The following is a 57,671-nucleotide window of genomic DNA, read 5'->3' as shown; positions in this document are numbered from 1 at the left end:
CTATCCCTTCGAGGAGACCGGCGCGATCGTCGACGACATGCCGGAGGCGGGGTTCTCGCTGGAGGTGCAGTCGAAGCCCGCGTACTCCGCCGTGCGCTCGGAGACGACCATCGTGCACGAGCTGGCCCACCAGTGGTTCGGCGACTCCGTGTCGGTGGAGCGCTGGAAGGACATCTGGCTGAACGAGGGCTTCGCGACCTACGCCCAGTGGCTGTGGTCCGAGCACAAGGGGATCCGTTCGGCGCACGACTCCTTCCTCGCCGGCTACAACTCGCGCCCCGGGGACTCGGCCTTCTGGGGGGCCGTCGTCGCCGACCCGCAGCGCGACACCATGTTCGCCTCGGCGGTCTACCAGCGCGGCGCGATGACCTTGCAGATGCTGCGCGAGCGCATCGGCGACACCGCGTTCTTCAAGCTGCTGCCCGCCTGGACGAAGCTCCACAAGTACGGCAACGCCAACACCGCCGACTTCATCCACCTCGCCGAGAGGACCTCGGGGCAACAGCTCGACGACCTTTTCCAGACCTGGCTGTTCACCACAGGGAAACCAGCCCTGTAGGCCTTTCTTTGTAAGGTGCGAGCCCCGCGACGGGTGAGAATGTCCGGGTGCTTCAGGAACTGTTCACCCCCTCCGTCCAGCATGTGCTCGACCTCGTGGGGATCTTCGTCTTCGCGATCTCCGGCGCTCTGCTGGCCGTCCGCAAGAACTTCGACGTGTTCGGCATCGCCGTCCTCGCCGAGGTCACCGCACTGGGCGGAGGGCTGTTCCGCGACATGGTCATCGGGGCCGTACCACCGGCGGCGTTCACCGACCTCGGCTACTTCAGCACCCCGCTGCTCGCCGCCCTGCTCGTGTTCTTCCTCCACCCCGAGGTGGAGCGCATCCAGGTCGCGGTCAACGTCTTCGACGCGGCAGGACTCGGCCTGTTCTGCGTCGCGGGCACCACGAAGGCGTACGAGTACGGCCTCGGCCTGACCCCGTCCGCCGCCCTGGGCCTGGCCACCGCGGTCGGCGGCGGTGTGCTGCGCGACGTCCTCGCCAACGAGGTGCCCTCACTGCTGCGTTGGGACCGCGATCTGTACGCCGTGCCGGCGATCGTCGGCGCCACGATGGTGGTCCTGTGCATCCGCTACGACGTGCTGTCCCCGTTCACCAGCGGGCTCGCCGCGGTCACCGCTTTCGTCCTGCGGTTGCTCGCGATGCGGTTCCACTGGCGAGCGCCGCGTGCTTGGCATCGCCGGTCGACGGCGACGGAGCCGGAGACTCCTTAGCGTGGGCCCCCGGCCCGATCTGCAGGGTCAGCCAACGGAAGACCTCCGTGATCTGCGGCCGCCACAGGGCCATGTTGTGGCCGCCCGCGCTGCGCGGCAGCAGCACCACCTGCACGCTCGTCGGCGCCTTCGCGATCGACTGGAGCGCCGCGCCCGCCTCGTAGCCGTCGTGAGCCTCGCCGGAGACGTAGAGGGAGACGGGGGGCGGCGTGCGGTAGGACTTGAGTAGCAGGTAGGGATTGTTCTTCCGGCGCAGCGTCAGGCTCCGCGCCGTGAGCGAGTTGCGTTCGCCGATCGGGTCGTTGTACCCGGACATGCTCACCGCGGCACGGTAGCGGTCGGGGTGGGCGATCGCGAGCTTGGCCGCGCAGTGCGCCCCCGCCGAGTAGCCGGCCACGCCCCAGCCGTCCGGCGCGGACTTCGCCCGGAAGTTATCCACCACCATCTTCGGCACGTCGATGCTGAGCCAGGTGTCGGCGTTCACCTTGCCGGGGACGTTAGCGCAGCCGGTGTCGGTCTTGGCCAGCAGATTCGTACGCGGCGCCACCAGGATGAACGGCGCGACCTGTCCGTCGCGCATCAGCGGCAGCAGCTGCTCATGCGCCTTCAGCGAACCGAACCACGCCTTCGCGGAGCCGGGATAGCCGGGCAGCAGCTCCACGACGGGGAACTTCCGGTTGCGGTAGGCCGATTCGTTGTACTGCGGCGGCAGCCAGACGTAGACCTCCGCGTCCACGCCCGACACCTGGCCGTGCAGCTGGGTGACCTTCACCCCGCCCGCCTTGGACATACCGGGGCCGTCGGCCTGCGAGAACGTCTGGTGGACCTTGGGGAGTTGGTGCAGCGAGATACCTCCCGTGCCGTCGCGGCCGAGGTTGGCGGCCGCCCGCACGTGGTTGCCCGTGCCGAGCAGGTCGGCCCAGTTGTCGTACAGGCTGTTGCTGTTGTTCACGAGCACGAAGACGAGGGTGATCGCGGTGCCCTGGGCGAACAGCAGCATCACCATCCGGGCCGCGCTGCGCACCAGTGCGGGGCCGGGAATGCGCGACCACAGCACGAGGGGAACGATCAGGGCGACCGCGACCAGGACGATGGCGGTGAGGAGGAACGGCGTTCCGGTGAGGCTCACGGTGTGTGCGGCTCTTCCTGTGACGGGCTGGATCGAGGGTCTGCAGCTGCATCGGGTTTCTCTGTCCTTGGAGAGGGGGATCCGATGCCGTTGGTTCACGGAACAGTCCGGACACTTACTGAGAAATTGCCGAAACCTCACCCACGAGTGAGCGGATTCACATGCCCGAAACAGAAAAAGCTACTGCTTAGTAATCACCTGTTGTACCGTTCAGGCATGTCAGAAGCAGCTACCGCACAGGCCGCGCGCGCCACGATCGGTGACAGCGAGTTCGACCGCGACACCGCGGTCACCCTGCGCGAACCCGGCGTCTACGACATCGACCTGTCCGCCGGGTGGACCATCATCAGCGCCGTCAACGGCGGCTATCTGCTCGCCGTCCTCGGCCGCGCCCTCGCCGACGCCCTGCCGCACAGCGACCCGTTCACCGTCTCGGCCCACTATCTGACCGCGTCGCAACCCGGCCCCGCGGTGGTCCGCACGGACGTCGTGCGGACGGGGCGGACCCTGTCGACCGGGCAGGCCTCGCTCTTCCAGTACGACGACGAGGGCCGCGAGGTCGAACGGATCCGTGTGCTCGCCTCGTACGGCGATCTCGACGCCCTGCCCGACGACGTCCGCACCACGGCGACAGCGCCCGCGATCCCGGCCATGGAGCACTGCTTCGGGCCGGAGGACGGACCGGCGCCCGTCGAGGGCAGCTCCGCCATCACCGAGCGGCTGATGCTCAAGCTCGACCCCGCGACCCTCGGCTGGGCCCTGGGGGCGCCGTCCGGCAAGGGCGAGATGCGCTCCTGGTTCGGGCTCGCCGACGGCCGCGACCCCGACCCCCTCTCGCTGCTCCTCGCGGTCGACGCGCTGCCGCCCACCGCCTTCGAGCTCGGCATCTCCGGCTGGGTGCCGACGGTCGAACTGACGGTCCATGTGCGCTGCCGTCCGGCGCCGGGCCCGCTGCGGGTGTCGATCACCACCCGCAACCTCGCCGGCGGCTTCCTGGAGGAGGACGCCGAGGTGTGGGACAGCGCGGACCGGCTGGTCGCGCAGTCCCGACAGCTCGCTCGGGTCCGGCTCGGCTGAACGACCGCCGGCCCGGGCGGGCCGCGAGCCGTCCGCGGACGTCGGCCCCTTCGGGGGCCGGCGCCACCGGGCCGAACGGCAGCTCCTGGTCGGGGTCCTTACGTAGAACCCGGCACACGGGGTGGGGCGCCGGTACGCGCCATCCACCGTGACATCGAGGCGCTTTCGGCCTCCGGAGTCCCGGCTCCTGAGTGATCCCGTGAAGCGGTGTCCGGGCGCTCTGGATGTCACAGTTCGGGTACGGCGCTCCCGCCTCGACATGTTCCTCGGGCTCAACGCGGGCGCCCTCACGGCGCTTTTGGAGGCCGACGGCGAGAGCGGGTGGGTTCTGGGCACACCCGTCGTACGGCGTCGCCCGCGAGGCCCGCACGCTGCTGGCCTTCGTGGACACGGCCGAGGTGGTCCCACCGCCGGAAGTACGGGCGGAACCGGCCGGGGCGGCGGCCGCGATCGGCGCGGCGCACGGCGGGGATCACGCTCCGCACGCGGGAAGTTGACCCACAGGTAACCACAGGTTCGGCACAGCGCGGCCTTACGTGGATCTGGTCCTCTGTCCACCACTCATCCCGCGCTCATCCGGCCTTCGTAAACCGGACCACGTGACCTGACTGGGAGTTACCTCATGAACCGTCGTGCCCGACTCGTCCCCGCCGTGGCCCTGCTGGCGCTCTCGCCGTTGCTGGCGGCCTGCGGCTCGGGCGACTCGTCGTCCTCGAACAGCGGCAACTCGAACCAGAACTGTCAGCGGCCGTCGGGCATGCCGAGCGGGGGCCCGTCGGGCATGCCGAACGGCGGGGGCTCCGGGAAGCCCACCGGCTCGCCCTCCGGGACGCCGTCGAACATGCCCACCGGCAAGATGCCCTCCGGCGGTCCCTCGGGCATGCCGACCGGCGGTCCAGGCGGTGGCCAGGGCGGAGGTCAGGGGGGCGGCCAGGGTGGCTGTGGCGGCGGCCCGGGCGGTGGCGGCCGGCCCAGTCAGCAGGCGGCACAGGGCTGAGCCGGTCCCGGTCCTCTCGGGGGTTGTCAGCTGTTTGCCGGGGAGCGTGTGTGAGGGCGGTTTAGCTCGATCGTGTGATGGTCGGCTTCCGGGCTTGCGGCGTACTGGGCCGTCCGGGTTAGCGTGATCGTGCGATCTGGGACGCCGGGTGCGGTGTCGGCGTGCGGGGCCCCTGCTCCACCGGAGTGATGGTTCAGGGCCTCCCCGTCGCCTCTGGCCGTACCCATGTGGCCAGGTCGCGCAGGGAACCGACCTCCCGGGCCCGGACCACGCACAGGATGCGTGTCGCCGCCCCGGGGTTGAGTACGCCGGGGACCAGTACGCCCAAGACCGTTCGGGGCGTGCGGCTGAGCAGACTCACTCCTGCTCAGTCCAGAGGAACGGTGACGTACTCGATGTTCGGGTGCGTCACCCCCGTTCGTCGGTGAACGGGTGCGTCACCCCAGCCAGTTGCGGCGGCCGATGGCGATCAGCCGCATCTGGCGGGTCGCGACGCGGGCCACCCGCTCCCGCTCCTCCTCGGACGCCTCCAGTGCCTCCAGATAGAGCGAGGCCGTCATCAGCATCTGGTCGACGTACAGCCCCGCGAGCATCAGCAGATCGTCGTCGCTCCACCCCTCCGACTCGGGGTGCTTGGCCAGTTCGGCCTTCACCTCCTCGGCGAACCGCTCCAGTTGCTCCCTGATCGCCTGCCGCACCGGCTGGACCCCGCCGTGCCGCTCGCGCGCGATGAAACGGACGTGCGCGGGGTGGGTCTCGACATGGTGGGCGATCAGGTCGACCGCGCGCCCGATGCGTTCCTCGCTGTCGCCGGTCGCGGAGACCGTGTCCCCGATCATCGGGTGCAGACTGCCGAGCGCCTCTTCGACCAGTGCCACGCCGAGGTCCTCCGTCGAGCGGAAGTGCCGGTAGAAGGCGGTCGGCGCGACTCCGACGGCACGGGTGACCTCACGCAGACCCAGGCTGCTCAGGCTCTGCTCCTCCAGCAGTTCCAACGCCGCGTCCAGGAGCGCCTGGCGGGTCTTCTGCTTCTGGGCCTGTCGGAGGCCGAGAGTGTGACTCATGCCATGCAGTTAACAACTGTTCTCCGTAATTGGAAAGCCGGGTGACGCGCTAGACTCTGGAGTCAGTGAACAAGTGTTACTACAAGCGTTCACTGAGTCGTCAAGTCCCCGTAACAATCGGGGTTCACCGTCGAGAGGCACCTCATGCTGTTCCTCGTCGCCGCCCTCCTGCTGCTGGGTGTCGTCATGGGCTCCGTGGCCCACGCCCCGCTGCCCGTCACCCTCGTCGCCGCGGTCGTCATCGGCGTCTGGCTGGCCGTCTTCGCGGTCCGCGAGCGCAACGCCCGCCGGCGCCACACCTCCACCAACTGATCGTTGGGAGCTGACTCACGTCATGGAACTCACCGAGCGAACCGACCTCACCACCGCGCCCACGGCCGGTACGGCCACGCGCAGCGCGGCCGCGCGCAGGACCGCCACCAAGGACGCCGACGGCATGGCCGTCGCCTCCTTCATCCTCGGCCTCCTCGGCCTGCTGGTCCTGAACGTCTTCCTGGGCCCGATCGCCATCGCCCTGGCCTCCGCCGCCCTCTGGCGCGGTACCGCCCGCCGCGGCCGTGCCTTCCTCGGCCTGGGTCTCGGCATCGCCGATCTCCTGGTGCTGGCGGCGTTCATGCAGTTCGACAGCACGGTGTCCTGGAACTTCTGAGCCGCCACCGAACGAGGCGTTGATCCACCGTGGAACGAGGGGCCGACAGGCGGCCACCCCGACGGGGGCCGAGGCCGTGCGCGGACGGCCCGTAGAATCGGGCCCATCATGGCTTACCTCGACCACGCCGCGACCACGCCGATGCTCCCCGAGGCGGTAGAGGCACTCACCGCCCAGCTGAGCATCACGGGCAACGCCTCCTCCCTCCACGCCGCCGGCCGCCGCGCCCGGCGGACCGTCGAGGAAGCCCGGGAAACCCTGGCGGAGTCCCTCGGCGCCCGCCCCAGCGAGGTCGTCTTCACCTCCGGCGGCACCGAGGCCGACAACCTCGCCGTGAAGGGCCTGTACTGGGCCCGCCGCGACGCCGACCCGGCCCGCACCCGGGTTCTCGCGAGCCCCGTCGAGCACCACGCGGTCCTCGACGCCGTCCACTGGCTCGGCGAACACGAGGGCGCCACGGTCGAGTACCTGCCCGTCGACTCCTACGGCCGCGTCCACCCGGACGCCCTGCGCGAGGCCATCGCCCGCAACCCCGACGACGTCGCCCTCGTCACCGTCATGTGGGCCAACAACGAGATCGGCACGGTCATGGCGGTCCGCGAACTGGCCGACGTCACCTCCGAGTTCGGGATCCCGCTGCACGCCGACGCCGTCCAGGCCTTCGGTCAGGTGCCCGTCGACTTCGCCGCCTCCGGCCTCGCCGCGATGACGGTCTCCGGCCACAAGATCGGCGGCCCGTACGGCATCGGGGCCCTGCTGCTGGGCCGTCAGTACACCCCCGTACCCGTGCTGCACGGCGGCGGCCAGGAGCGGCATGTGCGCTCCGGCACCCTCGACGTACCCGCCATCGCCTCGTTCGCGGTCGCCGGGCGGCTCGCCACCGAGCAGCGCGAGTGGTTCGCCCGGGAGATCGGCGCCCTGCGCGACGACCTCGTCGACGCCGTACGCGCGGCCGTGCCCGACGCCATCCTCGGCGGCGACCCGGCGACCGGGGGCCGGCTGCCCGCCAACGCGCACTTCACGTTCCCGGGCTGCGAGGGCGACTCCCTGCTGCTCCTGCTGGACGCCCAGGGCATCGAGTGCTCCACGGGCTCCGCGTGCACGGCCGGTGTGGCCCAGCCCAGCCATGTCCTGCTGGCCACCGGCACCGACCCCGACCTGGCCCGCGGCACCCTGCGCTTCTCCCTGGGCCACACCTCCACGGAAGCGGACGTAGCGGCGGTGGCCAAGGCGATCGGCCCGGCGGTGGAGCGGGCGCGGACGGCAGGTCTGACCTGACACTCCCACGCCCGCCCGCAGGGCCGGACAGACCCTAGCTGTCCGTCACCATCAGAGAGGCCATCATGCCCTCGTCCTCGTGTTGCAGCAGATGGCAGTGGAGCATGTACATGTAGGTGTCGTCCGAGAAGTCGGTGAACTTCATCGCGATCTCGATGGAGCCGCCGCCGACCACCTCGAACGTGTCGTACCAGCCCAGTTGGACGCCCGTCGGATCCTCCCCGTTGATGGAGATCAGCTGGAACGGCACATCATGCAGATGGAACGAGTGTTCAAGCTGCGTGCTGTTCTTGACCGTCCACACCTCCTCGGCACCCAGGGTGGTGCTGATCATCGCCATCGAGGACATGCTCGTCCCGGCGGAGCCGTTGATCGTCATCGTCGCGCCGCTCTGGCCGAGCGTGATCGTCCGGGCGGTGAAGTCGCTGGTGTCGTACCGGGTGATGGTGTTGAGGGTCGGCAGGGTCTCCGGAGTGTCCGAGGCGTCCGGCGTGACGGTCAGGAACTCGTACGTCCCACTGCCGCCGCGCACCCAGCCCGTCGTCACCACGGCCTCCAGGGTCACCGCGTCACTGAGCTCCATCACGAACTCGGCGCGTGCGCCCGCCACCAGCCGGATCGACGCCACCTCGGTGGCCTCGGTCAGATACCCCTGGTCGGTGGCGATCTGGGTGAGCGTGCCGCCGTCGCTGCGCTGGACGGTGATGATGTCGGACGGCGAGGCGTTGAGCAGCCGGAAGCGGGTGCGCTTCTTGGTGGCGGTGAAGGAGAGCGTGGTGTCGTCGACGTTCGTGCCGTTGCACAGCAGCGGGAAGCTCAGACCGTTGGTGAGGTAGCCGGCCAGGTTGTACTTGATGTCTCCGGCGCTGTCGGTGGCCAGGCACTGCAGGATGATCGGAATGTCGTCGGTGCCGTAGGTGCTGGGCAGGGCCGCGGAGGCGTCGGAGTCGTCCTCGACGATGATCATGCCCGCGAGGCCGTGGGTGGCCTGCTCGGCCGTGGTGCCCAGGGCGTGCGGGTGGTACCAGAGCGTCTTGGCCTCGTCCTTGACCGTGAAGGTGGGCGACCAGGTCTTCCCCGCGGCGAAGGAGTTCTGCGGGCCGCCGTCCATGCTGGGCGGGACGTGCGCGCCGTGGAAGTGGACGGTGGTGTCCTCGGTGAGGCTGTTGGTGATGTTCAGCAGGACGGTGTCGCCGGAGGTCCACTTCATGGTGGGGCCGAGGAACGACTGGTTGTAGCCCGCGGTCGTGCTGGTCACTCCGCTGAGCACCTCGCTGGTGCCGGCCTTCGCCTCCAGGGTGAACGTCGTGGTGCCGTCCGTGGTGGTCCCCTCCAGGAGGTCGGGGATGGTCAGCGTGGTGCCCGCGGCGTGCGCCTTGTTCTGCGTCGCGTTCGTCAGTAAGGCGATGGCCGTGCCGCCGGCGGTCACCGCCGCGATGCCCGCTCCGGCCATCCCGCCGAGGAACTTGCGGCGGTGCATGCCCTTGCCCTTGGTCTTTGACTGGTCCTTGTCCTTGCCCGCACCGGAGGCGGGCTGCGTGGTGTGCGTCATGGCGCTGGACTCTCGACCTAAGGGCTGTGTAAGGACTTGGGTCGAGTTAGGAGAACGCCGTCTTCGCTGTGAAATCCGATGACTAAAAGTCAGGATCGGCTCGCTGTCAACCCGCCTGGAAACAGCGAGAGTTGACGTGTCGCTGGTCACATCGGCCGCACGGGACGCAACGGACACACGCGTCCCGGAAGGGGCCTCACAGCATCACGATTCGGTGACCCGGGCCTGCCGCGCCCTTGTCTGTGACCAGGCGGGGGAAGCGCTCTCTGTCGGCTACGCCCCGGCTGTGCGCGTCGGCTGCGCCGCGGTGCGCGCCTGTCGTACGAGCCGTATGTACCGGTCCCAGTCCCAGTACCGCCCGGGGTCCGTGTGGTCCGTGCCGGGCACCTCGACGTGCCCGATGATGTGCGTACGGTCCACGGGAATGTCGTACCGCCCGCAGATCGCGGCCGTCAGCCGCGCCGAGGCCGCGTACATCGCGTCCGTGAAGGACGAGGCCTGCTCCACGAACCCCTCGTGCTCGATGCCGACGCTCCGCTCGTTGTACTCCCGGTTGCCCGCGTGGAAGGCCACGTCCAGCTCGCGGATCATCTGGGTGATGTGCCCGTCCTTGCGCACGATGTAGTGCGCGGCCGCGGCGTGCGCGGGGTCCTGGAAGACCTTCACGGCGCTCCGGTAGCTGCCCTGGGTGACATGGATGACGACCCGGTCTATCCCGTAGTCGTCGGGCCGGTCCGCCCGCCGCCAGTTCGCCGACGAGGCGGCCACCCACTGCGCACCCCGGAAGTCGACGGCGCCCGCCACCCGGGGCTTTTCGACGCCGGGCAGTCGCCACCACAGATGCGCGAGCTCACCGCGCGCGAGCACCGCCGTGCCCACGGCGGCCGCGGCCCCGCCGATCAGCAGCGTCCGCCGTCCGATCCGCCGGTCGTGGTCCCGGCGGGCACGCCCCTTGGTCCCGTTCGCGCCCACGCCGCCCCCGCTGCTCCCGGTGGATTCCCCGGCTCCAGTGATCCCCGTGGTGCCCACAGCCCCCGTGGCTTCCGTGGTTCCCGTGGTCCCCGTGGTGCCCACAGCCCCCGTGGCTTCCGTGGTTCCCGTGGTCCCTGTGCCGGCTACGGTCTCCCTGGTTCCCACGCTTCCTGTGGCTTCGGTGGTTCCCGAGTCGCCTGTGTTGCCTTTGGTGCCTGTGTTCTCGGTGTTCTCCGCGGCCCCACTCATGGCGTCCGCCCCCGTTCATCGTGCCCGCCCGTCCCGCAGCGGGCTCCGTTGCGATCGTCAACGGATACCCGCGGACTTCGGTTCCCGCGGCCCCGTACTCTGGAGGGGCTATGACTGAGATCTCGCAGAGCCCCCGCCCCCTCCGCGTCCTCGCCGCCATGTCCGGCGGCGTGGACTCCGCCGTCGCCGCCGCCCGCGCGGCGGAAGCCGGTCACGACGTGACGGGCGTGCACCTCGCGCTCTCCGCCAACCCGCAATCGTTCCGCACGGGCGCGCGAGGCTGCTGCACCATCGAGGACTCGCGCGACGCCCGCCGCGCCGCCGACGTCATCGGCATCCCGTTCTACGTGTGGGACCTCGCCGAGCGCTTCCGCGAGGACGTGGTCGAGGACTTCATCGCCGAGTACGAGGCCGGGCGCACTCCCAACCCGTGTCTGCGCTGCAACGAGAAGATCAAGTTCGCCGCCCTGCTCGACAAGGCGCTCGCCCTCGGCTTCGACGCGGTCTGCACGGGCCACTACGCCCAGGTGATCGTCAACGAGGACGGCACGCGCGAGCTGCACCGCGCCTCGGACATGGCCAAGGACCAGTCGTACGTCCTCGGGGTCCTCGACGACCGCCAGCTCGCCCACGCGCTGTTCCCGCTGGGTGACACGGTGACGACGAAGGACGAGATCCGCGCGGAGGCCGAGCGCCGGGGCCTGGCCGTCGCCAAGAAGCCCGACTCGCACGACATCTGCTTCATCGCCGACGGCGACACCCAGGGCTTCCTGGCGAACCGCCTGGGCAAGGCGGAGGGCGACATCGTCGACGAGTCCGGGGCGGTCGTCGGCTCCCACGAGGGCGCGTTCGGCTTCACGATCGGCCAGCGCAAGGGGCTGCGCATCGGCACCCCGGCCGCGGACGGCAAGCCGCGCTACGTCCTGGACATCTCGCCGGTGAACAACACGGTGACGGTGGGTCCCGCGGCGTCCCTGGACGTCAGTGGGCTGACCGCCGTCAAGCCCCGCTGGTGCGGCGCCGCCCCCACTGGGCCGGGCACCTACACCGCCCAGCTCCGCGCCCACGGAGGCGAGACGGAGGTCGCTGCCGAACTGGTCGACGGCGAGCTCGAGGTCACGTTCACCGAGCCGGTCCGCGGGGTCGCCCCCGGCCAGGCGATCGTCCTGTACGACGGCACACGCGTGGTGGGCTCGGCGACGATCGCGACGACCACGCGCGCGACGGCGACTGTCGCCTGATCTCAAGGACCCGCTGGCACCGGCCATCGGTGCGCCATAGGGTGCACCTGCGGAGGGTCCGCACCAGTACGTTCGAGGCGGGGCCTCCCCGTCCCGTCAGGAGGTCGAAGGTGCTCCTGCGCTTTCGAGTGGCCAATCACCGCTCGTTCCGCGACGAGTGCGCGCTGTCACTGATCGGGACGGCCGACGACGATCAAGGCGCGGCTCGCGATACCGGCCTGCGCTACAAGGACCGCACCGTGACGGCCCTGCCCGTGGTGGGCGTATTCGGGGCCAATGCCTCCGGCAAGACAAATCTGCTGCGCGCCCTGCGCGACATGCGCTCGGCCGTCCGTACCTCCTTCGCCGACTGGACCAAGTCGCCCGGCGTGCCTCGTGAGCCCTTCAAGCTCGATCCGTCCTGTGCTGAGGAGACCAGCCTCTTCGAGGTCGACCTGCTGATGGGCGGGGCACGCGGCAGAGCGCCGGTCCGGTTCACCTACGGTTACGAACTCTCCGACGAACGCGTAGAAGCCGAATGGCTGCACGCCTACCCGGGTGGCGAACGCGACGTCTGGTTCGACCGGGAGGCGGAGCGGCCTGACAGCGAGGGGGGCGAGTTCGTCTTCTCCCGGAGCGGCGGCTTCACCGGGAAACGTGACGTCCTCGTCGAGCTGACCCGCCCGGACGCGCTCTTCCTCTCCACCGCCGCCACCCTGAACGACCCCCAACTGTCGGCCGTGCACCGCTGGTTCCTCGACAACCTGTGGCTGGTGACTCCCGGCGCCGACATCGCGGCACGTACGGACTGGACGCATCGTCTGATCACCGAAGGCCGCCGTAGCAAGGAGTACCGCGAGCGGCTGCTGAGGCTGCTGGAGGCGGCCGATCTGGGTGTGGCCGGCCTGGACCTCAATCCGCAGACGCGCGAGGTCCGGCTCCGTCACCGCACGGCGGACGGCACGGACATCCCCCTGGACTTCCTCACCGAGGAGTCCTTCGGCACCCACGCCTGGTTCGCCTTCCTCGGCCCGATGCTCAGCGTGCTGGACAGTGGTTCGGCTCTGCTCGTGGACGAGCTGGACTCCAGCCTGCACCCGACGCTTGCCGCCGAGGTCGTACGGCTCTTCCAGGACCCGCACTCCAATCCGAACGGAGCGCAGCTGATCTTCACCACGCACGACGCCACCCTCTTGGGCAGTGCGGTCCTGGACCGGCCCCTCGGCCGCGATCAGGTGTGGATCACCACGAAGAGCAAGTCCGGCACGACAGAGCTGTACCCGCTGACCGCCGCGCACCCGGCCGAGGGCGAAGACCTGGAGCGGGGCTATCTGCGTGGCAAGTACGGAGGAGTGCCGCGCGTCACGACCGGTGAGATCGCACGAGAACTGTCCTGGCAGGAGGCGAAGGCGACAGCGTGAGCGAGTGGGGCGGACAGCAGCACCAGGGGAGCAGGAAGCGCAAGCGCAGGAGCAACAAGGACGAGGAGCAGCCGCTGGAGCCGCCACGGCTGCCGGAGCCCTCCGAATCGAAGGCACAACGGGTGCTGTATGTCGCCTGCGAGGGCGAGTCCACGGAGCCCGACTACCTGAACTATCTCAACAAGCGCTTCGGGGACGGAAGTTATGGCGTACCGCAGCGCTTCATGATCCACCCCGTGAAGAAGGGCAACGGGTACACCCCGTCGCGAGCTGTCGCGGCGGTGCGGGACAAGGCGGTGGAAGGGTGTGAGACCTGGGCCCTCTTCGACCGGGACGACCACCACGACATCCCGCAGGCGCTGAAAGAAGCCGCGGAGGACAGTACCGAGGTCTGCTACTCCCATCCGTCCTTCGATCTGTGGCTGCTGCTGCACTTCCAGCAGCTCAGCGGACGGCAAGGCAAGAGCAGCGACAACGTTCACGAGAAGCTGCGCAAGGCCCACCCGGCCTTCAGGCGGTTCGACAAGCCGGGCGGAGGCAAGGGCCTCGACGAGTCCCGCCGGAGGGCGCTGGAAGGCAAGGTTGGGGCTGCCATCGGACATGCCAAGGGTCTGGTGACACAGTGCGAACACGGTTCGTGCAAGGCCAACCAGCGCGTGACAAAGCCGGTGGATCGGGATGACCCAGGCAACCCGGACTATCTGCCCCAGTCCACCCGCAAGTGGGCGGCCCGCTCCGGCCACGCACTGGACTGCGAGGTGCTGAAGCGCGACCCGTCCACTGACGTGTGGCGCCTGCTGGAGAGCCTCGGCATCACAGCCGACGCCGACTGACGCCGCGCACCCGGCATTGGAGCTCCGTCTCCCACCAGCCCCGCGCGCCGACTGCGAGACCCCGTCCCCGGCGGTTACCGCCAGGGACGGTCGGGCGTCTAGGCTGCCTTGGCACCTTCCACCCATTCCGTCACGACAGAGGACTGCCGCGTTGGCCAGACTCACCTTGCCCCAACTGGAGCGGCATCTGTTCGCCGCCGCCGACATCCTGCGCGGCCGGATGGACGCCTCCGAGTACCGGGACTTCATCTTCGGGATGCTGTTCCTGAAGCGGGCCTCGGACGAGTTCCAGCCGGAGTGGGAGCGGGTCTACAACGCGGCGCTGGACCGCACGAAGGACGAGGGCAAGGCGCTGCAGAGGGCCAATGACCCCGAGACGTACACCTCTGTCTTCTACGTGCCGCCGCGAGCCCGCTGGTGGAAGGGCCCGCACCACGACCCGGAGACCCCCGAGGATCCAGCGCCCGGGATCGCGTACCTCACCGGAGTCCGCGTGGGCGAGCGTCTCGACCAGGCACTGGCCGCCCTCCAGCAGGGCAACGACCGCTTGGCGGGCGTCACCTCGCACATCGAGTTCAGCGAGGTCGTCGGGACCAAGCCGCGCTTCTCGCCCGCCGAACTGCAGACCCTCATCCGCCACTTCAGCCTCTACCGGCTGCGCAACGAGGACTTCGAGTTCCCCGACATGCTGGGGGCGGCGTACGAGTACCTCCTCGGCAGGTTCGCGGACTCGGCCGGGCAGAAGGGCGGCGAGTTCTACACCCCGCGCTCGGTGGTGCGGATGATGGTGCGGCTCGTCGACCCGAAGCCGATGGAGACCGTCTACGACCCGTGCGCCGGCTCCGGCGGCATGCTGATCGCCGCCCGCGAATACGTCGAGGAGCACGGCGGCAACCCGGACGAGCTCTCCCTCGCAGGCCAGGACAAGAACGGCCCGTCCTGGTCCATGGCCAGCATGAACATGGTGCTGCACGGCATCCGTCTCTTCGAGCTGGAGCACGGCGACACCCTCGCCGAGCCGCTGCACTTCGACCCGGGCACCAAGCGCCTGCGCACCTTCTCCAAGGTTCTGTCCAACCCGCCCTTCTCGCTCAACTACGACGCGGACCTCGTCGCCAAGGCCGACGCCACCCACGGCGAACGAATGTCCTGGGGCTGGGCACCGGAGAGCGGCAAGAAGGCCGACCTGATGTTCGTCCAGCACATGATCTCGGTGCTGGAACCGCACGGTGTGGCGGCGACCGTCATGCCGCACGGCGTTCTGTTCCGGGGCGGCAAGGAGCGGGAGATCCGCGAGGCGCTGCTCCGCGACGACTGTATCGAGGCGGTCATCGGCCTCGGCCCGAACCTGTTCTACGGGACGGGCATCCCGGCCTGCGTACTGGTGCTGCGGCGCCCCCAGCAGAAGCGCCAGGGCCGCGAGAAGTCGGTCTTGTTCATCAACGCCGACCGTGAGTACACGGCGGGCCGCAACCAGAACGAACTCCGCCCCGAACACGTCGAGAAGATCGTCGGCGTCTTCAAGGAGTGGCGCGAGATCCCCGGCTACTCCCGGGCGGTGAAGGTCGAGGACCTGCTGGCCGCCGACGCCAATCTCAACATCCGCCGCTGGGTGGACAATTCACCGGCGGCCGAGCCGCAGGACGTACGGGCGCACCTGTACGGCGGGGTGCCGAAGTCCGAGGTCGCGGGGAAGGCCGGACTCTTCGACGCATACGGGGTCGAGGCGCCGGCGCTGTTCGCCGAGCGGGCCGGGAACCCTGACTACCAGGACCTTCTGACCGGAGACCCGAACCGCTACGACTTCTTGGCCGGTGACCCTGGCTACTACGACTTCCTGCCCGAAGGCCCGGAGGCGACGGCGGCCCGTATCCCCGCACTTGCGGCGGCGAAGGAGCGGCAGCTGCGGACGGTGTACGAGAAGTGGTGGGCCGGGCACTCCCCGCTCTTCGCCGAGCTGGCGACCGACCAGCGGCTCATGAAGCTGCGCAGCGGACTGCTCGACGGCTTCACCGAGGCAATCGGCGCGGTGGGAGTCCTGGACGAGTTCACGACGTCGGGCATCGTCGCCGACTGGTGGAACGAGTCCCGCTACGACCTCAAGGCCCTTGCCGCGGGCGGCTTCGAGCGCGTCCTGGAAGGCTGGGTCGACTCGGTCGAGGCGATCGTCGATCCTGTGGTCCCTGAATCGCCGGGCGGCGACGGGGACGAGGACAAGCCATCGCGCAAGGGGACCTCCTCGACGGCGGACCGCCGCCGCGCCATGGACCACCCGGTGGTACGGGCGCTGATCCCCGAGTTCCTCGACGCGGTGGCCGACGCGGATAAGGCGGTCTCCGCTGCGGACGTGGCGCACCGGGCGGCGGTGGACGCGGTCGCGGAGGCGAAGGGCGCCGGAGGCGCTGACGGGGACGAGGAGGAGGACGCGTCCTCGGACGTGGACATCGAGTCGGAGGAGGCGGCACCCGTCACCCCTGAGGAGCTGGCCCGCCTGGAGAATGCGGTAACCACCCGCAAGAAGGAACTGGCCGCGGCCCGAAAGAAACGCAAGGCTCTGGACGACCGTTTCCTGCCCGACCTGCGTGCGGCGGCCGCCGTGGCTGTGACGGCGGACGGTGGCGCGGAGGACGTGGTGCTGCGGGTTCTGAACGGTGACCTGTCGGCTCGGCTTGACGCGGCGGTGGCTGCGGGGCGCCGGGAGATCGTGGCGGCGTTCCGGCGGTGGGTGGACAAGTATGCGGTGTCGTTGACCGACCTGGAAAGCGAGAGCACGGGGGCGGAGCGGGAGCTGGGGGAGTGGCTTAGGGGGCTGGGTTATGCGCGGTGAGGTTCGGCTGGGCACGCTCCTGGCAGGAATCGAAGTTGGTATTGCTGGTGGCACCCAGGCCGTGGCCCCGGCGGACGGCGAGTGGGGCGTACTCAGGCTCAGTGCGATGTCCTCAGGGCGCTTCACGACCGAGCAGGCGAAGAGGATGGCTTCGCAGACTGCTCCGCCTGCGCGCTTGGAGGTGAACGACGGTGACGTGCTTGCGGTGCGGGTCAATGGCGCACAGCATCTCGTCGGGGCTGCACTGGTAGTGCGCGGAGCCGCATCCCAACTACTGCTCTCGGACCTGATGTTCAGACTGGTTCCTGCGGAGGGTCGGGTACTCCCCGGATTCCTCGGGTTGTTGTTGAACTCCATCGATGCCCGGCGTCAGATCCGGATGTCGATGCGCGGTTCGAGCGGGCAGTTCCAGCTCCCGCAGTCGGCTGTGAAGGCACTCAGGGTCCCCGACGTGCCGTTGGAAGAGCAGCGCCAGGTCGTCGCCGCCCATGCCGCCTTCGAACGGCGGATCACCGCGCTGGAGCGAGTACTGAGCAAGCTGGCGGTGGCCGAGCAAGCCATCGTTGCCGGGGCAATGGCGGCTGCCCCCAGCACGGTCCCGCTCGGTTCCTGGCTCGAACGAATCGAGGCGGGCAAGAGCCCGTTGGCGGAGGACACCCCGGCAGGGGACGCGGAGTGGGGTGTCCTTAAAGTGAGTGCGGTACAGGCCGGTTGGTTCAAAGCGGCGGAGAACAAAGTCATCCGGGACTCCGGCCTCATCAATCCGCAGTACGAGGTCCGGAGCGGCGACCTCCTCATGACGCGGGCCAACACTGAAGCCCTCGTGGGTTTGGCTTGTATCGCACACACGCCACCGCCGCGGCTCATGCTCAGTGACAAGACGCTGAGGCTCGTTCCCAACGAAGAAGTCGCGGATCCCGGATTCATCGAGTTGGCACTGCTGAGCCCTCGTGTCCGCAGCCAGGTGAAGGCGCGGGCCACGGGCACGAGTGCCAGCATGAAGAACATCAGCCAGGCGGCCGTCCATCAGTTGCTGGTGCCGAATGTTCCCACTGAGCAGCAGCGCGACGTCGTCGAGGCGGTACGGGTGAGCCGGAAGCGTGCCGAGGCCACGCGGCGGCAGATCGCTAAGTTGCGTTCTGTTCAGCAGGGAGTGGTCGAGGACCTCCTCGCTGGGCGCGTGCGTGTACCTGAGGTGGCTTCGGCAGAGGCGGCGTAGTCGAGGCGCGTTCCCTGGTGCTCAGGCTTGGGGCGGTGTCAACTACCCTGCGCGCGCAGCTCACATATGAGCGCTCGCAGGGCGCCCTGGTCGGTGGCGATGACCTCCGCGGGGGAGTCGCTCTCGCGGAGTGCGATTCCGTGGGCGGTGGCGGCGACCTCGACGCAGTTGTTGCCGCCGTCCGGGGAGAACGACGAACGTTGCCACTTGCCCTCGGTCACGTGCCCAGTCCTCTCACAGTTCGCGTGCTATGGACCGGATGAACTTCTGCGACTCGTCAGGGGACAGTGCCGACTGCTCCATCAGGTCCAGCAGGGAACGATAGTTCGCCAACGGAGTCGGGGCATCCACAAAGTCCGCTCCCAGTGGGGCATCGAGCTGAACTGTGTCCAACTGCGGAACTTCCCCCTCCGCGTAGAGGATTGACTGCCCTGCCCCGTAGAAGGCTCCAACGCTGAACGGAAGCACGAGCAGTGTCACGTTGTCACGATCGGCGGCGTCCGCGAGGTGCTCCAGTTGGGCGCGTGCGACGTCCCGGCCGCCGTACTCAAGGCGTAGGGCGGCCTCGTGAATGATTCCCAAGTAGGGCGTCGGGCTGTTCCCGTCGAGGATGGCCTGTCGTCTGAGCCGGTGCTCGACTCGTAGCTCGACCTCCAGTCGCCGCAACTTCGGCACAGCGAACTCGAAGATCGCCCGCGCATGGTCCTCGGTCTGGAACAGGCCAGGCAGGTGGACGGTCTGTGCGGTGCGAATACGGGTGGCGTAGTGCTCAACTTCCGAGACTTCGAGGTGTCCTTCAGGGAGCTTGCCTCGGTACTCGTCCCACCAGTGACGGGCTCGCCGCGGCCCTGTCAGCGCTGCGAGTGCTTCTACCAGCGCTGGATCGGGGCACTTGTAGTGGCTGGCCAGTTGCCGCACGCGCTCGTCGCTGAGGCCCGTGCGGCCCGCCTCGATGTTGGAGACCATTGTGCGATCTGAGCCGAGCAACGCGGCAGCTTCCTGAATGGAGATGCCGGCCTGCTCGCGCATCCGGCGCATCTCCATGGCCAGACGTCGGTGGCGGCCTGTGGGGGCGTTTCGTTGAGCCATGGGTCCTCTCTCGTGCGCGCGAACAGTCTGGCAATGGCACCAACAAGCGTCCAGTGAGCCTGTGATTTTTTCACTCGTTAGAGATTTATGACTCATCTGTGAGTCCGCATTCCTCTACGGTGTGACTCGCACCACTCGTTCCGCCTCCCCGGCCGGAAGCGCACCGCATCCCCTGCCACCCAGGAGGCAGGGCCCCGGCAATGCCACCGGACCGGGCGCGAACGCTCGTGGCCAACCACCGCAACACCCAACGACCACACACCACTCCACGACACACGCACCCCAGGAGGTGCCCGTGAGTCCGACCCCGAACCACACCCCGAACCACCCCTCAAGCCACCCCCCGAAACACGCCCCAGACAGGCCCCCCACCCCGCCCGCACCCCCAACCACGTACAACACCCATAAACCACCCCCACCGTCACTTCACCTCCCCGACCACCCCGCCCCCCTCCCCTTCACCACCCCCTGGCAGTACGAACTCCGCTTCCCCCGTGACCCGCGCAGCCCCCGTATCGTCCGGATTACCCTCCGGGCCGTGCTGACAGCCCACGGTCTCGACGAACTCACCGACCGTGCCGAGCTGTTGGCCAGTGAACTGGCGACGAACTCCGTGCGGCACACCAAAAGCCCAGCCGCCGTGCAGCTGCAATGGCGGTATCCGGTATTACGCGTGATCGTCCACGACATGAGCCCCGACCTCCCGGAACCCGGACCGGTGCCGTCCGACGGCGCGGACGGCGGACGTGGGCTGCTGATCCTGGACGCGGTCGCCGACCGCTGGGGCGGATGCTCGGTGACCGCGAGCCCGTACGAGCGGCTGGGCCTCGGCAAGACGATCTGGTTCGAACTCTCGCTGGACCGGGGAGACGGCCCGCCGCCGCCCGCCCTCGCGGCGGCGTGACGGCGACCCGGGTCTTCGAAGCTGAGCTGCGCGCCCCAGCGACAGGGCGGTTGTGGCTGTCGTCCAGGACGATGATTGGCAGATTTGGGCCAGTTCTCGCAGCCCGTGACCAGGCCTCGTCGAGGTCATACGTGGCCCAGATCTGCCAATCCCGCGACGATCCACCGTTTGATTTCGGAGACCCGCGAACCACGGCACCGGGCGGGCTGAGCGCCGCGAGTCGTGGCACCCTCCCGGCCGTGTCCCGTGCCGCCGTTCCGGTCGTGAGTACAGTGAAGGCGGAGGCACTGGCGCACCGCAGAGCTGACGCACCGCAGACCAAGGAGGACCGATGTCGGGAGGTCTGGCCCGCCACCCCATCCCCGTCCGCCGCGGGCATCTGCGCGAGGCGGCCGAGCAGCTCGAACAGATCACGGGCGCGCGCGTCGAGATCATCGGGGGAGCTCTCGTGATGTCTCCGAGCCCGAGCGGCAAGCACGCCGGGATCATCATCGACCTGCGCGACGCGATCCGTCCGGGGCTCGCAGCCGCACACGAGGCCTTCGAGAACGTGTCCGTCCCGATGCCCGGCGACCCGGACGACTACTCGACCCCGGACCTCACCATCGGCCCACGCGCGTTCAAGGACGAGGACGGCTGGCTGCTGGACGGGGACGCGGTGGAGCTGGCCGTAGAGGTCATCTCACCGAACGAGCGGCTGAAAGGCATCAACGAGAAGACCGCCTGGTACGCCGACGCGGGTGTCTCCCGCCTTCTGCAGATCGATCCCCGTACGGGTACTTGGTCGCTGTTCACCCGGCCTGGGGACGGAGAGTACAAGGGCGTCGTACACGGCAAGTACGGGGAGTCCGTCCCGCTGCCCCCGGAGCTGGGAGGGGAACTGACCACGGCCGCTCTCCCCGTCTACGGCACTCCGGTGCACGACTGACGAAGGAGGTCCTGCACCCGGTGGCGCCCGCCCACCTCGTCCGTCCCGCCCGCACCGGTAGAGTTCCGGTTACCTCTTTCGGGGGTGCGCGGGACAGACGGTGACGGGCGGGGCGGGGAGGCCGGCGTTGAGTCAGCCGGAGTACGACAAGAGCGAGAAGCCGCTGATCGACCAGTTGGTGGCGATGGGGTGGAAGCACCTGCGGGGTGCACCGCCGGGGAGTAGTACGGCGACCGATGTGCGGGCCTCCGAGCGCGCCGCGTTCACCGACGTTGTATACCCGGACCGGTTTCGTGATGCCGTAGCCCGGATCAACCCACGCCCCGGTGGCGGGACTTGGCTGTCGGACGCCCAGCTCGACCACCTCGCCGCCCGCGTCCTCGGTACCGGCCGCGGACAGGGTCGTACCGGACGGGGTGTCGCCGGGAACCTCGACGTGACGCGGATGCTCCGGGACGGAATCCCCGCGCGCACCGTCCCCGGCTGGCGCAAGGGGGATCCCGAACACATCCGACTCGTCGACTGGGACGGCGAGTTCAAGCGCGGGAACGACCTGCTGGCGGTCTCCCAGTTCCGGGTCGAGCGGAAGAACGCGGGGCCCGTCACACCCGACATCGTCCTGTTCGTGAACGGCCTGCCCTGGGTGGTCGTGGAGTGCAAGGCGCCGCTCACGCCCCGAGCGGGGGAGGAGGCGGGCCCGGACAGCCGGGCCGCCCTGGACCAGGCGGTCGAGCAGCTCATCGGATACGCGGGTGTCGACGCCCCGGCGCCCGTATCGGAGTTCGTACGCTTTGCCCAGGTGCTGGTCGCCACCGACCGCGACCACGCCGAGATCGGCACCGTGACAGCCGAGCCGGCGAACTTCGCGCCCTGGCGATCCGTGTATCCCGCGTCCGAGGAACTGGTGCGGAAGGAGACCGGGAAGCGGGCGGCGGCTCCGCTCAGCGACCAGGACGTCCTTGTCGCCGGCGCGCTGCGGCCCGCCCATCTCCTCACCCTCGTACGGGACTTCACGACCCAGGCGGGCAAAGGGCCTCGTACGGTCAAGGTGATCGGCCGCTACCAGCAGTTCCGCGCCGTGCAGAAGCTCGCACAGCGACTGCGGGACCGGCAGGTTGCGACCGCGGCCGGGGAGGTACCGGCCCAGCGCGGTGGCGTCGTCTGGCACACCCAGGGCTCCGGCAAGAGCCTCACTATGGCGTTCCTGGTCCGGCACCTGCGCAGCACCCCGGACCTCGCCGGGCACAAGGTGGTGGTGGTCACCGACCGGCTCGACCTGGAGAAACAGATCCGCGAGAGCCTCGGGGCGGCGGAGGAGAAGATCCACCGGGCGGGCAGCGTCAAGCGGGCCCGTACGTACCTTGAGGTCGACGTACCGGACGTGGTCCTGGTGATGATCCAGAAGGCACGCAAGGACGACACCGTCGACGATGGCACACAGGAGTCGCTCGGCGAGGAGACCGACTCCGAACAACGGCTGCACAACCGCATCGCCAACCCGAGCGCGGACATTGTCGTCCTGGTCGACGAGGCCCACCGGGGGCACGCCACCTGGCAGCACGCCCGGCTGCGCGCGATGCTCCCGAACGCCGCTGTGGTCGGCTTCACCGGCACACCGATCATCAGCAAGAACCGGAAGACGACCGAGGAGATCTTCGGCAGCTACGCCGACATCTACACCCTGCGCGACGCCGAACGGGACGGGTCCGTGGTCCCGGTGCGGTACGAGGCGTACAGCGTGCCGCTGGAAGTGGTCGAGCAGGCCGCGCTGGACCTCCGCTTCGACGAAGAGGTGCCGGACGACCCGGAGCAGCGGGAACGGGTGCTGAAGAAGTTCGCCCGCCGCAAGGAGGTCCTGGAAGCGCCGTCCGTGATCGCGGACAAGGCGGACCACATGCTGCGGCACTGGGCGAGATTCGCACTGCCCGACCGGTTCGGCGCGCAGATCGTGGGGGTGACGCGAAAGGCGGCCGTGCAGTACCGGGCCGAGTTGCTCAAAGCACGTGATCGGCTGCTGGAACGCCTGGACGCGCTCGATCCGGCGCTGCGTCACGACCCCTTCGCGGCGCAGCACGCCGACGCCGAGGAGCGCGAGCTGCTCGACCTGCAGGACCACCGGGACCTCCTCGCCTCCGTCGACGCGGCCGTGGTGATCTCCGAGGCGCAGAACGGACGGACCGACCCCGACTCCTGGAAGGACTGGACGGCGAAGTCCCAGCAGCGGAAGTACATCGCCCGATTCAAGAAGGGTCTGGGTGATCCGCTTGCCGCGGCCGACGACCCGTCGTGGGACGCCGACACCCACGGGACGGAGAACCCCGGGTGGGGAACGGCCGGGTCGGACGGCGAGTCCTGGCACACGGAGACGGAAGCGCGCCCACCGGCAGACGGCGGCGAACCGGAAGAGGAGCCACTCGCCTTCCTGGTCGTGCAGTCGATGCTGCTCACCGGCTTCGACGCCCCCGTCGAGCAGGTGCTCTACCTCGACTGCGCGCTCTCCGGTGTGAACCTGCTCCAGGCCATCGCCCGCACCAACCGGCCCTACCCGGCGAAGAAGTGGGGTCAGGTCGTCGACTACATCGGCATCGGTCCCGAACTGGCGCGCTCCCTGGGCGAGTACGAACAGGCCCACCTGCGCCAGGTGCTCGGCTACGACCAGGTGTCGGCAGAGCACCTCGCTCGCGAGTACGACCCGTCCAGTGAGGAGGACAGGAAGAAGCAGCCGGACCGCGACCAGCTCCTGGTGCGAACCGACATTGCGGCCGACGCCCTGTTGCGCGACCTGGACAAGAGGATCACCGCGTTCCTCGCGGACCAGGGCATCACCTCGCTCGCCGAGGAGGCGCACCGCGAGGACCTGCTTGCCGCCCTCGCCGACCCGCTGCTGCGCGCCGAGTTCGACGAACTCGTGCGCGACTTCCTCACCGCCCTGAACGCGGTGCTCCCGCGCCCTGCCGCGCTCGCGTACGAGGACCGGGCACGGCTGCTCGGCGAGGTCCAGTACGTGGCGCGGCAGCGCTACCTCGACGGGCGCGACCACTTCAGCCCGCGTCGCTACGGCGCCAAGGTGCGTCAGCTCATCTCCCGCCACCTGAAGGTGTCCCGGATCGAGCAGCGCATCCCGCCCGTGGAACTCTCCGCGCCGGACTTCATGGAACGGGTCGACGCCAACCCGAGTCCACGTGCGAGAACCGCGTACATGAGTAGCAGGGTGAGTCTGCACATCACCGCGAAGATCGGCTCCGACCGGGCCCTCTACACGAAATTCAGCGAGCGCCTCGACACGATCGTCCAGCGCATGGCCCAGGACTTCGAGCAGGCCGCCACCGACCTGGCCCGGCTCGTCTCGGACATCAACGCGGCGGAGAGCGCGGACCAGGACGGGGACGGCTTGGACCCGTGGACCGAAGGGCCGGTGTGCCGGCTGCTGCGGCAGCAGCTCGAAGAGGCGGGGGCGGTGCCCGGACCGCCGGGCGCAGACATCGAACTCGCGGCGCGGGCCCTCACCGCCGAGATCTCGGTCCTCGTGCGGCCTCGGCACTTCGTCACCATGGCCGACGCGCAGAACCAGGTTCGCAGACAGCTGCGCGGCTACCTGGAGGAGCACCTCGACATGGACTGGGACGACACCGGCGTCCTCGCGAATCACCTCGTGGAACTGGCACTGGAGCGGCGGGACGACTTCCTCAGATACGGAGAGCAGCAGGACGGGGACGCGACGAGCGAGTGACCGAGCCGGGCGGTCCGATGTCGGAGCCGGGTGGTAGGAATGCCGGGTGAGTGCTTCGGTCCAGCAGGCGATCGCCTCCCTCCCGGTTCCCGAGGAGTGGGCGTGGGAGGTCGTCGTGCGCCCCCGTCGCCGCACACTCGGCATCGAGGTCACACCCGACGGGGATGTGCTGTTCGCGGTCCCCGCCGACGCCGAGCCCCAGGCGGTGGCCGACGCCGTACGCTCCCGACTGCCGAGGCTGGCCGAGGAGGTACGACGCCGACAGGATCGCGCGGAGGCGCCGGTCAAGCAGCTCGTCGGTGGCACCGGATTCGCGTACCTCGGACGCCGTCACCGGTTGAAGATCGTCGCGGCGGAGAGCGGCCGACGAGTGCGCCTGTACCGGGGATGGCTGGAGCTGCCCCGGCCGGTCACACCGCACGAGGGCGGGCGGCGGATCGCCGAGTGGTACACAGAGCGTGGCCGACGGTGGCTTCCGGCACGTACGACGTCGTTGGCATCGCGGGTCGGTGTCGCCGTACCGCCGGTCACGGTGGGCGACCTGGGGCGGCGCTGGGGCGCGTGCGCGTCCTCGGGCGCGATCTCAGTGCACTGGGCAGTGATGCAGCTGCCCGCGTCCTTGGTGGATCTCGTTCTCGTACACGAACTGTGTCATCTACGGGTACCAGGACACGGGGCGGCGTTCCGGCGGGAGGTGCGGCTCGCACTGCCGGACGCCCTGGCGCTGGAGCGGCGGTTCGACCAGGAAGAGCCGCTGCTGTGGAGAGGCGCAGTCTGAGCAGGCCGATTCCGAATCCCTGGGCGTCAGCGAAGAAGTCGTCCGAGGCGTTAATACGCGAGAGGGTCCCGTCGTGCGACGGTCCTCCTGTCCCTGCCCAGGGAAGACCGCCGCCGCGCACGGGATTCGTCGGTTACGCCACTTCGACTTCGTAGAAGCAGAGATGGTCCTTGATCCGGGCGACCTCCGGCTTGGGGTCGGGGTAGGACCAGACGAGGTCCGGGGCGTCGGGCAGGGACCAGTAGGACGCGTCGCCCTTGAACGGGCAGTGCGTGTGGGTGTCGGAGGTCGTCAGCAGGTCCAGGCGGACGTCCTCGGCCGGAAGGTAATAGCGCACGGGAGAGCCCGTCTCGCGCAGCACCAGGGGCCGGTCGCTCTCCGCCAGGACCTGGTCGCCGTGCACGACGCGTACGCGCTCCGTGCCTTCTTCGATCGTGATCGTGTGTCCATTGGCCATACCCGTACAGCGCGCGCAAGAGCCGGGTTCTTCCCTCGTACCGTAGGCGCATGGATATCTGCGTCTTCCTCTCCGCCGCCGACCTCGACGACCGCTACACCCGTCCCGCCCGCGAGTTCGCCGAACTCCTCGGCAAGGGCGGCCACACGCTGGTGTGGGGCGGCTCCGACGTCGGGCTGATGAAGGTGGTCGCCGACGGGGTGCAGGAGGCGGGCGGACGGCTGCTGGGCGTCTCCGTGGACTTCCTGGCGGCCACGGCGCGGGCGGGAGCCGACGAAATGGTGATCGCCCGGGACCTCGCCGAGCGCAAGGCGCTGCTCCTGGCCAAGGCCGACGCCGTCGTGATCATGGTGGGCGGCGCCGGGACCCTCGACGAGGCGACCGAGATCCTGGAGCTGAAGAAGCACGGGAAGACCGAGAAGCAGGTCGTCCTGCTCAACACGGCGGGCTTCTACGACGGCCTGAAGGCGCAGTTCCGCCGTATGGAGGCCGAGGGGTTCCTGCCCTGCCCACTCACCGACCTGGTGTTCTTCGCCGAGGAGCCGGTGGAGGCGCTGGCCTACCTGGAGGCTGTGACACCAGCGGCTCCCGCCGCGGGCATTGGCACCCAGTGATGCGAGCATGGCGTCCATGGCTACACATGTGATCACCGGGGCAGGATCCGGCATCGGCGCGGCCGTCGCCCGCCGTCTGCACGCGCGCGGGGACGAGCTCGTGCTGCACGCGCGCGACGCGGGCCGCGCGAAGGAGCTGGCGGCCGAGTTCCCCGGGGCCCGGACCCTGGTCGGCGACCTGGCGGACCCGGACAAGCTCTCCTGGGCGTTCTCGCACCAGTCCCTGCCCGACCGTGTCGACTCGCTCCTGCACATCGCGGGCGTGGTCGACCTCGGCCCCGTCGGGGAGCTGACCCCGAAGTCCTGGCGCCACCAGCTCAACGTCAACCTGATCGCCCCCGCCGAGCTGACCCGCCACTTCCTGCCGCAACTCCGTGTCGCCCAGGGCCACGTGGTGTTCGTGAACTCCGGCGCCGGCCTCGCCGCGCACGCCGACTGGTCCGCGTACGCCGCCTCCAAGCACGGCCTGAAGGCCCTCGCGGACTCCCTGCGCCACGAGGAGCACGCCAACGGAGTCCGGGTGACCTCCGTCTACCCCGGCCGGACGGCGAGCCCCATGCAGGCGAAGGTCCACCAGCAGGAGGGCAAGGAGTACGACGCCTCGAAGTGGATCGACCCGGAGTCCGTCGCGACGACGATCCTGCTGGCCGTCGACCTGCCGCGCGACGCGGAGGTCAACGACCTGACCGTGCGGCCGGGACGATGAGCTTCACCTGGGGCCCCGCCACCGGGGTCGGATCCATGCCCGGCGGCGACGCCCGCGAGGCCGCCAAGACCGTGACCGGGTCGTTCGAGGACTTCCCGTTCCTGACCGAACTGCCCGCGCGGGGGCCCGGCGCGGACATGATCGGACGGACCGCCGGGATGTTGGTCGACCTCTACGCGCGCGTGGAGCCCAGCGGCTGGCGGATCGGGGACCGGCCCGGGCGCGACACCAAGCGGGCCAGATCCTGGCTCGGCGAAGACCTCGACGCGCTGGAGGAGTTCACCCAGGGGTACGAGGGGCCGCTCAAGGTGCAGGCCGTCGGCCCCTGGACGCTGGCCGCCGCACTGGAGCTGCGGGGCGGCGAGGCGGCGCTCTCCGATCTCGGCGCCTGCCGGGACCTAGCCGGCTCGCTCGCCGAGGGGCTGCGTACCCACCTGGCGGAGGTACGGCGCCGGGTGCCCGGCGCTCAGATCGTGCTGCAGCTCGACGAGCCCTCGCTCATCGCGGTGCTGCGCGGCCAGGTGAAGTCCGCCAGCGGCTACCGCACCCATCGCGCCGTCGACCGGCAACGGGTGGAGTCGACGCTGCGGGACGTCGTCGGGGTGCACACCGACGGCCCGGTCGTGGTGCACTCGTGCGCGCCCGACGTGCCGTTCGCGCTGCTGCGCAGGGCGGGGGCCGCGGCCATCTCGTTCGACTTCGCACTGCTCACCGAGCGTGACGACGATGTCATCGGCGAGGCGGTGGAAGGCGGTACCCGGCTGTTCGCCGGTGTCGTGCCGGGGACGGACGGTCCATTGTCAGACCCTGCCGGTAGCGTCATGGGTGTCAGGACGTTGTGGCGCAGGCTGGGGCTGCATCCGGGTCTTCTCGCGGAGGCGGTCACGGTCACCCCGTCGTGCGGACTCGCGGGCGCTTCCCCGGAGTACGCACGCCGGGCACTCGCCCACTGCGCCCGAGCGGCGAGATCCCTCGCGGACAACCCAGAGTAACGGGAGGACAACACGGTGGCCGGCGACAAGGACGCACAGCCCAATTCCCTGCCCGCCGAGGCACGGGAGCAGCACGGGCAGCTCGCTGAGCAGATCGAGGAGCACCGCTTCCGGTACTACGTGAAGGACCAGCCGGTCGTCAGCGACACGGAGTTCGACCAGCTGCTGCGCTCGCTGGAGGCCCTGGAGGAGCGGTATCCCGAGCTGCGCACCCCCGACTCCCCGACCCAGAAGGTCGCGGGCGCGTACGAGACCGAGTTCACCTCCGTCCAGCACCGCTCGCGCATGCTCTCGCTGGACAACGCCTTCAGCGACCTGGAGCTGGCGGCCTGGGCCGAGCGGGTCGCCAAGGACGTGGGCACCTCGGAGTACCACTTCCTGTGCGAGCTGAAGGTCGACGGCCTCGCGGTCAACCTGACGTACGAGCACGGCCGCCTCACCCGCGCCGCGACCCGTGGCGACGGCCGCACGGGCGAGGACATCACGCCCAATGTGCGCACGATCGCGGACATTCCGGACCGTCTCCACGGCGACCGCGTCCCGGATCTGGTGGAGATCCGCGGCGAGGTCTACTTCCCGATGGAGAAGTTCGAGGAGCTCAACGCCCGCCTGGTGGAGGCCGGCGACAAGCCCTTCGCCAACGCGCGCAACGCGGCGGCGGGTTCACTGCGCCAGAAGGACCCCCGGGTCACCGCGAGCCGCCCCCTGCACATGGTGGTCCACGGAATCGGCGCCCTGGAGGGCTTCGAGAGCCTCACCCGCCTCTCCCAGGCCTACGAGATGCTGCACTCCTGGGGCCTGCCGACCACGCGGTACGCGAAGGTGGTCGACGACCTCGACGGAGTACGGGAGTTCATCACGTACTACGGCGAGAACCGCCACTCCGTGGAGCACGAGATCGACGGAGTCGTCGTCAAGGTCGACGAGATCCCGCTCCAGGGCCGCCTCGGCTCCACCTCGCGCGCGCCCCGCTGGGCCCTCGCCTGGAAGTACGCGCCCGAGGAGGTCAACACCAAGCTCATCAACATCCGGGTCGGCGTCGGCCGCACCGGCCGCGTCACGCCGTACGCGCAGGTCGAGCCGGTCACGGTCGCGGGCTCGGAGGTCGAGTTCGCCACCCTGCACAACCAGGACGTGGTGAAGGCCAAGGGTGTCCTCATCGGGGACACGGTGGTGCTGCGCAAGGCCGGTGACGTCATCCCGGAGATCCTCGGCCCGGTCGTCGACCTGCGGGACGGCAGTGAGCGCGAGTTCGTGATGCCCGCCGAGTGCCCCGAGTGCGGTACGCCGCTGCGGCCGATGAAGGAGGGCGACGTCGACCTGCGCTGCCCGAACGCACGCTCGTGCCCGGCCCAGTTGCGTGAGCGGCTCTTCTACCTCGCGGGCCGCAAGGCACTCGACATCGAGCAGTTCGGGTACGTGGCGGCGGCGGCCCTCACCAAGCCGCTGGAGCCGGCCGAGCCGCCGCTGGCCGACGAGGGCGACCTCTTCGACCTCACCATCGAGCGGCTGCTGCCCATCAAGGCCTATGTCCTCGACCAGGACAGCGGCCTGCCCAAGCGCGACCCGAAGACCGGCGAGGAGAAGATCGCCACGGTCTTCGCCAACCAGCAGGGCGAGCCCAAGAAGAACGCGATCGCGATGCTGGAAAACATCGCGGCGGCCAAGGAGCGGCCACTCGCCCGGATCCTGACCGGTCTGTCGATCCGTCATGTCGGGCCGGTCGCGGCGGAGGCGCTGGCACGCGAGTTCCGCTCCATCGACCGGATCGACCAGGCCACCGAGGAGGAGCTCGCCACCACCGAGGGAGTCGGCCCGATCATCGCGGCCTCGCTCAAGGAGTGGTTCGCGGAGGACTGGCACCGCGAGATCCTGCGCAAGTGGCGGGCGGCGGGCGTCCGTACGGAGGACGAGGGCTCCGGCGAGGACGAGGGCCCCCGGCCACTCGAAGGACTCACCGTCGTCGTCACCGGCACGCTCGAACACCACACGCGGGACGGCGCCAAGGAGGCCCTGCAGAGCCGGGGAGCGAAGGTGACCGGTTCGGTCTCGAAGAAGACGTCTTTCGTGGTGGTGGGCGACAATCCAGGCACGAAGTACGACAAGGCGATGCAGCTGAAGGTGCCGGTTCTGAACGAGGAGGGCTTCGCCGTCCTACTCGAACAGGGACCGGAGGCCGCCGCGGAAGTCGCCCTTCCGACCGAGGAGTAGCGGTTGAAGGCCACCCGTTCGGCGCATATCAGATGCATACGGGTGGCCGGGTCGCATTCGGGCAACCGTCGTCGACCGCTGCCCGTAGAAGCCTTCTGCGGCCTACTGTTGAGGTGTGCGCCTGCCGTGCCCAGCTGCGGTTGGGGCATCCCCTGCTCCGCAAGAGTCTGGGGAAGGGTTTTCAGACGCGGTGCCGTTGGCAGTTGTCGCCGGCAACGGGCCGCGTGGCGTGGGCACCGCCGGCTGTGAGAGGGACGGGAATGGAACCGACCGAGAGCGCCGCCCCGGACTCACGGCTGCGCCTGCGCCGGATGACCGGCGCGTGGATGGCCGGACTCCGGACGGGGCGTTCGTCGGAGCGCCTCGGCACGGGCGGGCAGGGCTCCGCGCCACCCCTCACCGTAACCGCCCCCGCCCCGGGTGTCGGCCGACTCACCGCCGAGCGCGGCGGCGGCCTGTCCGGTCACGATCCCGAACGGCACACCTCCTGGCCCACGCTGCCCGCCGCGGTCGTCGGGGTGGCCGCGTTCGTTCTCGGCGGCGGCTTCTACCGGGCGTTCGGCGGCCACCACGCGCTCTTCCCGTCCGGCGCGGTCGGCTGGTCGCTGGCGGTACTGACCGGCGTCATCGTCGGCCATCTGGTCGCCCTCGGCCGCGCCCGCTGGTGGGGCGGCACGGGCTCCGGCGCCGCGCTGACACTCGCGGTCCTGCTGCTGTACGGCTGGGTGGCCGCCGGGATGGTCAGCCTGACCGTCGTCGTGCTGGTCGGCGCCGCGCGCCGAGGCCGCTGGCGCCAGGGGGTGTTGCACGGCGCGGTCGACATCCTCGGCATCGGCGCCGGAGCGCTGGTCCTCGCCATGTTCGGACGGGTGCCGTCCGTGGAGGCGCCCTGGAACCCGGAGAGCTGGAACTTCTACGCCGCACCCGAGGTGGTGCTGGTCGCGACCGCCTATCTCGCGGTCACCCGCGTCCTGCTCTGGTACCTGCACGCGTCGGGCACCGCCGGTCTGCCGACCGCCACCCGTACGGCGCTGGTCAGGCAGGGCCTTGTCGCCGTCGCGCTGCTCGGTATCGCACCGCTGATCTGTGTGGTCGCGGTCGCGCAGCCGATGCTGCTGCCGCTGTTCTCGATCCCCCTCATCGCGCTCGACTCCACCCTGTGGATCGCCCGGGTCCGGGCCGAGGAGCAACTGCGCGATCCGCTGACCGGGCTGCCCAACCGCCAGTGGCTGCTCGAACGGACCTGGACGGCCCTGGACGATGCCGAGCGCATCGGTGCGCGTTCCGCCCTGATGCTGATAGACCTCGACCGCTTCCGTTCTGTGAACGACACGTTGGGGCACCTCGCCGGTGACCGACTGCTCCTCCAGATAGCCGACCGGCTGCGGCTGGCGCTGCCGCGCGGGGCGGAGGCCGCGCGGCTGGGCGGAGACGAGTTCGCCGTGTTACTGCCCGTCGCCGACTCCACCACGTCGGCCACGCGGGTCGCCCGCACTCTCGTCGCCGCCCTCGGCTCACCGCTCGACCTCGACGGACTCACCCTCGTCCTGGAGGCCAGCGCCGGGCTCGCCGTCTTCCCCGATCACGCGCTCGACGCGGAGGGGTTGCTGCGGCGGGCGGACGTGGCGATGTACCAGGCGAAGCGGGACCGTACGGGGGTGGAGGTGTACGAGTCCAAGCGGGACTCGAACACACCGGACCGGCTCGGTCTGCTCGGGGACCTGCGCCGGGCGCTGGACGCCGGTGACGTGGAACTGCACTACCAGCCCAAGGTCCGCTTCGACGGACAGGTGGCCGGACTCGAGGCGCTGGTGCGCTGGGTGCATCCCGAGCGGGGGAGGGTGCCGCCGGACGAGTTCATCGCGATCGCCGAGTCGTCCGGGCTGATGCCGCACCTCACCGAATACGTGCTCGAGACGGCACTCGCCCAGGTCGCGCGGTGGCGGGCGCAGGGACTGCGCGTACCGGTCGCGGTGAACGTGTCCCCGCGGGACGTCCACATCCCCGGTTTCGCGGGCTCGGTCGCCGCGCGGCTCGCCCGGCACGGGGTCCCCGCGGGGGCGTTGCAACTGGAGATAACGGAGCATGTGCTCCTCGAGGACCCGCAGCGGGCCGCGGACACGCTGGCCGCGCTGACCGCGCACGGCGTGAAGATGTCGCTGGACGACTTCGGCACCGGGTACTCCTCGCTCGTGCATCTGCGGCGGCTGCCGGTGAGCGAGCTGAAGATCGACCGGTCGTTCGTCGCACGGCTCGCCGTGGACAACGAGGACGCGGAGATCGTGCGGTGCACCGTCGATCTCGCGCATTCGCTGGGTCTGCTCGTCGTGGCGGAGGGTGTCGAGGACGACGAGACGTGGGAGCGGTTGCGGGATCTCGGGTGTGACGCGGTGCAGGGGTGGCTGGTCGCGGCGGCGATGCCTCCGGAGGAGGCGACGGCGTGGCTGCTGGCGCGGGGGTCGCGCGGCTGGCAGCGGCCGCGGGCCGCGTTGCCGGCCGCGGAGTAGTTCCGACGGTTCGTGGGGCTTCATCGCAGTCGGCGTCTGTTCGTCCGTTGTGGCTGGTCGCGCGGTTCCCCGCGCCCCTGACGGGGCGCCGCGGTCCCGTCCGCCGGGGGCCGAGGCAAACCTGGGCGCAGGCATCGGCCCCGGACCCATAGGATTGGGCCAAACCACACACTCTCACCCAGAGGATCGCTGCATGCCTGGCATCACGCGCGAGGAGGTCGCCCACCTCGCACGGCTGGCGCGTCTGGAGCTGAAGGCCGAAGAGCTCGACCACTTCGCCGGCCAGCTCGACGACATCATCGGCGCGGTCGCCCGCGTCAGCGAGGTCGCCGACCAAGACGTACCGCCGACCTCTCACCCGCTGCCGCTGACGAACGTCATGCGCGCGGACGAGGTCCGTCCGTCGCTCACCCCCGAGCAGGCGCTCTCCGGCGCCCCGGCCCAGGAGCAGCAGCGTTTCAAGGTGCCGCAGATCCTGGGGGAGGACTAATCACCATGACGGACACCAACGTCAACATCATCAAGCTGACGGCGGCCGAGATCGCCGCGAAGATCGCCGCGGGCGAGCTCACGGCCGTCGAGGTCACCGAGGCACACCTCGCCCGGATCGACGCCGTCGACGAGAAGGTGCACGCCTTCCTGCACGTCGACCGCGAGGGCGCGCTCGCGCAGGCCCGCGCCGTGGACGCGAAGCGGGAGCGGGGCGAGAAGCTCGGCCCCCTCGCGGGCGTGCCGCTCGCGCTCAAGGACATCTTCACCACCGAGGGCATCCCGACGACCGTCGGTTCGAAGATCCTCGAGGGCTGGATCCCGCCGTACGACGCGACCCTCACCAAGAGGCTGAAGGCCGCCGACGTCGTCATCCTCGGCAAGACCAACATGGACGAGTTCGCCATGGGGTCCTCCACCGAGAACAGCGCGTACGGCCACACCGGCAACCCCTGGGACCTCACCCGTATCCCGGGCGGCTCCGGCGGCGGGTCGAGCGCCGCGCTCGCCTCCTTCGAGGCCCCGCTCGCCATCGGCACGGACACCGGCGGCTCCATCCGCCAGCCCGCCGCCGTCACCGGCACGGTCGGCGTCAAGCCGACGTACGGCGGGGTGTCGCGCTATGGCATGGTCGCGTTCTCGTCCTCCCTCGACCAGGGCGGTCCCTGCGCCCGTACGGTCCTGGACGCCGCGCTGCTGCACGAGGTCATCGCGGGCCACGACCCGCTCGACTCCACCTCCATCGACGCCCCGGTCCCGCCGGTCGTCGAGGCGGCCCGCAACGGCTCGGTCGCCGGCATGCGCGTCGGTGTCGTCAAGCAGTTCCGCGGCGAGGGTTACCAGGCCGGCGTCGTGCAGCGGTTCGACGAGGCCGTCACTCTGCTGGGGGAGCTCGGCGCCGAGATCGTCGAGCTGGACTGCCCGTCCTTCGACCTGGCGCTGGCGGCGTACTACCTGATCGCGCCGTCCGAGTGTTCGAGCAACCTCGCCCGCTTCGACGCCATGCGTTACGGCCTGCGGGTCGGCGACGACGGCACGAAGTCGGCCGAGGAGGTCACCTCCCTCACCCGTGAGGCGGGCTTCGGCCCCGAGGTCAAGCGCCGCATCATGCTCGGCACGTACGCGCTCAGCTCCGGCTACTACGACGCGTACTACGGCAGCGCCCAGAAGGTCCGTACGCTCATCACGCGCGACTTCGAGAAGTCGTTCGAGAAGGTCGACGTCATCGTCTCGCCGACCACGCCGACCACCGCCTTCCCGATCGGCGAGCGCGCCGACGACCCGATGGCGATGTACCTCGCGGACCTGTGCACCATCCCGACCAACCTGGCGGGCAACGCCGCCATGTCGCTGCCCTGCGGTCTGGCCCCGGAGGACAACCTGCCGGTCGGTCTGCAGATCATCGCCCCCGCGATGAAGGACGACAGGCTTTACAAGGTCGGCGCCGCGGTCGAGGCCGCCTTCGTGGAAAAGTGGGGGCACCCGCTGCTCGAGGAGGCTCCGTCGCTGTGAGTAAGGCTCTGTCCAAGGCCAAGGGCTTCAAGAAGTCCAAGTCCGGCACGTACCTGTCCATCGCGACCACCGCGTTCGGTGCCGTCGGCGTCGCCAAGCAGGCCAAGAAGGCCCGCACGGAACACGACACGCTGCGCCTCATCGACGCGGCCGTGTCCGCCGCCGCCATCGTCACCGGCCTCGCCATCCTCTACCGGGAGCTCAGGCGCCTGGGCGACGACGACGTCCTGCTGGGCTGAGAGGGAAGTTTTCACCGTGACCACCACGACCGACGAGCTGGTGTCGTACGAGGACGCTCTCGCGACGTACGACCCCGTCATGGGCCTCGAGGTCCATGTCGAGCTCGGCACCAAGACCAAGATGTTCTGCGGGTGTTCCACCGAGCTGGGCGCCGCGCCCAACTCGCAGACCTGCCCGACCTGCCTCGGCATGCCCGGCTCGCTGCCCGTCGTCAACGCGACCGGCGTCGAGTCCGCCATCAAGATCGGCCTCGCGCTGCACTGCGAGATCGCCGAGTGGTGCCGCTTCGCCCGGAAGAACTACTTCTATCCGGACATGCCGAAGAACTTCCAGACCTCCCAGTACGACGAGCCGATCGCCTTCAACGGCTACCTCGACGTACAGCTGGAGGACGGCGAGGTCTTCCGCGTGGAGATCGAGCGCGCCCACATGGAGGAGGACACCGGCAAGTCCACCCACGTGGGTGGCGCGACCGGCCGTATCCACGGCGCCTCGCACTCCCTGCTCGACTACAACCGCGCGGGCATCCCCCTCATCGAGATCGTCACCAAGCCGATCGAGGGCGCGGGCGAGCGCGCTCCCGAGGTCGCCAAGGCGTACGTCGCCGAGCTGCGCGAGCTCATCAAGGCGCTCGGCGTCTCCGAGGCCCGCATGGAGCAGGGCCAGATGCGCTGCGACGTGAACCTGTCGCTGCGCCCGCACGGCCGCGAGAAGTTCGGCACGCGCTCCGAGACGAAGAACGTCAACTCGCTGCGTTCCGTGGAGCGTGCGGCCCGCTTCGAGATCCAGCGGCACGCCGCAGTCCTCAACGCCGGCGGCACGATCATCCAGGAGACCCGCCACTTCCACGAGGACACCGGGTCCACGACCTCGGGCCGCGTGAAGGAAGAGGCCGAGGACTACCGGTACTTCCCGGAGCCCGACCTCGTTCCGGTCGCCCCGTCCCGTGAGTGGGTCGAGGAGCTGCGCGCGGGCCTGCCCGAGCAGCCGCTCGCGCGTCGCAACCGACTCCGTGAGGAGTGGGGTGTCTCGGCGCACGACATGCAGTCGATCCTGAACGCCGGTGCCATCGACCCGATCGTCGCCACGATCGAGGCCGGTGCGGACGCGGCGTCCGCCCGCAAGTGGTGGATGGGCGAACTGGCGCGCAGCGCCAACGAGTCGGGCAAGGCCCTGGAGGACCTGCCCATCACCCCGGCGCAGGTCGCCCGGGTGGCGCAGCTCGTCGCCTCGGGTGACCTGAACGACAAGCTCGCCCGTCAGGTCATCGAGGGTGTGCTCGCGGGCGAGGGCACCCCGGACGAGGTCGTCGACAAGCGCGGTCTGAAGGTCGTCTCGGACGAGGGCGCGTTGACCGCCGCCGTGGACGAGGCCATCGCCGGCAACCCGGGCGTCGCGGACAAGATCCGCGGCGGCAAGGTGGCGGCGGCCGGTGCCCTGGTCGGCGCGGTCATGAAGGCCACCCGCGGCCAGGCCGACGCGGCCCGCGTCAAGGAACTCATCCTGGAGAAGCTGGGCGTCAGCGAGGGCTGAGTACGAGTAAGTACCCACCTAGGGGGATGCATCGATTCCGATGCATCCCCCTAGGCATGTCCGTGGGTCACCTGCCGACGACAGCGACACCGTCGTCCGGCACACCACCGTCCGCATCCCCCTGCCCGGCATGCTCATCCTGCGGCACGGGGGGCGACATCGCGCACCTCACCGTCGTACCGGGCTCCGTGCCGCAGTCGCAGACCGGCGGCTGCCGCGCATCGGCATCGAACCGCCCGAGTGCCGCGCCACCCATGAGACGCTGGCCGCTGCGACGGACGCCGAGGTGGCGGACGTACTGGAGGACGAGCGGGAGAAGGAGCGGCAGCAGGATGTACGCGATATCCCTGGGTGACGACGGCGCGGAACTGCGGCCCCTGGAGCCCTGGCACGCGGAGGAGTTCCTCGCGCACCTCGACCGGGGGAGGGAGTTCATCGGGCAGTACATCCCCTTCGGATCCAAGGCCACGGACGTGCCCTCCGCGCGGGAGACACTCCAGCGGTACGCCGACATGCGCGCCGCCGACACCGGGTCCCTGCACGGCCTGTGGCTGGAGGGGAAGCTCGTGGGCGGGGTGCTCTTGCTGAATTTCGACGCCGAGCACGGCAACTGCGAGGTCGGCTGCTGGCTGGAACCCCACGGCACCGGACGCGGTCTGGTCACCCGGGCGATGCGGATCCTCATCGACTGGGCGGTCGAGGAGCGCGGGATCCATCGTGTGGAGTGGATCGCCGCCTCGGCGAACGAGCCGAGCGTGAACGGCGCCCGGCGGCTCGGGATGACCCGGGACGCGGTGCTGCGGGAGAGCTACCCCCACCGGGGCGTACGCCTCGACATGGAGGTCTGGTCGGTGCTCGCGCCCGAGTGGCGGGCGGCACGCGCGCGTGAGCAACGATGATCTTGGCCGCCGCTCACAACGATCATTAAGAGACTTCTCAGACTCCGTCCGTACGGTGCGGGTCATGGGAACCAAGACAGTTGACGAAGCCGTGGACGCGAACGGCACCGAGGCAAAGAGCGACGAGGAGACCGTGAACGCCACCAAGACCGACGAGGCGCCGGACGCCGAGGTCGAGGAGACCGGCGACACCGAGACCGAGGACCAGGACGACCTCGACGCCGAGGCCCTGGAGGGCGAGGACGCCCCCGAGGCCGAGAAGGGCACCCCCGGCGTCGGCCAGGGCGCCGCCGCCGTCGTCTCCGCCGGCCTTGGCATCGTGTCCCTCACCGGCAGCTGGGTCGCCACCGTGGCCGCCGCCCGCGAGACCCTCGTCGGCCAGCTGGGGACCTCCTCGACCGCGAGCGTCGCCAAGCAGGTCAAGGAGGTCTACGGCGACGCGTGGGCGACCACCGCGCTGGTCGGCGGCCTCTTCGCGCTGGCCGCGCTGATCGTCGGCGTCGTCGTCCTGGTGCGGCCCGCCTTCGGGGCCCCCGGCAAGCCGCAGGCCGCCTGGATCAAGTCGGTCGCCTGGGCGGGCGTCTCGCTCGGCGTCATCGGCCTGGTCCTCGCCGTCGCCAAGTACTCCGACATCATTCTCGGACTGCCCTCCACCAGCTGAATCCCCGGCTGAATTCCCGGCTGGATCTCCGTACCTCTGAGGGGCCTTAGGGCCGGCGTAAGTCACTTACGGCCGCTCTAAGGCCCTTCGCGTGCGCAAGATGCGGAACTCTCCCGATGTGCCGCACCCCCCTGGGAGACGAAGGTTGAGGCATCGCGGGAAGCGATGACGAAACCGACTCCTCACGAGGGACACGACATGTTCGAGTACGAGCTCCAGCAGATCCGATCCGACGAGCTGATCCGCGAGGCGCACAACCACCGTCAGGCGCAGGAAGCCCTCCGTGGCCGCCGCGCCGCCGCGCGTGAGTCCGGGCAGAACGACCCGGAGGGGAAGGCGCATAGCCCGCGTCCCCGCCGGCACCGGTTCGCCCGCGCCGCATGAACGCGGGGGCGGGGGGCGGCCGTACGGGGGTCGGCCGCCTCCCCGCGAGCGGGGCGGCGGTCGCCCGTCACACGAAGGGGGCGGCGGCGGCCCGCTCGATAACCAGTGCCGCGGTGTCAGACCCCTGTGCGATGCTCGGGCCCGTGGAAACCAGGTCCGTCAGCCCCGTGTTCGTCGGCCGCACCGACGAACTCGGCATCCTGCACGACGCGCTCGCCCGTACGGTCACGGGGAGTACCTCCCAGGCGTTCAGCACGGGGGGAGAGCCACAGGCGTTGCTGCTGGGTGGTGAGGCCGGAGTCGGAAAGACCCGCCTGCTCGAGGAGTTCGCCACCGCGGCCGTCCGCGAGGGCGCCGTCTTCGTGTGCGGCGGCTGTGTGGAGATCGGCGCCGACGGACTGCCCTTTGCCCCGTTCTCCACCGCCCTGCGCGCGCTGCGCCGACTGCTCCCCGACGAGCTCGCCGCGGCGGCCGCCGGACAGGAGGAGGAGCTGGCCCGGCTGCTGCCCGAGCTGGGCGAGACCGGCCGCGGCGGGCGCCCCGACGAGGAGGGCATGGCCCGCCTCTTCGAGCTCACCGCCCGTCTCCTGGAGCGCGTCGCCGCCGACCGCACCGTCGTCGTCGCCCTCGAAGACCTGCACTGGGCCGACGCCTCCACCCGCCACCTGCTGGCCTACCTCTTCCGCACCCTGCGCAGCGGCCGCCTCATCGTCATCGCCACCTACCGCGCCGACGACATCCACCGCCGCCACCCCCTGCGCCCCCTGCTGGCCGAACTCGACCGCCTCCGCACGGTCCGCCGCATCGAACTCGGCCGCTTCAGCCGCGCCGAGGTCGGCCGTCAGATCGCCGGCATCCTCGCCCACGAACCCGACCCCGCCCAGGTCGACGACATCTTCGAACGCTCCGACGGCAACGCCTTCTTCGTCGAGGAGCTCGCCGTCGCCGCCCACCAGGGCTGCCGCACCGGGCTCACCGACTCCCTGCGCGACCTGCTCCTCGTCCGCGTCGAGGGCCTCCCCGAGAGCGCCCAGCGCATCGCCCGGATCGTCGCCGAGGGCGGCTCCACCGTCGAGTACCCGCTGCTGGCCGCCGTCGCCCGGCTCGCCGAGGACGACCTCATCGAGGCGCTGCGCGCCGCCGTCGGCGCCAACATCCTGCTCGCCTCGCCCGGCGGCGACGGCTACCGCTTCCGCCACTCCCTGGTCCGCGAGGCCGTCAGCGACGACCTGCTGCCCGGTGAGCGCTCCCGGTTCAACCGCCGCTACGCTGAGGCCCTGGAGGCCGACCCCACGCTCGTCCCGGCCGACGAGCGCGCCACCCGCCTGGCCAGCTACTGGTACCACGCGCACGACGCGGCCAAGGCCCTCCCCGCCGTCCTCGACGCCTCCGTCGCGGCCCGCCGCCGCCACGCCCACTCCGAGCAACTCAGCCTCCTGGAGCGGGCGATGGAGCTGTGGGAGGCCACCCCCGAAGCCGTACGGGACGAACTGCGCCCCATCGACTACGTGGAGGTCTTCCCTCCCTGTGGCTGCGACCCGGAAACCACCCCCCTGCGCTATCTCGACCTGATGGCCGAGGCAGCCGTCGCGGGCCGGCTGTGCGGGGAGCGCGAGCGTGCCCTGAAGATCACCAAGCGGGCGCTGCGTGTCTTGGAGGGCGAGGACGACCCCCTGCGCGCCGCCTGGTTCTGGATCCAGCGCTCCCGTCTGGTGCAGGCACAGGCCCGCGGGGACGGCTGGGCGGAACTCGCCACCGCCCAGGACCTGGTGCGCGGCCTGCCGCCGTCGGAGGTGCACGCCGAGGTGCTCTCCATGGTCGCCGCCTGGTGCATGCTGCACGAACCGGGCCCCGGCGTCTTCTCGGCCGCCGAGCGCGCCGTGGAGTACGCGCGCATGGTGGGCGCCCGGGACATCGAGCTGAACGCCCGGATCACGCTCGGCGGCCTCATGGTCGACGCGGGCGACGTGGAGGCGGGCATCGCGGAGATGTACGAGGTCAAGGAGCGGGTGCTCCGGCACACCACGACCATGGTCACAGGGCGCGTCCACATCAACCTGCCGTCCGCCCTGGAGTCCGTGGGCCGGTCCCGGGAAGCGGTGACGGTCCTGCGCGAGGGCATCGAACTCGCCCGGAAGGCCGGGCTGTTGGACACCGAGGCCTGGGCATGGGGGAATCTCTCGGAGTCGCTCTACGCGCTCGGCCAGTGGGACGAGGCCGTCGAAGCCGCGCGCAACGCGCTGGGTGTCGGGCTCAGCGGCAAGCCCTCCGGCAGCGGTGCCATGCGCCTCGCGCTTCTCGCGCGCGCCCGCGGTGACCTCGCCGAGGCCGCACGTCAACTCGCCGCCGCCCGTGCCCACTTCGGCACCCATGACCCCATGCCGCAGTACTCGCTGCCCCTGGTCCACACCGCGATCGGCATCGCCGCCGGAGAGGGACGCCTCCTCGACGCCCGCGCCGCCCTGGTGGACACCCTCGACGCGGGCTTCCCGCCCGGCACCCAGCGCGACGGCTGGCCGCTGCTGCTCGCCGCCGCCACAGCGGAGGCCGACGCCCGCGGACTGCCCGTCGCAGAGGCGGGCCGCGCCGAGATACTGGAGCGGCTGCGCAAGGCCGCCAAGTCCCTGGCCACCGGAGCGCCCGTCTGGCTCGCCCACGAACAGTGGGTACGCGCCGAACTCCGCCGCGCCGAGGGCACGGCAGACCCGCACGAGTGGTCCGAGGCGGTCACCGCCTTCGAACCGCTGGAGCGCCCCTACGACCTCGCCCGTGTCCGTCACCGCCTCGCCGAGTCCCTGCTGATCTCGGGAGCGGACGAGGACGACCGGGCCCGCGCCACGGAGCTGCTGCGGCTGGCCGGGGCGGCGGCCGATCACCTCGGCGCCCGCCCGCTCGCCGACGCCGTGGCGCTCCTCGCGCAGCGGGCCCGCCTCGCCCTGGGCCGCGTTCCCGAGCCGTCGGCCCCGGCTTCCGCCGACCCGGCAGAGGCCCTCGGCCTCACCAGCCGTGAGCGCGACGTCCTGCGCCTCGTCGCCGCCGGCCGCAGCAACCGCCAGATCGCCGAGGAACTGTTCATCTCCCCGAAGACCGCCAGCGTCCATGTCTCGAACATCCTGGCCAAGCTGGACGTCTCGGGCCGGGGGGAGGCAGCGGCGCTGGCGCATCGGCTGCGCCTGTTCCCCCAGGAGACCCCCACTGCCCGGACGGCGGGCTGAGGCATAGGCTGGCGGGGACCCGGGCCGAGGGAGGCGCCGTGTTCAACATGTTCGAGTAGCTCTTCGCACCAGGCCGCAAGCACACCGACGACGAACGCAGGCGGCTCGAACTGAGCCGCGTGGACCTGAACGACGGTGACCCGGGCCGCGGCCCCATAGACCTGTCCTCCGGCAAGGTGGTCGTACGGCTGCCCAAGCAGGCGGAGGGCCGGGAGCGAGAGCAGGAGCAGGACGCCGGGCAGGCCGACACGGGGGAGGCGCCCGTGCCGGAGCCGGACGGGTCCTGAGGCCGGGCGGCTACTTCACCTCCAGCTCCAGAATCCTGTCGTCGCCCTTCCCGGGGCTGCCGCGGCCGTCCGTCTCGCTCGTCACGAGCCAGAGCTTGTCGCCGCCCGCCGGGACCACCGTGCGCAACCGGCCGTACTCGCCCTTCAGGAAGGCCTGCGGTGCGGCGGCGGCCTCCGTGCCCTTCAACGGGATGCGCCACAGACGTTGGCCGCGCAGACCCGCCATCCAGAGGGAGCCCTCGGCGTAGGCGATACCGCTCGGGGAGGCCTGGTCCGTGTGCCACTGGGCGATCGGGTTGTGGTACTTGGGGTCGTCGCTCTTGCCCTCCACCATCGGCCAGCCGTAGTTGTCGCCCGGCTTGATCTGGTTCAGCTCGTCCCAGGTGTCCTGGCCGAACTCGGACGCCCACAGCCGCTGCTTGTCGTCCCAGGCGAGGCCCTGGACGTTGCGATGGCCGTACGAGTAGACCACCGAGTTGTCGAAGGGGTTGCCGGGCGCCGGATCGCCGTCCGGCGTCATCCGCAGGATCTTGCCGCCCAGCGCCTTCGTTTCCTGGGCCTGCCCCCGGTCACCCGTCTCGCCCGCCCCCGCGTACAGCATCCGGTCCGGACCGAAGGCGATCCGCCCGCCGTTGTGGATCATCCCCTTGGGGATGCCCTTGAAGATCGTGTCCGGCGCCCCGAGCTGCTCGCCGGACGGCTTCTTCTCGTCGTACAGCATGCGGACGATGCGGTTGTCCGAAGCCGTCGTGAAGTACGCGTAGATCATGTGGTCCGAGGCGTACGTGGGGGAGAGCGCGATGCCGAGGAGGCCGCCCTCGCCCGCGGGGGCCACGCCGGGCACCTGGCCCAGTTCGGTCTTCATGCCCGTCTTCTCGTCGACCCGAGTGATCGTGCCCTCGTCCCGCGAGGACACCAGCAGACCGCCCTCGGGCAGCGGCGCCAGGCCCCAGGGCGACTTGAGGTCCTCGGTGACGGTGCGCACCACCTTCACCGAGCCCGTGGCGGGCGCGGCCGTCTCGGTGGCCCGCGGAGCGGACGACGCCCGCGTCCCCGTACCGCTCGACGACGGGCTCGTGCCGCCGATCGGCAGCCCTCCACCATCGGAGGAACAGCCGGCCGTCACCACCAGCGCTACCGCGGCCAACGCGGCCTTCATCACTCGACGTTGCACGATCAGAGGTCCCTTCGACGCGGCGGTCCTACTGTTCATACACCGCGCGAGTCCCAGGGGTTCCCGATCCCGAACACCCGGTCTCTTCCGAGCGGGGCCTCAGTCCCAGGACCCCCGCGCCGCAGGCAGCCCCGCCACCTCCGCCAGATCCTCCGCCGTCAGCCGCAGCCCCGCCGCCCCCGCGTTCTCCGTGACCCACCGTTCCCGCTTGGCCCCCGGCACCGGGACCACGTGCCGCCCCTGGGCCAGGACCCAGGCCAGCGCCACCTGGGCCGGTGTGACCGTGTTCCCGAGCCGGCCGTGGCGCCGGGCGATGCGCCGCAGCCCGACGACGATGGGTTGGTTCGCGGCCATCATCTCGGCCGTGAAGCGGGGGTGGCGGGCGCGCAGGTCATCGGGCTCGAACCCCTCGCCGGGGGTGAGCGTGCCGGTCAGGAAGCCGTTGCCGAGGGGCATCGCCGCCAGGAAGCCCACCCCGCGCGCCGCGCACCACGGCAGCAGCGCGTCCAGCGCCTCCGTCGACCACACCGACAGCTCCGCCTCCACCGCGCTCACCGGGAAGACCTGCTGCACCCGCTCCAGCTGCCGGATCGTTCCGTCGTGCAGCCGCGCCCCCGAACGACGGGCGGACCGGGCCCCCACCGCGCACAGCCCGAGCGAGCGCACCTTTCCGGCCGACACCAGGTCCGCCATCGCACCCCACGTCTCCTCGACCGGAACCTCCGGGTCCGCGCGGTGCAACTGGTACAGGTCGATCACATCGGTCTGGAGGCGCCGCAGCGACGCGTCACACGCCCGCCGCACATAGCCGGGACGGCCGTTGGCCACGATGTGCTGCTCGCCCACCAACAGCCCCACCTTCGTCGACACAAAGGCCTCGGAGCGCCGCTCCTTGAGCACCCGCCCCAGGAGCAGCTCATTGGTGAAGGGGCCGTACATGTCGGCCGTGTCGAGCAGCGTCACCCCCTGGTCGAGCGCCGCGTGCACCGCGCGCAGCGACTCCTCACCGCGCTGTCGCGAACCGGTGTAGGCCCAGCTCATCGGCATGCACCCGAGCCCGATCGTCCCCACATCGAGCGTCGCCGCGCCGATCGTCCTGCGCTCCACCTGGCCCTGACCCTCCTCTTTCCGGCACCCCAACCTAACCTCTGCGCGGCCAGGTACCTGGCATAGCCTCCTGACCATGACTTCCGATGTGTGGCTTCCCTTTCACGCCGACGAGATCGAGGGTCTCCCCGAGAGCCTCAGCTATCGCTTCTGGGACGGCGACCAGGAGTTTCCCGCGGATCCCGCGCACTGCGAGTTCTACGTCGTCCCCTATATGAAGGGGCCAGGCGTCGGTCAGCGGCCGCTGGCCGAAATGACCTCGCTGCGGGTCGTGCAGACGCTCTCCGCCGGGGTCGACCACGTCCTGTCGAGTGTGCGGCCCCTGGCCCCGGGCGTGCAGTTGTGCAACGCCCGGGGAGTGCACGAGGCGAGCACCGCCGAGCTCGCGCTCACACTGATCCTCGCGTCGCTGCGGGGCGTCCCCGAGTTCGTACGGGCGCAGGACAAGGGGGAGTGGCGCTCCGGCTTCCATCCGGCGCTGGCCGACAAGTCCGTACTGATCGTGGGCTACGGGTCGATCGGGTCCGCGATCGAGGACCGGCTCGCGCCCTTCGAGGTGGAGCGGGTGGCGCGCGTCGCGCGCTCCGAGCGCACCACGGCGCGCGGTCCGGTGCACCCACTCACGGAACTTCCCGCACTGCTCCCCGAGGCCGACATCGTGGTGCTCGCCACGCCCCTCACCGACAGCACACGGGGCGTGGTGAACGCCGAATTCCTGGCCCGGATGAAGGACGGAGCGCTGCTGGTGAACGTCGCCCGCGGGGCCGTCGTCGACACCAAGGCGCTGCTCGCCGAGCTCGACAGCGGGCGCCTCACCGCGGCCCTCGACGTCACCGACCCGGAGCCGTTGCCCCAGGGACATCCCTTGTGGCAGGCGCCCGGCGTGCTCATCAGCCCCCATGTCGGCGGCCCCACCTCCGCGTTCCTGCCGCGCGCCAAGCGGCTTCTGGTCGCGCAGTTGAATCGTTTCGTGAACCGAGAGCCCCTGGGCAACGTGGTCCTTACGACGGGCGCATAGCCGACTTCGGGCACCCTCCGCAGTCCATCGAATGCGGGTGGTGTCCGTGCCGCCGCTGATCGTCACGGAGCGTAGAGGAACTATGTCCCTGAGTGACGAGACTGGTGTATCGTCCCGACAGGGGCTGCGCCGCGCACCGTTCGGCGCCGGGGATGGACATTCGGACTGCGAGGGGGGCGACGGGCGATGCACGGCCTATGGACCAACGATCCGACGCGGCGGGGCCGCCGACGACCCTGGCGCGCGGCCACGCGCAGACGCGGCCACGGCTGTCATGGTGGTCACGGTGGCCATCACCAGCGCAGGCACAGCGCCCGCAGAAGGCATGCGCACCCCGCGCACATGGGCCAGCGGGACCCCGCGCGGACCGGGTGGGCCCGGTGAGTTCCCCCGGGGCGCTGCTGTCCCGGCGGTCGATGTTCGGCGGTGGGACGGGCCTGATTCCGCAACTCGTGCTGGCCCTGGTGTGCGCGGGATACGCCGTCGGTTCCGCACTCGGCTGGGGCTCTGCGAGCCTCGCGCAGTTCATGGGCGACTTCGGGCTGAGCGCCGCCGCGGGCACCGCGGCGGTCTCCTGCTTCCGCTACGCCCGCAGCCGCCGCAGCCGCTTTCGACCCGCGTGGCTGCTGTTCGCGCTCTCCTCGGCCATGGCCTCGCTGGGCAACGGAGTCTGGGGGTGGTACGAGGTCGTCCTCGACCGCCAGGTCCCGAGCCCCAGCTGCGCCGATCTCTTCTTCCTCTGCTTCGCTCCGCCCGCCATCGTAGGACTGCTCGTGCTAGCCAAGAGGCCCGTGACCAAGGCAGGTTGGATCTGCCTGGCGCTCGACTCCTGGCTGATCGGCGGATCCCTGCTCACGCTGTCCTGGAGTCTCGCGCTCGCCCAGGCGGCGAAGTTCGACGGGCCGAGCGTCGCGCACACCGCGCTCTCGCTGGCGTACCCGCTGCTCGACATCGCCCTGGTCAGCATGGTGCTCGCGCTGCACTTCAGGCGCTCGTCGGTGAACCGCTCCGCGGTGAACACCGCGATCGGCGCGCTCGCCCTGACCGTGATGTGCGACGCCCTGTTCACCTCGCCCCTCCTGCACAACAACTACCACTCCGGGCAGCTCCTCGACGCGGGCTGGTTCGCCGGCTCACTGCTCCTCGCGTACGCCCCCTGGGTCGGTCCCCGGCACGGGCAGCCGGACGCCGTCGGGCACGGCGCGGAGGAGCCCCGTAGGGACAGGCACGCGCGCGTGGTGCACGAGCACATCCCGGGGCCCCGGCAGGCAGGGCGGCCCGAGGAGCGGCAAGGGGGGCGCCAGGGCGGACCGGGGATCCCTCAGGGACCCCAGGAGCCCCAGGAGCCCCAGGACGGAGGCCGCGACCGGTACCCGGCCACCCGTCCGATCGCCGGATCACTGGCCGCGCTCACGCCCTACCTGGCCGCCGCCGTCTGCACGCTGGGCATCCTGTACAACGTCATGAACGGCCGCAGCGTCGACCGCGTCGTGCTCATCACCGCCGGGCTCGTCGTACTCGCCCTCGTGGTGCGCCAGGGCATCATGCTGCTCGACAACATCACCCTCACCCAGGAGCTGGCCCAGCAGGAGAGCCACTTCCGCTCCCTGGTGCAGGGCTCCAGCGACGTCATCATGATCGCCGCACCGAACGGCATCCTGCGGTACGTCAGCCCGGCCGCCGCGGGAGTCTACGGCCGCAACGCCGAGGAGCTCGTCGGCTCCGAGCTCGCCTCCCTCATCCACCCCGAGGACCTCGGCTGTGTGGTGCACGAGGTGCGCCGCTTCCTGGCCGCCAGTCACCTGGAGGAGCCCACCACCCGCATCGAGTGCCGCTTCAAGTCCGGCGACGGCGGCTGGCTCAATGTGGAGTCCACCGTCAACCGACACCACGGCGGCCTCATCTTCAACAGCCGTGACGTGACCGAGCGGGTCCGGCTGCAGGCGCAGCTGCAGCACAACGCCGAGCACGATCCGCTCACCGACCTGCCCAACCGCGCGCTGTTCACCCGGCGCGTCCAGCAGGCCCTGTCCGGCCGCCGCTCCACCGACCGCGGCGCCGCCCTGCGCGGCACGGCCGTCCTCTTCATCGACCTCGACGGCTTCAAGGCCGTCAACGACACGATCGGGCACCAGGCCGGCGACGAGCTCCTCGTCCAGGCCGCCCGCAGACTGCAGGAGTCGGTGCGGCAGGGCGACACCGCCGCCCGCCTCGGCGGCGATGAGTTCGCGGCGCTCATCCTCGGCGACGGCAGCCGCGACCGCGGCGCGCGCGAGCAGCAGATCCTGGAGCTCGCCGACCGGCTGCGGATCAAGCTCTCCCAGCCGTACGCCATCGACGGCAACGATGTCCGGGTCGCCGCGTCCATCGGCGTCGGATTCGCCGAACCCGGCCTGGGCGCGGGGGAGTTGCTGCGCAACGCCGACCTCGCCATGTACCGCGCCAAGGCGGCCGGAAAGGGCCGCGTCGAGCTGTACGCGCCCCAGATGCAGCAGGACGTCGTACGGAAGGCGGAGCTGGCCACCAGGCTGCGCTCCGCCCTCCAGGACGGCGAGTTCGCGCTGCTCCACCAGCCCGTGGTCTGCCTCGGGAATGGCCGGATCGCGACGGTCACCGCCCAGGCCCGCTGGCGCTCCTCCCAAGGGGTGCTCTTCACGCCCGCCGAGTTCCTGCGGGTGGCCGAGGACAGTGACAAGACCGCCGAGCTGGGCCGCTGGATGCTCGAGGAGGCGGTCGAGCAGGCCGCCGAGCGGGCCGCCGTGGGTGTCACCGTGCCCGTCGCCGTGCGGATGAGTGCCCGGCGTCTGCTGGACCGCTCGATGCCTCTCGGCTCCGTGGAGGCCCTGCTGACCCGGCACGGGCTCGCCTCCAGCGCCCTGCTCGTCGAGCTGGCCGACACCGACCCCCGGGTGTCCCTGGATGAGCTGGAGCGGCGGCTGAACGCTCTCAGGCGGCTCGGCGTCCGGATCGCCCTGGACGGATTCGGCAGCGGCTACGCGGCCATCACGGCGCTCAGGAGACTGCCCGTCGACGTACTGAAGCTCGACCGGAGCCTCGTCGAGGGCGTCGTCGAGTCCGCCCGGCTGCACAAAATCACCAGCGGCCTGCTGCGGATCGCCACCGACCTGGGGCTGCAGTCGGTCGCCGACGGCGTGGACCTGCCCGAGCAGGTCGTCGCCCTGCGCGCGATGGGCTGCACACACGGACAGGGCGTGGCCTTCTCCGGGCCGCTCGACGAGTACCGGCTGCGCAGGGCGCTGTCCTGCGGCTACTACCCGGTGCCGCACGGCCCGGCCGAGCCCGCGTTCGCGGGCGGCGGCGCGGGGGTGTATACGGGTGGTGTGCCGGCAGTTTTCGGGAGCGGTACGACCCTCCGCTCACATAATGAGACTCCCGTCCCACCCACTTGACAGTCAGTGCGTGCCGGGGGGAGGGTCAATGCCATGCGCACCCGAATTCTCGTACTTGGAAAGCGCGTCGGCTGAAGCTGGTGACCACCGGACCGACCCGGAACACCCAGCGACCGCACCCGGCGCGCTCCCCTCGCTTGCCTCACGGCACGAGGGGTTTTTTGTTGCACAGGCACCAGTCGTACACCGCACAAAACTCGCAAAAACCCTCAGCATCGAGAAGAGAATGCCGATGACCGAGCAGGCCACCGGGGCCCATCACCCGCAGCCGCGGCCCCGTTCCGGAGGACAGCAGTCCGCCCCCGAGCACGTCACGGGCGCGCAGTCCCTCATCCGCTCGCTTGAGGAGGTCGGGGCCGAGACGGTATTCGGCATTCCCGGCGGCGCGATCCTTCCGGCCTACGACCCGCTGATGGACTCCCAGCGCGTGCGGCACGTGCTGGTGAGGCACGAGCAGGGCGCGGGTCACGCGGCCACCGGTTACGCGCAGGCCACCGGCAAGGTCGGCGTCTGCATGGCGACCAGCGGCCCCGGTGCCACCAACCTGGTGACGCCGATCGCGGACGCGCACATGGACTCGGTGCCGCTCGTGGCGATCACCGGGCAGGTCGCGTCCAAGTCGATCGGCACGGACGCCTTCCAGGAGGCGGACATCGTCGGCATCACCATGCCGATCACCAAGCACAACTTCCTGGTGACCAAGGCCGAGGACATCCCGAGGACGATCGCGGAGGCCTTCCACATCGCCTCCACCGGCCGCCCGGGCCCCGTCGTGGTCGACATCGCCAAGGACGCCCTCCAGGCACAGACCACCTTCCAGTGGCCGCCCACCCAGGACCTGCCCGGCTACCGCCCGGTGACCAAGCCGCACGCCAAGCAGATCCGCGAGGCCGCGAAGCTGATCACCCAGGCCAAGCGGCCCGTCCTGTACGTCGGCGGCGGCGTCGTCAAGGCGCGGGCCACCGCGGAGCTGAAGGTCCTCGCGGAACTCACCGGAGCGCCCGTCACCACCACCCTGATGGCGCTCGGCGCATTCCCCGACAGTCACGAGCTGCACGTGGGAATGCCGGGCATGCACGGTTCGGTCACCGCCGTCACCGCGCTGCAGAAGGCCGACCTGATCGTCGCCCTCGGAGCCCGCTTCGACGACCGCGTCACCGGCAAGCTGGACAGCTTCGCCCCGTACGCCAAGATCGTCCACGCCGATGTCGACCCGGCCGAGATCGGCAAGAACCGCGCCGCGGACGTGCCGATCGTCGGTGACGCCCGCGAGGTCATCGCCGACCTGGTCCAGGCCGTGCAGAAGGAGCACAGCGAGGGGCACACCGGCGACTACACCGCATGGTGGAGGGACCTCAACCGCTGGCGCGAGACCTACCCGCTGGGCTACGAGCAGCCGGACAACGGCTCCCTGTCGCCGCAGCAGGTGATCGAGCGCATCGGGCAGCTCGCCCCGCAGGACACCATCTTCGCGGCGGGCGTCGGCCAGCACCAGATGTGGGCCGCGCACTACATCCAGTACGAGAAGCCCGCCACCTGGCTGAATTCCGGCGGCGCCGGAACGATGGGCTACGCGGTCCCGGCCGCGATGGGCGCCAAGGCCGGTCAGCCGGACAGGACGGTCTGGGCGATCGACGGTGACGGCTGCTTCCAGATGACCAATCAGGAGCTCACCACCTGCGCCCTGAACAACATCCCGATCAAGGTCGCCATCATCAACAACGGTGCCCTCGGGATGATCCGCCAGTGGCAGACCCTCTTCTACAACCAGCGCTACTCCAACAGCGCGCTGCACAGCGGCCCGGACGCGGACCGTGAGCAGCCGAGCGCCGGCACCCGAGTCCCCGACTTCGTGAAGCTGTCGGAGGCCATGGGCTGCTACGCGATCAGGTGTGAGTCGCCGGAGGACCTCGACAAGGTCATCGAAGAGGCGAACTCGATCAACGACCGCCCCGTCGTGGTCGACTTCATCGTTCACGAGGACGCGATGGTGTGGCCGATGGTCGCCGCGGGCACCTCGAACGACGAGGTCATGGCCGCCCGGGACGTCCGCCCCGACTTCGGCGACAACGAAGACGACTGAGACCGAGAGAGAGCCGAGCCCGAACCATGAGTACCAAGCACACCCTCTCCGTCCTCGTCGAGAACAAGCCAGGCGTCCTCGCCCGGATCACCGCCCTGTTCTCCCGCCGCGGTTTCAACATCGACTCGCTCGCCGTCGGTGTCACCGAGCACCCCGACATCTCCCGCATCACCATCGTGGTGAATGTCGAGGACCTGCCGCTCGAACAGGTCACGAAGCAGCTCAACAAGCTCGTCAACGTCCTGAAGATCGTCGAGCTGGAACCCGGCTCGGCGGTGCAGCGCGAACTCGTTCTGGTGAAGGTGCGCGCCGACAACGAGACGCGCTCCCAGATCGTCGAGATCGTCCAACTGTTCCGCGCCAAGACCGTGGACGTCGCCCCGGAGGCCGTCACCATCGAGGCGACCGGCGGCAGCGACAAGCTGGAGGCCATGCTCAAGATGCTGGAGCCGTTCGGCATCAAGGAGCTCGTCCAGTCCGGCACGATCGCGATCGGACGCGGGGCGCGTTCGATCACGGACCGCTCGCTGCGCGCGCTCGACCGATCAGCCTGATCCTTGGTACGGGGCGGTTGGTGATCGCCGGCCGCCCGTATACCGAGACCCGAAAACTTCCCTCCCCCCGCCCGCCGTACGGTGGGACGCAACACCGGCAATACCGGAAAACAAGGAGAACCCCAGTGGCCGAGCTGTTCTACGACGACGACGCCGACCTGTCCATCATCCAGGGCCGCAAGGTCGCGGTCATCGGCTACGGCAGCCAGGGCCACGCCCACGCGCTGTCGCTGCGCGATTCGGGTGTCGACGTCCGCGTGGGTCTGCACGAGGGGTCCAAGTCCAAGGCGAAGGCCGAGGAGCAGGGCCTGCGTGTGGTGACGCCGTCGGAGGCCGCGGCCGAGGCCGACGTCATCATGATCCTGGTGCCGGACCCGATCCAGGCGCAGGTCTACGAGGAGTCCATCAAGGACAACCTGAAGGACGGCGACGCGCTGTTCTTCGGCCACGGTCTGAACATCCGCTTCGGCTTCATCAAGCCCCCGGCCGGCATCGACGTGTGCATGGTCGCCCCCAAGGGGCCGGGCCACCTGGTGCGCCGCCAGTACGAGGAGGGTCGCGGTGTTCCCTGCATCGCGGCGGTGGAGCAGGACTCGACGGGCGGCGCGTTCCCGCTGGCCCTGTCGTACGCCAAGGGCATCGGCGGTACCCGTGCGGGCGTCATCAAGACGACCTTCACGGAGGAGACCGAGACCGACCTGTTCGGTGAGCAGGCCGTGCTGTGCGGTGGTACCGCGGCGCTGGTGAAGGCGGGCTTCGAGACGCTGACCGAGGCCGGCTACCAGCCGGAGATCGCGTACTTCGAGTGCCTGCACGAGCTGAAGCTGATCGTGGACCTCATGTACGAGGGCGGTCTGGAGAAGATGCGCTGGTCGGTCTCCGAGACCGCCGAGTGGGGCGACTACGTCACCGGCCCGCGGATCATCACCGACGCCACCAAGGCCGAGATGAAGAAGGTCCTCGCGGAGATCCAGGACGGCACCTTCGCCCGGAACTGGATGGAGGAGTACCACTCGGGTCTGAAGAAGTACAACGAGTACAAGACGCAGGACGAGAACAGCCTCCTGGAGACCACCGGCAAGGAGCTCCGCAAGCTCATGTCGTGGGTCAACGACGAGGCGTAAGCCGTACGGCCGAAGGGGCCGGAGCATCCGCTCCGGCCCCTTCGGTCAACCCTGGGTAACGCCCGTGAGCGCGACGTTGTCCACCCCGTCCAGCCACGGACGGGTGATCCTTCCACGGAGGCGCAAGAAGGCCCCCGTAGCGGCACTACACTGCTGCACAACAAACGCGTCAGGCCCACAGCGTCGTGCGTCTTCCACGCGGCTCAAGCGACCCCGAAGAAGTGAAGGCGCGCCCCACGCCGCCCGGAACTTCCCCGAGGCCGCGACAACCCTCCACCGCCTGCGGCCGTCGGGACGGCCGTCCGCATTGGACTTGTGAGGACTCACGTGAGCTCGAAACCTGTCGTACTCATCGCTGAAGAGCTGTCGCCCGCGACCGTCGAAGCCCTGGGCCCGGACTTCGAGATCCGGCACACGAACGGCGCGGACCGCGCCGAGCTGCTGCCCGCGATCGCCGACGTCGACGCGATCCTGATCCGTTCGGCCACCAAGGTCGACGCGGAGGCCGTCGCCGCCGCGAAGAAGCTCAAGGTCGTCGCGCGAGCCGGCGTCGGCCTGGACAACGTCGACGTCTCCGCCGCCACCAAGGCCGGCGTGATGGTCGTCAACGCTCCCACCTCGAACATCGTGACCGCGGCCGAGCTGGCCTGCGGCCTTCTCCTCGCCACCGCGCGCCACATCCCGCAGGCCAACTCCGCGCTGAAGAACGGCGAGTGGAAGCGCTCGAAGTACACCGGCGTCGAGCTCGCCGAGAAGACCCTCGGTGTCGTCGGCCTCGGCCGCATCGGCGCGCTGGTCGCCCAGCGCATGTCCGCGTTCGGTATGAAGGTCGTCGCCTACGACCCCTACGTCCAGCCTGCCCGGGCCGCGCAGATGGGCGTCAAGGTCCTCTCCCTCGACGAGCTGCTCGAGGTCTCGGACTTCATCACCGTGCACCTGCCCAAGACCCCCGAGACGGTCGGTCTCATCGGCGACGAGGCGCTGCACAAGGTCAAGCCGTCGGTGCGGATCGTCAACGCCGCGCGCGGCGGGATCGTCGACGAGGAGGCGCTGTACTCGGCGCTCAAGGAGGGCCGCGTCGCCGGCGCCGGCCTCGACGTGTACACGAAGGAGCCCTGCACGGACTCCCCGCTCTTCGAGCTCGACCAGGTCGTCTGCACCCCGCACCTCGGCGCCTCCACGGACGAGGCGCAGGAGAAGGCCGGTGTCTCCGTCGCCCGCTCGGTACGCCTGGCCCTCGCCGGTGAGCTCGTCCCGGACGCGGTGAACGTGCAGGGCGGTGTCATCGCCGAGGACGTCAAGCCCGGTCTGCCGCTCGCCGAGAAGCTCGGCCGCATCTTCACCGCCCTCGCGGGCGAGGTCGCGGTCCGCCTCGACGTCGAGGTGTACGGAGAGATCACCCAGCACGACGTCAAGGTGCTCGAACTCTCCGCGCTCAAGGGCGTGTTCGAGGACGTCGTCGACGAGACGGTGTCGTACGTCAACGCCCCGCTGTTCGCGCAGGAGCGTGGCGTCGAGGTTCGCCTGACCACGTCGAGCGAGTCCCCGGACCACCGCAACGTCGTCACCGTGCGCGGCACGCTCGGCGACGGCCAGGAGGTCTCGGTCTCCGGCACGCTGGCCGGCCCCAAGCACCTGCAGAAGATCGTCGCCGTCGGCGAGTACGACGTGGACCTCGCGCTCGCCGACCACATGGTCGTGCTGAGCTACGAGGACCGTCCCGGCGTCGTCGGCACCGTCGGCCGCATCCTCGGCGAGGCGGGCATCAACATCGCCGGCATGCAGGTCGCGCGCGCCGCCGCCGGCGGCGAGGCCCTCGCGGTCCTCACCGTGGACGACACGGTCCCGCAGAACGTGCTGGGCGACGTGGCCGAGGAGATCGGCGCCACCTCGGCGCGCTCGGTGAACCTCGTCTGACGTTCGCTGTACGAAGGCTGGGGCCCGGTCACCTGGGGTGACCGGGCCCTCGTCATGCGCGGGTGTTCGGGGGCGGCTCTACCAGCCCCTCCCGGTAGGCGATGGCCACGGCCTCCGTGCGGCCCGCGGCGCCCAGCTTGGCGAGGATGTTGGAGACGTGCACGCTCGCCGTCTTCCCGGTGATGAACAGCTCCTCGCCGATCTGACGATTGGTGCGGCCACGCGCCAGCAGCCGCAGCACGTCGCTCTCGCGGGCGGTCAGTGCCGGGACACGGTCCGCGGCGGACGGCGCGTCGGCGAGACGACCGCGCCGGATCAGGGTGTCCAGCTCCTCGCGCAGCGGTACGGCGCCGAGCCGGACGGCGGTGTCGCGCGCCGCGCGGGCCCGCTCGGCGGCCTCCTCCCGACGGTCCGCCACGAGCAGCGCCTCGGCCAACCGCCTTTCGCTGCGGGCCAGTTCATAGGGATCGCCGTAGTCGAACGCGGCGACGGCCCGCTCCCAGGCGGCCACATCGGGACCCGAGCGCGCGCGCAGCCACTCCGCCTCGGCGCGGGCGAGCCAGGCCAGCCCCTCCGGTCCCTGCCGCGACCCGTCCTCCCCCTTGGCGGCCGTACTCCGGGCCACCTCCACCAGCTCGGTCGCGATGTCCGCCCAGCGCAGGGCGCCCGCACCGTCGCCGTTCGTACGCAGCTCGACGGCGGCGTCCGCGACCGCCGACAGAGCCAGCGCCGCGAGCCGCACACCGATGTCGGGCCGCCCGCTGCCGGAGCCCTCGCTGAGCGCCGCGAGTGTCGTCCGCACGGAGGCCACGGCGCCCTCGGGGTCGCCGCGCAGGGCGGCGGCGTCGGCCAGCACGATGCCCGCGACGAGCGTGGCCATCCAGTCGAACGGCCCGCCGAGCAGAGCGCGGGCCCGCTCGGTGGCCCCTTCCTCGCCGCGCGCCAGGGATACGTACAACGCGGGCCCGACGGCGAAGCCGCCTGCCGGTGGCAGCCGTTCGGCGTCGACGGCGGCCGCCCGCGCACACTCGTCCCAGCGGCCGAGGGTGTAGAGGATCAGGGACTGCAGGTAGCGCAGCTCCAGCGCGTACGGGGAGGAGGCGAGCCCGGAGCGGTTCGCCCGCTCGAGTCCCTCGGCGAGCCAGGTCAGGCACTCGTCCAGAGCCCCGGACTCGTAAGCCCCGATGGCGAGGTTGAACAGCGCGCGCATCTCGACGGAGACATTGCCGGCGCCCCGGGCCAGGTCACGGGCGCGCCGAAGCCGCTCCCGGCCCTCGGCCGTACGCCGGTTGCGGTCTTCGAGACCGACCAGAGAGATGATCAAGTCGGCCTGGGCGTCGGCGAGTCGGAGCTCCTCAGCGGTGTGCAGCGCCTGCCGGGCGACGCGTTCGGCGTCCTCGTCGTGGCCCATGTACCGAGCGGCCATGACATGGGTGGCCGCCGCCCACACCCAGGTGTACGACGGGGGCTCGGCCGGGATCATGGCCAGTGCCTCGCTGCTGTAGGTGAAGGCGGCCTTCAGACTGTCGACGCGCATCAGATTGCCCGCGAGGGTGTAGCGGACGCGGGCGGCGAGCTCCGAGTCCGCGTCCGAACCCGCCCTGGCGAGTGCGGCGCGGGTGAGGGAGACCGCCCGGTGGGTCTGTCCGGCGTGCGCGGCGGCCGCGGAGGCGCGCAGGGTGAGCGTCACCGGGTCGCCGTCCCGGGGGCGGGCGCCGGGGTCCACCGCCGGCCACAGTTCGAGCGCGGCCTCCACGTGGTGCAGCTCCTCGGCCGGTGCGCCGACCCGCTGGGCGTGGTCGGCCGCTTCCAGCGAGGCGGTCAGCGCGTCCGCGAGGTCGTGGCTCTCCCGCGAGTGGTGGGCGCGCTCGGCCGCGCTCTTCGCCGTATGACCGCGCCCGGCGAGGAGCTTGGCGAACGCGCCGTGCAGCCGGACCCGCTCGCCGGGCAGCAGATCGGTGTAGACGGCCTCACGGGCGAGGGCGTGCCGGAAGGAGTACGTGGCGTCCTCGCCGGGGACCAGCAGCTGCCGTCCCACGGCCTCCCGCAGCGCCGACTCCAGCTCGTCCTCCGGCAGTTGTACGGCGTCACGCAGCAGGTCGTGCTCGACGCGCCGCCCGGCGACCGCCGCCGGGTCGAGGTCGCCAGGCAGCGCGGCGAGAAGCTCCTCCGCGTAGAAGGCGTTGCCCTCGGCGCGGTCGACGATACGGCGGACGGTGGTGTCGGAGAGGGTGTCCGTCCGCAGGGCGCGCACCAGGCGGGCCACTTCGGCGTCCGCCATGGGGCGCAGTTCGAGCCGGGCCACGGAGGGGAGCCGGACCAGCTCGGCGAGCAGGGGGCGCAGGGGGTGGCGGCGGTGCAGGTCGTCCGCGCGGTACGAGGCGAAGAGGGCGAGGTGGTGGGTGGGGGAGCCGGGGGTCGGACTCTGCAGGACACCTCGGCTGAGGAGGAAGCGCAGGAGGTCTCTTGAGGACTGGTCCGCCCAGTGGAGGTCTTCGAGGACCAGGAGGAGCGGGGTGATGTCGGCGGCGTCCGCCAGCAGGCCCGCGACGCCCTCGAAGAGGCGCAGCCGGGTGCTGGTGTCCGTGTCCGTTCCACCGCCGCCCGCGCCCAGCAGGCGGCCTACCGCCGGGTGCGCCGCGAGGGCGGCGGTGAACCGCTCGTCCCCTCCGAGCACGCCGAGGATCTCCGTGAACGGCAGATAGGGCAGGCCCACGTCGCCGAGGTCCACGCAGTGGCCGGTGAGCACCGTCATGCCGGTGCGGGTGGCGTGCGCGGCGGCCTCCGTCAGGACGCGGGTCTTGCCGACGCCGGCGTCTCCGGAGACCACGACGGCGCGGGGGGTGCCTTCGCGGGCGCGGTCCAGCACGCCGGTGAGCCGGGCGAGTTCGCCGTCCCGGCCGATGAACGGCGTACCGAATGTCTGTGCCACGCCGCCCATCCTGACACGCCCCACCGACACGGCCCCGCCCCTTTGTCCTCGCCCCCGCCGCCCCTACCCGTCCCATCCCTACTTGGGGAGCTCCGCACCCAACCCCCCATCGGCCTGAACGGCCTCGTCTCAAACGCCGGACGGGCTGGATGGTGCGGGCCGGGGTCGTGGCTTTCAGGGGCGCGGGGAACTGCGCGATCGGACCCCGCCCCCTTCGTCGGAGCGCACAGCCGGGGTTCCAAGGGTGTGGCCCTGGTGGGGCCGGTGTCAGGCGGGAGCCTGTTCGGTGGTGGGTGGGGCCTCGGCCTCGATCTCCCGTACCCGCACTCGCCGCAACGTCGCGGACGCCAACACCGCCGCCCCCAACAACAGCACCGCCCCCGCGACCGCCGCCGCCTGCATCCCACTGGTGAACGCCTCCCGCGCGGCCCGTACCAGCGCGGCGCCCGTGTCGCCC

The 57,671-nt window shown here is 70.4% G+C and carries 47 protein-coding genes and 1 pseudogene (2 of these 48 cut by a window edge); 37 read left to right on the top strand and 11 right to left on the bottom strand.

What is annotated here, in order from left to right; all coding sequences use genetic code 11:
• A protein-coding gene (locus OG819_RS04855; RefSeq protein WP_266648181.1) for a M1 family metallopeptidase crosses the window boundary here: on the top strand, positions 1-559 show its end. It extends 833 nt beyond the left edge of the window; the window shows 559 of its 1,392 coding nt (coding positions 834-1,392); its start codon lies beyond the left edge, outside the window; it ends in the stop codon at positions 557-559.
• A gap of 47 nt (positions 560-606) precedes the next feature.
• On the top strand, positions 607-1,272 hold the full coding sequence (locus OG819_RS04850) for a trimeric intracellular cation channel family protein (protein WP_266431146.1): 666 nt from the start codon (positions 607-609) through the stop codon (positions 1,270-1,272).
• Here the strand turns inward: OG819_RS04850 and OG819_RS04845 are convergent.
• Positions 1,172-2,401, bottom strand: coding sequence for an alpha/beta hydrolase-fold protein (locus OG819_RS04845; RefSeq protein ID WP_266648180.1), 1,230 nt, complete (start codon positions 2,399-2,401; stop codon positions 1,172-1,174). The two genes, OG819_RS04850 and OG819_RS04845, sit on opposite strands and share 101 nt — an antisense overlap.
• A gap of 216 nt (positions 2,402-2,617) precedes the next feature.
• Here OG819_RS04845 and OG819_RS04840 point away from each other — a divergent pair, with 216 nt between their 5' ends.
• Together OG819_RS04840 and OG819_RS04835 are read left to right on the top strand one after the other, a co-directional pair.
• Positions 2,618-3,478, top strand: a complete 861-nt coding sequence (locus OG819_RS04840) for a thioesterase family protein (RefSeq protein ID WP_266648179.1) — start codon at positions 2,618-2,620, stop codon at positions 3,476-3,478.
• A gap of 622 nt (positions 3,479-4,100) precedes the next feature.
• Positions 4,101-4,475, top strand: coding sequence for a hypothetical protein (locus tag OG819_RS04835; protein ID WP_266648178.1), 375 nt, complete (start codon positions 4,101-4,103; stop codon positions 4,473-4,475).
• A 437-nt stretch (positions 4,476-4,912) separates the two neighbouring features.
• On the opposite strand, the gene OG819_RS04830 is transcribed toward OG819_RS04835, so the two are convergent.
• Positions 4,913-5,539: a TetR family transcriptional regulator gene (locus OG819_RS04830; protein ID WP_266585994.1), complete on the bottom strand. Its 627-nt coding sequence runs from the start codon at positions 5,537-5,539 to the stop codon at positions 4,913-4,915.
• Positions 5,540-5,683: 144 nt separating this feature from the next.
• Between OG819_RS04830 and OG819_RS04825 the strand changes: the two genes are divergently transcribed.
• The 3 genes from OG819_RS04825 (at position 5,684) to OG819_RS04815 (ending at position 7,466) form a co-directional block, all read left to right on the top strand.
• On the top strand, positions 5,684-5,851 hold the full coding sequence (locus OG819_RS04825; protein WP_095852481.1) for a hypothetical protein: 168 nt from the start codon (positions 5,684-5,686) through the stop codon (positions 5,849-5,851).
• A gap of 124 nt (positions 5,852-5,975) precedes the next feature.
• Positions 5,976-6,188 carry a DUF4190 domain-containing protein gene (locus OG819_RS04820; protein WP_266652571.1) on the top strand — a complete coding sequence of 71 codons (213 nt, stop codon included), beginning with the start codon at positions 5,976-5,978 and terminating at the stop codon, positions 6,186-6,188.
• A gap of 108 nt (positions 6,189-6,296) precedes the next feature.
• Positions 6,297-7,466, top strand: a complete 1,170-nt coding sequence (locus tag OG819_RS04815) for a cysteine desulfurase family protein (protein WP_266648176.1) — start codon at positions 6,297-6,299, stop codon at positions 7,464-7,466.
• 34 nt (positions 7,467-7,500) lie between these two features.
• On the opposite strand, the gene OG819_RS04810 is transcribed toward OG819_RS04815, so the two are convergent.
• Both OG819_RS04810 and OG819_RS04805 read right to left on the bottom strand, forming a co-directional pair.
• Positions 7,501-9,018, bottom strand: a complete 1,518-nt coding sequence (locus OG819_RS04810) for a multicopper oxidase domain-containing protein (protein ID WP_266648175.1) — start codon at positions 9,016-9,018, stop codon at positions 7,501-7,503.
• Positions 9,019-9,291: 273 nt separating this feature from the next.
• Entirely contained in the window at positions 9,292-9,990 is a 699-nt protein-coding gene (locus tag OG819_RS04805) for an N-acetylmuramoyl-L-alanine amidase (RefSeq protein ID WP_266431906.1), read from the bottom strand.
• 359 nt (positions 9,991-10,349) lie between these two features.
• Between OG819_RS04805 and mnmA the strand changes: the two genes are divergently transcribed.
• The 5 genes from mnmA (at position 10,350) to OG819_RS04780 (ending at position 17,759) form a co-directional block, all read left to right on the top strand.
• Positions 10,350-11,480 (top strand): tRNA 2-thiouridine(34) synthase MnmA, encoded by a 1,131-nt coding sequence (gene mnmA / locus OG819_RS04800; protein ID WP_266648173.1) that lies wholly within the window; start codon positions 10,350-10,352, stop codon positions 11,478-11,480.
• Positions 11,481-11,590: 110 nt separating this feature from the next.
• A complete protein-coding gene (locus OG819_RS04795) occupies positions 11,591-12,880 on the top strand; it encodes an ATP-binding protein (RefSeq protein WP_266648171.1) in 1,290 nt (429 codons plus the stop codon).
• Positions 12,877-13,713, top strand: coding sequence for an RloB family protein (locus OG819_RS04790; RefSeq protein ID WP_266648169.1), 837 nt, complete (start codon positions 12,877-12,879; stop codon positions 13,711-13,713). Before OG819_RS04795 ends, OG819_RS04790 begins: the two co-directional genes overlap by 4 nt.
• Before the next feature lie 151 nt (positions 13,714-13,864).
• Positions 13,865-16,540 (top strand): class I SAM-dependent DNA methyltransferase, encoded by a 2,676-nt coding sequence (locus OG819_RS04785; protein WP_266648167.1) that lies wholly within the window; start codon positions 13,865-13,867, stop codon positions 16,538-16,540.
• A gap of 175 nt (positions 16,541-16,715) precedes the next feature.
• Positions 16,716-17,759 carry a hypothetical protein gene (locus OG819_RS04780; RefSeq protein ID WP_266648165.1) on the top strand — a complete coding sequence of 348 codons (1,044 nt, stop codon included), beginning with the start codon at positions 16,716-16,718 and terminating at the stop codon, positions 17,757-17,759.
• Positions 17,760-17,797: 38 nt separating this feature from the next.
• Here the strand turns inward: OG819_RS04780 and OG819_RS04775 are convergent, their stop codons facing one another.
• Both OG819_RS04775 and OG819_RS04770 read right to left on the bottom strand, forming a co-directional pair.
• Positions 17,798-17,980 (bottom strand): DUF397 domain-containing protein, encoded by a 183-nt coding sequence (locus tag OG819_RS04775; protein WP_266648163.1) that lies wholly within the window; start codon positions 17,978-17,980, stop codon positions 17,798-17,800.
• 13 nt (positions 17,981-17,993) lie between these two features.
• On the bottom strand, positions 17,994-18,848 hold the full coding sequence (locus OG819_RS04770; RefSeq protein WP_266648161.1) for a Scr1 family TA system antitoxin-like transcriptional regulator: 855 nt from the start codon (positions 18,846-18,848) through the stop codon (positions 17,994-17,996).
• A 121-nt stretch (positions 18,849-18,969) separates the two neighbouring features.
• On the opposite strand from OG819_RS04770, the gene OG819_RS58530 reads away from it, so the two are divergent.
• The 4 genes from OG819_RS58530 (at position 18,970) to OG819_RS04750 (ending at position 25,188) form a co-directional block, all read left to right on the top strand.
• On the top strand, positions 18,970-19,752 hold the full coding sequence (locus tag OG819_RS58530) for an ATP-binding protein (protein WP_323139323.1): 783 nt from the start codon (positions 18,970-18,972) through the stop codon (positions 19,750-19,752).
• 331 nt (positions 19,753-20,083) lie between these two features.
• A complete protein-coding gene (locus tag OG819_RS04760; protein ID WP_266648158.1) occupies positions 20,084-20,680 on the top strand; it encodes a Uma2 family endonuclease in 597 nt (198 codons plus the stop codon).
• Between the two features lie 127 nt (positions 20,681-20,807).
• On the top strand, positions 20,808-24,410 hold the full coding sequence (locus OG819_RS04755) for a type I restriction endonuclease (protein ID WP_266648156.1): 3,603 nt from the start codon (positions 20,808-20,810) through the stop codon (positions 24,408-24,410).
• A gap of 46 nt (positions 24,411-24,456) precedes the next feature.
• Positions 24,457-25,188 carry a SprT family zinc-dependent metalloprotease gene (locus OG819_RS04750; protein ID WP_266648151.1) on the top strand — a complete coding sequence of 244 codons (732 nt, stop codon included), beginning with the start codon at positions 24,457-24,459 and terminating at the stop codon, positions 25,186-25,188.
• Between the two features lie 133 nt (positions 25,189-25,321).
• Here the strand turns inward: OG819_RS04750 and OG819_RS04745 are convergent, their stop codons facing one another.
• Entirely contained in the window at positions 25,322-25,645 is a 324-nt protein-coding gene (locus tag OG819_RS04745) for a DUF427 domain-containing protein (RefSeq protein WP_266648149.1), read from the bottom strand.
• A 50-nt stretch (positions 25,646-25,695) separates the two neighbouring features.
• Here OG819_RS04745 and OG819_RS04740 point away from each other — a divergent pair, with 50 nt between their 5' ends.
• The 15 genes and pseudogenes from OG819_RS04740 (at position 25,696) to OG819_RS04670 (ending at position 41,895) form a co-directional block, all read left to right on the top strand.
• Complete coding sequence (locus OG819_RS04740; RefSeq protein WP_266628888.1) at positions 25,696-26,259, top strand: TIGR00730 family Rossman fold protein; 564 nt, start codon at positions 25,696-25,698, stop codon at positions 26,257-26,259.
• Positions 26,260-26,266: 7 nt separating this feature from the next.
• A complete protein-coding gene (locus tag OG819_RS04735) occupies positions 26,267-26,965 on the top strand; it encodes an SDR family oxidoreductase (protein WP_266628890.1) in 699 nt (232 codons plus the stop codon).
• Complete coding sequence (locus tag OG819_RS04730) at positions 26,962-27,957, top strand: methionine synthase (protein WP_266628892.1); 996 nt, start codon at positions 26,962-26,964, stop codon at positions 27,955-27,957. Before OG819_RS04735 ends, OG819_RS04730 begins: the two co-directional genes overlap by 4 nt.
• 15 nt (positions 27,958-27,972) lie before the next feature.
• Positions 27,973-30,168, top strand: a complete 2,196-nt coding sequence (gene ligA / locus OG819_RS04725) for an NAD-dependent DNA ligase LigA (RefSeq protein WP_266648147.1) — start codon at positions 27,973-27,975, stop codon at positions 30,166-30,168.
• Between the two features lie 260 nt (positions 30,169-30,428).
• Entirely contained in the window at positions 30,429-32,675 is a 2,247-nt protein-coding gene (locus OG819_RS04720) for a bifunctional diguanylate cyclase/phosphodiesterase (RefSeq protein WP_266648145.1), read from the top strand.
• Positions 32,676-32,868: 193 nt separating this feature from the next.
• A complete protein-coding gene (gene gatC, locus OG819_RS04715; RefSeq protein ID WP_010984178.1) occupies positions 32,869-33,165 on the top strand; it encodes an Asp-tRNA(Asn)/Glu-tRNA(Gln) amidotransferase subunit GatC in 297 nt (98 codons plus the stop codon).
• 5 nt (positions 33,166-33,170) lie between these two features.
• Entirely contained in the window at positions 33,171-34,676 is a 1,506-nt protein-coding gene (gatA, locus tag OG819_RS04710; protein ID WP_266628897.1) for an Asp-tRNA(Asn)/Glu-tRNA(Gln) amidotransferase subunit GatA, read from the top strand.
• Positions 34,673-34,915, top strand: a complete 243-nt coding sequence (locus OG819_RS04705) for a hypothetical protein (protein WP_266431109.1) — start codon at positions 34,673-34,675, stop codon at positions 34,913-34,915. Before gatA ends, OG819_RS04705 begins: the two co-directional genes overlap by 4 nt.
• A gap of 16 nt (positions 34,916-34,931) precedes the next feature.
• Complete coding sequence (gene gatB, locus OG819_RS04700; RefSeq protein ID WP_266648144.1) at positions 34,932-36,449, top strand: Asp-tRNA(Asn)/Glu-tRNA(Gln) amidotransferase subunit GatB; 1,518 nt, start codon at positions 34,932-34,934, stop codon at positions 36,447-36,449.
• Between the two features lie 40 nt (positions 36,450-36,489).
• Complete coding sequence (locus tag OG819_RS04695) at positions 36,490-36,804, top strand: hypothetical protein (protein ID WP_266635188.1); 315 nt, start codon at positions 36,490-36,492, stop codon at positions 36,802-36,804.
• The gene (locus tag OG819_RS04690; protein ID WP_266628901.1) at positions 36,782-37,348 is read left to right on the top strand and encodes a GNAT family N-acetyltransferase; all 567 of its coding nucleotides are present in this window, start codon (positions 36,782-36,784) and stop codon (positions 37,346-37,348) included. The genes OG819_RS04695 and OG819_RS04690 overlap by 23 nt, the downstream gene beginning before the upstream one ends.
• A 64-nt stretch (positions 37,349-37,412) precedes the next feature.
• The gene (locus OG819_RS04685; RefSeq protein WP_266431104.1) at positions 37,413-38,009 is read left to right on the top strand and encodes a hypothetical protein; all 597 of its coding nucleotides are present in this window, start codon (positions 37,413-37,415) and stop codon (positions 38,007-38,009) included.
• 198 nt (positions 38,010-38,207) lie between these two features.
• Positions 38,208-38,393: a hypothetical protein gene (locus OG819_RS04680; RefSeq protein ID WP_266628905.1), complete on the top strand. Its 186-nt coding sequence runs from the start codon at positions 38,208-38,210 to the stop codon at positions 38,391-38,393.
• A gap of 131 nt (positions 38,394-38,524) precedes the next feature.
• On the top strand, positions 38,525-41,608 hold the full coding sequence (locus OG819_RS04675; protein WP_266652569.1) for a helix-turn-helix transcriptional regulator: 3,084 nt from the start codon (positions 38,525-38,527) through the stop codon (positions 41,606-41,608).
• A 38-nt stretch (positions 41,609-41,646) separates the two neighbouring features.
• Positions 41,647-41,895, top strand: a pseudogene (locus OG819_RS04670) (DUF6191 domain-containing protein).
• A 10-nt stretch (positions 41,896-41,905) separates the two neighbouring features.
• Here OG819_RS04670 and OG819_RS04665 read toward each other — a convergent pair.
• On the bottom strand, positions 41,906-43,054 hold the full coding sequence (locus tag OG819_RS04665; RefSeq protein ID WP_266648141.1) for a PQQ-dependent sugar dehydrogenase: 1,149 nt from the start codon (positions 43,052-43,054) through the stop codon (positions 41,906-41,908).
• A gap of 114 nt (positions 43,055-43,168) precedes the next feature.
• Entirely contained in the window at positions 43,169-44,176 is a 1,008-nt protein-coding gene (locus OG819_RS04660; RefSeq protein WP_266648139.1) for an aldo/keto reductase, read from the bottom strand.
• Positions 44,177-44,252: 76 nt separating this feature from the next.
• Between OG819_RS04660 and OG819_RS04655 the strand changes: the two genes are divergently transcribed.
• The 6 genes from OG819_RS04655 (at position 44,253) to serA (ending at position 54,282) form a co-directional block, all read left to right on the top strand.
• On the top strand, positions 44,253-45,194 hold the full coding sequence (locus tag OG819_RS04655) for a 2-hydroxyacid dehydrogenase (RefSeq protein ID WP_266648138.1): 942 nt from the start codon (positions 44,253-44,255) through the stop codon (positions 45,192-45,194).
• A gap of 416 nt (positions 45,195-45,610) precedes the next feature.
• A complete protein-coding gene (locus OG819_RS04650; RefSeq protein ID WP_266652567.1) occupies positions 45,611-48,604 on the top strand; it encodes an EAL domain-containing protein in 2,994 nt (997 codons plus the stop codon).
• 226 nt (positions 48,605-48,830) lie between these two features.
• Entirely contained in the window at positions 48,831-50,687 is a 1,857-nt protein-coding gene (locus OG819_RS04645) for an acetolactate synthase large subunit (RefSeq protein WP_266628913.1), read from the top strand.
• Positions 50,688-50,713: 26 nt separating this feature from the next.
• Complete coding sequence (ilvN, locus tag OG819_RS04640) at positions 50,714-51,241, top strand: acetolactate synthase small subunit (RefSeq protein ID WP_266628915.1); 528 nt, start codon at positions 50,714-50,716, stop codon at positions 51,239-51,241.
• Positions 51,242-51,366: 125 nt separating this feature from the next.
• Positions 51,367-52,365 (top strand): ketol-acid reductoisomerase, encoded by a 999-nt coding sequence (gene ilvC, locus OG819_RS04635; protein ID WP_266628917.1) that lies wholly within the window; start codon positions 51,367-51,369, stop codon positions 52,363-52,365.
• A gap of 327 nt (positions 52,366-52,692) precedes the next feature.
• On the top strand, positions 52,693-54,282 hold the full coding sequence (gene serA, locus OG819_RS04630; protein WP_266628919.1) for a phosphoglycerate dehydrogenase: 1,590 nt from the start codon (positions 52,693-52,695) through the stop codon (positions 54,280-54,282).
• 52 nt (positions 54,283-54,334) lie between these two features.
• Here serA and OG819_RS04625 read toward each other — a convergent pair whose 3' ends face one another.
• Complete coding sequence (locus OG819_RS04625) at positions 54,335-57,214, bottom strand: helix-turn-helix transcriptional regulator (RefSeq protein WP_266648136.1); 2,880 nt, start codon at positions 57,212-57,214, stop codon at positions 54,335-54,337.
• A 267-nt stretch (positions 57,215-57,481) separates the two neighbouring features.
• Positions 57,482-57,671: the end of an MFS transporter gene (locus OG819_RS04620; protein ID WP_266648134.1), read on the bottom strand. 1,379 nt of this gene lie beyond the right edge of the window; 190 of the gene's 1,569 nt are visible here — the last part of the coding sequence; its start codon lies off the right edge, out of view; the stop codon is at positions 57,482-57,484.

Source organism: Streptomyces sp. NBC_01549 (assembly GCF_026339955.1).
GTDB lineage: Bacteria > Actinomycetota > Actinomycetes > Streptomycetales > Streptomycetaceae > Streptomyces.
This window is presented reverse-complemented; position numbering and strand designations above follow the sequence as displayed.

What these genes read in the sequence shown, in the direction of transcription:
- OG819_RS04770 (WP_266648161.1), bottom strand. Translation starts at nt 18,848, where the DNA reads ATGGCTCAACGAAACGCCCCCACAGGCCGCCACCGACGTCTGGCCATG.
- OG819_RS04735 (WP_266628890.1), top strand. Translation starts at nt 26,267, where the DNA reads ATGGCGTCCATGGCTACACATGTGATCACCGGGGCAGGATCCGGCATC.
- OG819_RS04815 (WP_266648176.1), top strand. Translation starts at nt 6,297, where the DNA reads ATGGCTTACCTCGACCACGCCGCGACCACGCCGATGCTCCCCGAGGCG.
- OG819_RS04685 (WP_266431104.1), top strand. Translation starts at nt 37,413, where the DNA reads ATGGGAACCAAGACAGTTGACGAAGCCGTGGACGCGAACGGCACCGAG.
- OG819_RS04665 (WP_266648141.1), bottom strand. Translation starts at nt 43,054, where the DNA reads ATGAAGGCCGCGTTGGCCGCGGTAGCGCTGGTGGTGACGGCCGGCTGT.
- OG819_RS04675 (WP_266652569.1), top strand. Translation starts at nt 38,525, where the DNA reads ATGCTCGGGCCCGTGGAAACCAGGTCCGTCAGCCCCGTGTTCGTCGGC.
- OG819_RS04695 (WP_266635188.1), top strand. Translation starts at nt 36,490, where the DNA reads ATGCATCCCCCTAGGCATGTCCGTGGGTCACCTGCCGACGACAGCGAC.
- OG819_RS04745 (WP_266648149.1), bottom strand. Translation starts at nt 25,645, where the DNA reads ATGGCCAATGGACACACGATCACGATCGAAGAAGGCACGGAGCGCGTA.
- OG819_RS04810 (WP_266648175.1), bottom strand. Translation starts at nt 9,018, where the DNA reads ATGACGCACACCACGCAGCCCGCCTCCGGTGCGGGCAAGGACAAGGAC.
- OG819_RS04835 (WP_266648178.1), top strand. Translation starts at nt 4,101, where the DNA reads ATGAACCGTCGTGCCCGACTCGTCCCCGCCGTGGCCCTGCTGGCGCTC.
- ilvN (WP_266628915.1), top strand. Translation starts at nt 50,714, where the DNA reads ATGAGTACCAAGCACACCCTCTCCGTCCTCGTCGAGAACAAGCCAGGC.
- gatA (WP_266628897.1), top strand. Translation starts at nt 33,171, where the DNA reads ATGACGGACACCAACGTCAACATCATCAAGCTGACGGCGGCCGAGATC.
- OG819_RS04680 (WP_266628905.1), top strand. Translation starts at nt 38,208, where the DNA reads ATGTTCGAGTACGAGCTCCAGCAGATCCGATCCGACGAGCTGATCCGC.
- OG819_RS04840 (WP_266648179.1), top strand. Translation starts at nt 2,618, where the DNA reads ATGTCAGAAGCAGCTACCGCACAGGCCGCGCGCGCCACGATCGGTGAC.
- OG819_RS04760 (WP_266648158.1), top strand. Translation starts at nt 20,084, where the DNA reads ATGTCGGGAGGTCTGGCCCGCCACCCCATCCCCGTCCGCCGCGGGCAT.
- OG819_RS04825 (WP_095852481.1), top strand. Translation starts at nt 5,684, where the DNA reads ATGCTGTTCCTCGTCGCCGCCCTCCTGCTGCTGGGTGTCGTCATGGGC.
- OG819_RS04655 (WP_266648138.1), top strand. Translation starts at nt 44,253, where the DNA reads ATGACTTCCGATGTGTGGCTTCCCTTTCACGCCGACGAGATCGAGGGT.
- mnmA (WP_266648173.1), top strand. Translation starts at nt 10,350, where the DNA reads ATGACTGAGATCTCGCAGAGCCCCCGCCCCCTCCGCGTCCTCGCCGCC.
- gatC (WP_010984178.1), top strand. Translation starts at nt 32,869, where the DNA reads ATGCCTGGCATCACGCGCGAGGAGGTCGCCCACCTCGCACGGCTGGCG.
- OG819_RS04645 (WP_266628913.1), top strand. Translation starts at nt 48,831, where the DNA reads ATGCCGATGACCGAGCAGGCCACCGGGGCCCATCACCCGCAGCCGCGG.
- OG819_RS04690 (WP_266628901.1), top strand. Translation starts at nt 36,782, where the DNA reads ATGTACGCGATATCCCTGGGTGACGACGGCGCGGAACTGCGGCCCCTG.
- OG819_RS04820 (WP_266652571.1), top strand. Translation starts at nt 5,976, where the DNA reads ATGGCCGTCGCCTCCTTCATCCTCGGCCTCCTCGGCCTGCTGGTCCTG.
- OG819_RS04830 (WP_266585994.1), bottom strand. Translation starts at nt 5,539, where the DNA reads ATGAGTCACACTCTCGGCCTCCGACAGGCCCAGAAGCAGAAGACCCGC.
- OG819_RS04730 (WP_266628892.1), top strand. Translation starts at nt 26,962, where the DNA reads ATGAGCTTCACCTGGGGCCCCGCCACCGGGGTCGGATCCATGCCCGGC.
- OG819_RS04650 (WP_266652567.1), top strand. Translation starts at nt 45,611, where the DNA reads ATGTTCGGCGGTGGGACGGGCCTGATTCCGCAACTCGTGCTGGCCCTG.
- OG819_RS04740 (WP_266628888.1), top strand. Translation starts at nt 25,696, where the DNA reads ATGGATATCTGCGTCTTCCTCTCCGCCGCCGACCTCGACGACCGCTAC.
- OG819_RS04720 (WP_266648145.1), top strand. Translation starts at nt 30,429, where the DNA reads ATGGAACCGACCGAGAGCGCCGCCCCGGACTCACGGCTGCGCCTGCGC.